At 54.4% G+C, this 57,671-nt stretch carries 49 protein-coding genes (1 of these 49 running past the window's edge); 37 read left to right on the top strand and 12 right to left on the bottom strand.

Translation table 11 applies throughout. The features are described from left to right. Positions 1–224: 224 nt before the first annotated feature. The 6 genes from LIO98_RS01705 to LIO98_RS01730 form a co-directional block, all read right to left on the bottom strand. Entirely contained in the window at positions 225–572 is a 348-nt protein-coding gene (locus LIO98_RS01705; RefSeq protein WP_291952710.1) for a TIGR04076 family protein, read from the bottom strand. 19 nt (positions 573–591) lie between these two features. Beyond that, entirely contained in the window at positions 592–1,437 is an 846-nt protein-coding gene (gene speB / locus LIO98_RS01710; RefSeq protein WP_291952712.1) for an agmatinase, read from the bottom strand. Continuing rightward, a complete protein-coding gene (gene speE / locus LIO98_RS01715; RefSeq protein ID WP_291952715.1) occupies positions 1,438–2,289 on the bottom strand; it encodes a polyamine aminopropyltransferase in 852 nt (283 codons plus the stop codon). Positions 2,290–2,302: 13 nt separating this feature from the next. After that, a complete protein-coding gene (locus LIO98_RS01720; protein WP_291952717.1) occupies positions 2,303–3,766 on the bottom strand; it encodes an aminotransferase class I/II-fold pyridoxal phosphate-dependent enzyme in 1,464 nt (487 codons plus the stop codon). A 9-nt stretch (positions 3,767–3,775) separates the two neighbouring features. Next, complete coding sequence (speD, locus tag LIO98_RS01725) at positions 3,776–4,588, bottom strand: adenosylmethionine decarboxylase (protein WP_291952719.1); 813 nt, start codon at positions 4,586–4,588, stop codon at positions 3,776–3,778. A 190-nt stretch (positions 4,589–4,778) separates the two neighbouring features. Then, positions 4,779–5,984, bottom strand: a complete 1,206-nt coding sequence (locus LIO98_RS01730; protein ID WP_291952722.1) for a DUF3798 domain-containing protein — start codon at positions 5,982–5,984, stop codon at positions 4,779–4,781. A 422-nt stretch (positions 5,985–6,406) separates the two neighbouring features. On the opposite strand from LIO98_RS01730, the gene LIO98_RS01735 reads away from it, so the two are divergent. The 25 genes from LIO98_RS01735 to LIO98_RS01855 all read left to right on the top strand — a co-directional run bounded on the left by LIO98_RS01735 (position 6,407) and on the right by LIO98_RS01855 (position 33,224). After that, positions 6,407–7,513 (top strand): aminopeptidase P family protein, encoded by a 1,107-nt coding sequence (locus tag LIO98_RS01735; protein ID WP_291952724.1) that lies wholly within the window; start codon positions 6,407–6,409, stop codon positions 7,511–7,513. An 88-nt stretch (positions 7,514–7,601) separates the two neighbouring features. Then, a complete protein-coding gene (locus LIO98_RS01740) occupies positions 7,602–8,792 on the top strand; it encodes a DUF3798 domain-containing protein (protein ID WP_291952726.1) in 1,191 nt (396 codons plus the stop codon). Between the two features lie 188 nt (positions 8,793–8,980). Further along, positions 8,981–10,591 carry a sugar ABC transporter ATP-binding protein gene (locus LIO98_RS01745; RefSeq protein WP_291952729.1) on the top strand — a complete coding sequence of 537 codons (1,611 nt, stop codon included), beginning with the start codon at positions 8,981–8,983 and terminating at the stop codon, positions 10,589–10,591. Between the two features lie 25 nt (positions 10,592–10,616). After that, complete coding sequence (locus tag LIO98_RS01750) at positions 10,617–11,663, top strand: ABC transporter permease (RefSeq protein ID WP_291952731.1); 1,047 nt, start codon at positions 10,617–10,619, stop codon at positions 11,661–11,663. Continuing rightward, a complete protein-coding gene (locus LIO98_RS01755; RefSeq protein ID WP_291952732.1) occupies positions 11,663–12,754 on the top strand; it encodes an ABC transporter permease in 1,092 nt (363 codons plus the stop codon). Before LIO98_RS01750 ends, LIO98_RS01755 begins: the two co-directional genes overlap by 1 nt. Before the next feature lie 2 nt (positions 12,755–12,756). After that, entirely contained in the window at positions 12,757–13,248 is a 492-nt protein-coding gene (locus LIO98_RS01760) for a DUF6672 family protein (RefSeq protein WP_291952734.1), read from the top strand. 243 nt (positions 13,249–13,491) lie between these two features. Further along, the gene (locus LIO98_RS01765) at positions 13,492–14,139 is read left to right on the top strand and encodes a GntR family transcriptional regulator (RefSeq protein WP_291952736.1); all 648 of its coding nucleotides are present in this window, start codon (positions 13,492–13,494) and stop codon (positions 14,137–14,139) included. 202 nt (positions 14,140–14,341) lie between these two features. Continuing rightward, the gene (locus LIO98_RS01770) at positions 14,342–15,043 is read left to right on the top strand and encodes a DUF2848 family protein (RefSeq protein WP_291952738.1); all 702 of its coding nucleotides are present in this window, start codon (positions 14,342–14,344) and stop codon (positions 15,041–15,043) included. A gap of 45 nt (positions 15,044–15,088) precedes the next feature. Further along, positions 15,089–15,490 (top strand): cupin domain-containing protein, encoded by a 402-nt coding sequence (locus LIO98_RS01775; protein WP_291952740.1) that lies wholly within the window; start codon positions 15,089–15,091, stop codon positions 15,488–15,490. Between the two features lie 93 nt (positions 15,491–15,583). Beyond that, a complete protein-coding gene (locus LIO98_RS01780; RefSeq protein ID WP_291952742.1) occupies positions 15,584–16,804 on the top strand; it encodes a tRNA-dihydrouridine synthase in 1,221 nt (406 codons plus the stop codon). Between the two features lie 11 nt (positions 16,805–16,815). After that, on the top strand, positions 16,816–17,601 hold the full coding sequence (gene yqeB / locus LIO98_RS01785) for a selenium-dependent molybdenum cofactor biosynthesis protein YqeB (protein ID WP_291952744.1): 786 nt from the start codon (positions 16,816–16,818) through the stop codon (positions 17,599–17,601). Between the two features lie 36 nt (positions 17,602–17,637). After that, positions 17,638–18,117 carry a (2Fe-2S)-binding protein gene (locus tag LIO98_RS01790; protein ID WP_291952746.1) on the top strand — a complete coding sequence of 160 codons (480 nt, stop codon included), beginning with the start codon at positions 17,638–17,640 and terminating at the stop codon, positions 18,115–18,117. After that, complete coding sequence (locus LIO98_RS01795; protein WP_291952749.1) at positions 18,117–20,453, top strand: xanthine dehydrogenase family protein molybdopterin-binding subunit; 2,337 nt, start codon at positions 18,117–18,119, stop codon at positions 20,451–20,453. The genes LIO98_RS01790 and LIO98_RS01795 overlap by 1 nt, the downstream gene beginning before the upstream one ends. A 15-nt stretch (positions 20,454–20,468) precedes the next feature. Continuing rightward, on the top strand, positions 20,469–21,317 hold the full coding sequence (locus tag LIO98_RS01800; protein ID WP_291952751.1) for an FAD binding domain-containing protein: 849 nt from the start codon (positions 20,469–20,471) through the stop codon (positions 21,315–21,317). 145 nt (positions 21,318–21,462) lie between these two features. Then, positions 21,463–22,695: a benzoate/H(+) symporter BenE family transporter gene (locus LIO98_RS01805; RefSeq protein WP_291952753.1), complete on the top strand. Its 1,233-nt coding sequence runs from the start codon at positions 21,463–21,465 to the stop codon at positions 22,693–22,695. A gap of 79 nt (positions 22,696–22,774) precedes the next feature. Beyond that, a complete protein-coding gene (locus LIO98_RS01810; RefSeq protein ID WP_291952755.1) occupies positions 22,775–23,593 on the top strand; it encodes a nitrilase-related carbon-nitrogen hydrolase in 819 nt (272 codons plus the stop codon). Positions 23,594–23,934: 341 nt separating this feature from the next. Then, positions 23,935–25,179, top strand: coding sequence for an MFS transporter (locus LIO98_RS01815; RefSeq protein WP_291952757.1), 1,245 nt, complete (start codon positions 23,935–23,937; stop codon positions 25,177–25,179). Positions 25,180–25,190: 11 nt separating this feature from the next. Next, positions 25,191–26,066, top strand: coding sequence for a fumarate hydratase (locus tag LIO98_RS01820; protein WP_291952759.1), 876 nt, complete (start codon positions 25,191–25,193; stop codon positions 26,064–26,066). After that, positions 26,059–26,622 carry a Fe-S-containing hydro-lyase gene (locus LIO98_RS01825; RefSeq protein WP_291952761.1) on the top strand — a complete coding sequence of 188 codons (564 nt, stop codon included), beginning with the start codon at positions 26,059–26,061 and terminating at the stop codon, positions 26,620–26,622. The genes LIO98_RS01820 and LIO98_RS01825 overlap by 8 nt, the downstream gene beginning before the upstream one ends. 359 nt (positions 26,623–26,981) lie before the next feature. Then, complete coding sequence (locus LIO98_RS01830) at positions 26,982–27,935, top strand: TAXI family TRAP transporter solute-binding subunit (protein WP_291952762.1); 954 nt, start codon at positions 26,982–26,984, stop codon at positions 27,933–27,935. A gap of 349 nt (positions 27,936–28,284) precedes the next feature. Beyond that, a complete protein-coding gene (locus LIO98_RS01835; RefSeq protein ID WP_291952765.1) occupies positions 28,285–29,232 on the top strand; it encodes a TAXI family TRAP transporter solute-binding subunit in 948 nt (315 codons plus the stop codon). Positions 29,233–29,316: 84 nt separating this feature from the next. Beyond that, positions 29,317–31,302 carry a TRAP transporter permease gene (locus LIO98_RS01840; protein WP_291952767.1) on the top strand — a complete coding sequence of 662 codons (1,986 nt, stop codon included), beginning with the start codon at positions 29,317–29,319 and terminating at the stop codon, positions 31,300–31,302. A 94-nt stretch (positions 31,303–31,396) separates the two neighbouring features. Next, positions 31,397–31,891, top strand: a complete 495-nt coding sequence (locus tag LIO98_RS01845; protein ID WP_291952769.1) for an AbrB family transcriptional regulator — start codon at positions 31,397–31,399, stop codon at positions 31,889–31,891. Between the two features lie 12 nt (positions 31,892–31,903). Then, positions 31,904–32,806 carry a lysophospholipid acyltransferase family protein gene (locus LIO98_RS01850; RefSeq protein WP_291952771.1) on the top strand — a complete coding sequence of 301 codons (903 nt, stop codon included), beginning with the start codon at positions 31,904–31,906 and terminating at the stop codon, positions 32,804–32,806. Beyond that, positions 32,790–33,224: an endonuclease gene (locus LIO98_RS01855; protein ID WP_291952773.1), complete on the top strand. Its 435-nt coding sequence runs from the start codon at positions 32,790–32,792 to the stop codon at positions 33,222–33,224. The genes LIO98_RS01850 and LIO98_RS01855 overlap by 17 nt, the downstream gene beginning before the upstream one ends. On the opposite strand, the gene LIO98_RS01860 is transcribed toward LIO98_RS01855, so the two are convergent. Next, positions 33,216–33,737 carry a hypothetical protein gene (locus LIO98_RS01860; RefSeq protein ID WP_291952775.1) on the bottom strand — a complete coding sequence of 174 codons (522 nt, stop codon included), beginning with the start codon at positions 33,735–33,737 and terminating at the stop codon, positions 33,216–33,218. The genes LIO98_RS01855 and LIO98_RS01860 overlap by 9 nt on opposite strands. A gap of 11 nt (positions 33,738–33,748) precedes the next feature. Further along, complete coding sequence (locus tag LIO98_RS01865) at positions 33,749–34,057, bottom strand: YerC/YecD family TrpR-related protein (protein ID WP_291952777.1); 309 nt, start codon at positions 34,055–34,057, stop codon at positions 33,749–33,751. A 365-nt stretch (positions 34,058–34,422) separates the two neighbouring features. On the opposite strand from LIO98_RS01865, the gene proS reads away from it, so the two are divergent. After that, positions 34,423–35,865: a proline--tRNA ligase gene (gene proS / locus LIO98_RS01870; protein WP_291952779.1), complete on the top strand. Its 1,443-nt coding sequence runs from the start codon at positions 34,423–34,425 to the stop codon at positions 35,863–35,865. A gap of 246 nt (positions 35,866–36,111) precedes the next feature. Here the strand turns inward: proS and LIO98_RS01875 are convergent, their stop codons facing one another. The 3 genes from LIO98_RS01875 to LIO98_RS01885 form a co-directional block, all read right to left on the bottom strand. Continuing rightward, positions 36,112–37,365, bottom strand: coding sequence for an acyltransferase domain-containing protein (locus tag LIO98_RS01875; protein ID WP_291952781.1), 1,254 nt, complete (start codon positions 37,363–37,365; stop codon positions 36,112–36,114). Between the two features lie 57 nt (positions 37,366–37,422). Continuing rightward, a complete protein-coding gene (gene mnmE, locus LIO98_RS01880) occupies positions 37,423–38,784 on the bottom strand; it encodes a tRNA uridine-5-carboxymethylaminomethyl(34) synthesis GTPase MnmE (protein WP_291952783.1) in 1,362 nt (453 codons plus the stop codon). 168 nt (positions 38,785–38,952) lie between these two features. After that, the gene (locus LIO98_RS01885; RefSeq protein ID WP_291952785.1) at positions 38,953–40,158 is read right to left on the bottom strand and encodes a PLP-dependent aminotransferase family protein; all 1,206 of its coding nucleotides are present in this window, start codon (positions 40,156–40,158) and stop codon (positions 38,953–38,955) included. Positions 40,159–40,409: 251 nt separating this feature from the next. On the opposite strand from LIO98_RS01885, the gene LIO98_RS01890 reads away from it, so the two are divergent. The 3 genes from LIO98_RS01890 to LIO98_RS01900 are packed head-to-tail and all read left to right on the top strand — an operon-like array spanning position 40,410 to position 42,921. Continuing rightward, on the top strand, positions 40,410–41,423 hold the full coding sequence (locus tag LIO98_RS01890; protein ID WP_291952787.1) for an HD domain-containing protein: 1,014 nt from the start codon (positions 40,410–40,412) through the stop codon (positions 41,421–41,423). Position 41,424: 1 nt separating this feature from the next. Next, the gene (locus LIO98_RS01895) at positions 41,425–42,330 is read left to right on the top strand and encodes an RluA family pseudouridine synthase (protein ID WP_291952789.1); all 906 of its coding nucleotides are present in this window, start codon (positions 41,425–41,427) and stop codon (positions 42,328–42,330) included. 3 nt (positions 42,331–42,333) lie between these two features. Continuing rightward, entirely contained in the window at positions 42,334–42,921 is a 588-nt protein-coding gene (locus LIO98_RS01900) for a DUF1847 domain-containing protein (protein WP_291952792.1), read from the top strand. A gap of 61 nt (positions 42,922–42,982) precedes the next feature. Here the strand turns inward: LIO98_RS01900 and LIO98_RS01905 are convergent, their stop codons facing one another. Continuing rightward, positions 42,983–43,141, bottom strand: a complete 159-nt coding sequence (locus LIO98_RS01905; RefSeq protein ID WP_291952794.1) for a hypothetical protein — start codon at positions 43,139–43,141, stop codon at positions 42,983–42,985. A gap of 347 nt (positions 43,142–43,488) precedes the next feature. Between LIO98_RS01905 and LIO98_RS01910 the strand changes: the two genes are divergently transcribed. The 8 genes from LIO98_RS01910 to fusA form a co-directional block, all read left to right on the top strand. Further along, positions 43,489–45,111, top strand: coding sequence for a lectin like domain-containing protein (locus LIO98_RS01910; RefSeq protein ID WP_291952796.1), 1,623 nt, complete (start codon positions 43,489–43,491; stop codon positions 45,109–45,111). Positions 45,112–45,556: 445 nt separating this feature from the next. After that, the gene (locus LIO98_RS01915) at positions 45,557–47,146 is read left to right on the top strand and encodes a lectin like domain-containing protein (RefSeq protein WP_291952798.1); all 1,590 of its coding nucleotides are present in this window, start codon (positions 45,557–45,559) and stop codon (positions 47,144–47,146) included. A gap of 315 nt (positions 47,147–47,461) precedes the next feature. Then, positions 47,462–51,145 carry a DNA-directed RNA polymerase subunit beta gene (gene rpoB, locus LIO98_RS01920; RefSeq protein ID WP_291952800.1) on the top strand — a complete coding sequence of 1,228 codons (3,684 nt, stop codon included), beginning with the start codon at positions 47,462–47,464 and terminating at the stop codon, positions 51,143–51,145. Beyond that, a complete protein-coding gene (gene rpoC / locus LIO98_RS01925; RefSeq protein ID WP_291952802.1) occupies positions 51,145–56,154 on the top strand; it encodes a DNA-directed RNA polymerase subunit beta' in 5,010 nt (1,669 codons plus the stop codon). The genes rpoB and rpoC overlap by 1 nt, the downstream gene beginning before the upstream one ends. Positions 56,155–56,350: 196 nt before the next feature. Next, positions 56,351–56,599, top strand: coding sequence for a ribosomal L7Ae/L30e/S12e/Gadd45 family protein (locus LIO98_RS01930; RefSeq protein WP_291952804.1), 249 nt, complete (start codon positions 56,351–56,353; stop codon positions 56,597–56,599). Between the two features lie 33 nt (positions 56,600–56,632). Next, positions 56,633–57,004, top strand: a complete 372-nt coding sequence (gene rpsL, locus LIO98_RS01935; RefSeq protein WP_291952806.1) for a 30S ribosomal protein S12 — start codon at positions 56,633–56,635, stop codon at positions 57,002–57,004. 22 nt (positions 57,005–57,026) lie between these two features. After that, a complete protein-coding gene (gene rpsG, locus LIO98_RS01940) occupies positions 57,027–57,497 on the top strand; it encodes a 30S ribosomal protein S7 (RefSeq protein ID WP_066743723.1) in 471 nt (156 codons plus the stop codon). A 43-nt stretch (positions 57,498–57,540) separates the two neighbouring features. Further along, positions 57,541–57,671: the beginning of an elongation factor G gene (fusA, locus tag LIO98_RS01945; RefSeq protein WP_291952811.1), read on the top strand. It continues 1,936 nt past the right edge of the window; 131 of the gene's 2,067 nt are visible here — the first part of the coding sequence; the start codon lies at positions 57,541–57,543; its stop codon lies off the right edge, out of view.

Raw genomic sequence — 57,671 nt, forward strand, 5'->3', positions numbered from 1 at the left:
CTCTGATGTAACTACCAGCCGAATCGCACGAAATCAAAGATTTCGGCTCCCTGGCTGCCTCGGAGAGGGAGGCTACAAGGGCTAGAAGCTAAACCGCAATTTATCTTTCCCCGCAATTGCGTAAATCGGCGTTTAGAAGTGCGAGTTGCTAAATAAAATGGTGGTTCCGATACCGGAGCCACCGTTTTATGACGCGAATCGTGCTTCTAAACGCCGATTTACGGTTATCTTATTATCGGCTCATAGCCGATATGCGACTCTTCCTCCGTAGTCTCCAGCTTGAAGATGACGGGGCGCAGCCCGTCGTTGCAGCTGCATATCGCCACGCCCGGTTTTCTGATCCAATCACCGTAGTAGAATAATCCCTCTCCCGCGCTATGCGCGAGCGCAAAGGCGTACTGGTAGACGGCCTTCCATGCCTCGTCGCAAAAGCCCTCCGGCTTCGCGTAATCGGCATAGAATGTCTGTCCCTCTTTGAGCATGGGGCAGGCGCTAAGCCCCTCCGCGCCATATTCGCGCGCCAGTTCCTCATCGAAGGTGGTTTTGAGCACCGTTATTTTGACCTTTTTCATTTATCCTGTCTCCCGATATTTAAAGATAGGCGAGCAGCATCTCGCGCAGCACCTTGCAGGCGAGCGCCGTGGAGGCTCCCGAGTGGTCGTAGTGCGGCGAAAGCTCGCAGATGTCGAAGGCCTTTATGTTCAGGCCGCGCAGAGACAGGAGAGCCGCGAGCAGCTCCGTGAAGCGCAGGCCTCCGGCCTCGGGCGTTCCCGTGCCAGGGAACTCGGCGGGGTCTACGACGTCAAGGTCGAGCGTAATGTAGAGCGGCGCATCGCCGATCTCCTTCACGGCTTCGCCGATGGTATCAGCGCGGAATTTTTCCATTCTCGTATGCGTATCCGACCATAGCATCTCTTCGCGGCTGCCGGAGCGGATGCCGAACTGGCATATCCTTCCGTCTCCGAGAATGTCGTGACAGCGGCGGATCACCGAGGCGTGCGAGAGTTCCTCACCCATGTAGCCGGTGCGCAGGTCCGCGTGGGCATCGAAGTGGACGAGGCGCAGTCCGGGATATTTTTTCGCCGCCGCGCGCACCGCACCGAGCGTCACGAGATGTTCGCCGCCAAGCAGGACGGGGATCTTGTCCGCCGCCATGATCTCCGCCGCCGTATCCTCAATTGCGGACAGTGCCTGCGCGGCGTTGCCGAAGGGCAGGTCTAGGTCCCCCGCGTCAAATACAGAGTAATCCTCAAGGTCTCTGTCCTGGTAGGGGCTGTAGGTCTCGATCCCGAAGGATTCGGCGCGCATCGCGGCGGGGCCGAAGCGCGTGCCTGGGCGGAAAGATGTCGTGGAGTCGAACGGCGCGCCGAAGAGAACGGCGCGCGCCTCCGTATAGGAGGCGCCGCAGCCGATAAATCCCTGGATATTTGTCTCCATCTAGTCTGTCAGCTCTAGTTCTCTCTTCACGTAGTTCGGCAGCATGAAGGCGCCGGTGTGGAGATCTGTGTTGTAGTATTTTGTCTCAAGGCCGAGGGCGTTCCAGGCGGCGGCGTCGAGGTCTTTGAGCGGATCGAATTTTTTCGAGGCGAAGCCGAAGAGCCAGTGTCCCGAAGGATAGGTGGGGATGTGGGCCTGATAGACGCGGCAGACGGGGAAAAAGTCTTCTATGCGCCGGTGGGCGCGCTTCATCGAGGCCTGATATGAATCGTAGTAAGGATTCTCATGCTGATTGACGAGGATGCCGTCATCCGTCAGCGCCCGGAAGCAGTTACCGTAAAATTCCTTTGTGAAGAGTCCCTCGCCCGGGCCGAAGGGGTCCGTCGAGTCGACGATGATAAGGTCGTATTTTTCCTCGACCGTGCGCACGAATTTAAGGCCGTCCTCAAAATAGAGGGTGACGCGCGGGTCATCGAGCTTGCGGGAGGTGAAGGGCAGCAGCTCGCGGCAGACCTTGACGACCATTTCGTCAATGTCCACCATGTCGATCTTTTCGATGCTCTTGTAGCGTGTGAGCTCGCGCACCGTGCCACCGTCGCCGCCGCCGATGACGAGGACGCGCCTGACGTTCGGGTTGGTCGCCATCGGGACGTGGACTATCATGTCGTGGTAGATGAATTCATCCTTTTCGGTGAGCATCATCAGCCCGTCGAGGGTGAAGAAGCGCCCGAACTCCTCCGAGTCGAAGACGTCTATCTGCTGAAAGGGGCTTTTGCCGCCGAAGAGCTGTTTCTTTATTTTGATCGAAAAACGTACTGTAGGCGTATGTTCCTCTGTGTACCATAATTCCATTGTTTTATTCCTCCTATTTTACAGTATAGAGATAGTTTAACTCCATATCCTGCGGCCCCATAACGAGGCTGCCCTTTTCCTTCGCGTAAAGAATGTAGTCGAGCGCCTCCCGTGTCACCTCTTCGCCCGGGGCAAGGATCGGGATACCGGGGGGGTAGCACATGACGAACTCCGCGGAGATCTTTCCCACCGTCTCCCTGATCGGCAGCGGGCTGCTTGGCGCGTAGAAGGCCTCCTGCGGCGTCATACGCACTACGGGTGGGATGTACTCGTGATCCAGCAGTTTGATCCCTTCTCGTCCATGCAGGCGTTTTATCTCGGAGAGCGAGGCGACGAGGCGTTCTATCGCGTAGTGGTTGTCGCCGACGGAGATGATCGCCAGCATATTCCCCATGTCGCCGAACTCTATCTGTATCCCGTAGTCGTCGCGCAGAAGGTCGTAGACCTCGACGCCCGCGAGTCCGATCTTCAGCGTGTTGACGGAGAGCTTCGTCGTGTCGAAGTCGAAAATATATTTCCCGTCGATTATCTCGCGTGAGAAGGCGTAATAGCCGCCGATCTTGTTAATCTCGCCGCGGGCGTATTCGGCGAGCGAGACGACGCGCGCGAAGGTCTCCATTCCCTCCGTGGCTAGGGCCTTGCGCGCGATGTCAAGCGAGCTCATGAGAAGGTAGGAGGCGCTGGTCGTCTGAGTGAGGTTGATCACCGTGCGGACGTAATCCGGGTTCACGCGGCCGCGCTTCATTATCAGCAGCGAGCTCTGCGTCAGCGAGCCGCCCGTTTTATGCATGCTGACCGCCGCCATGTCGGCCCCCGCCTCCATCGCCGTGAGCGGCATGTCGCCGCCGAAATAGAAGTGGGTGCCGTGGGCCTCGTCGATGAGCGCCGCCATTCCCGCGCGGTGCGCCGCCTCGGTGATGCGCCGCAGGTCGGCGCAGATACCGTAATAGGTCGGGTTGTTGACGAATACGGCCTTGGCCTCCGGATGGGCGGCGATCGCCGCCTCCACGTCTTCCGCGCACATTCCTAACGAGATACCGAGCTCCGGGTGGATGCCGGGATCGACGTAGACGGGGATGATGCCGCAGAGGATGAGGGCGTTGATCGCCGATTTGTGGACGTTTCGCGGAATTATTATCGAATCGCCGCGCTTGCAGACGCTCATTATCATCGCCTGAACTGCGGCGGTGGTGCCGCCGATGATCAGAAAGGCGTCGTCCGCGCCGAAGGCGTCGGCGGCCAGCGCCTCCGCCTCTTTGATTACGGAGGTCGGATGGCTGAGGTTGTCGAGCGGCTTCATGGAGTTGACGTCGACAGAAAGGCAGCTCTTGCCGAGAAATTCCGTCAGCTCAGGCGTTCCGCGTCCCTGCTTGTGTCCGGGGACGTCGAAGGGAACCACGCGTCCCTGGCGGTACTCCGTAAGCGCATCTAACAGCGGGGCCCTGTCCTGGGCGAGTTTGTATGTTTTTTCTCTCATCGCGCCCACTTAATACATATTCATTCCGTAGTAGATCTCAAGCATCTCTTTCGTGATGCGGTCGGTGATCGACAGACGTTCTTCAGGAGGCAGCTCGCGGGGATCGATGTTGAAGAGGTAATCTGCGAGCCTTATCTCCTTCAGCATCATCTTTGTGTGGAAGATGTTCGACTGGTAGACGTTGATGTCTATCGCGTCATATCGGCGCAGCGTCGCTTCGTCAATATAGTTCTGGATGGAATTTATCTCATGGTCCTTGTAATACTTCTTTCCGTCTATGTCGCGCGTGAAGCCGCGGATGCGGTAGTCGAGCGCGATGATATCGGAGTCGAATTGACCGATGAGGTAGTTCAGCGCGTTCAGCGGCGATATCTTTCCACATGTCGAGACGTCGATATCGACGCGGAATGAGCTGATGTCGTTGTTTGGGTGAAATTCGGGGTAGGTGTGTACGGTCACGTGGCTCTTGTCCAGATGGGTGACGACCGTTTCGCGTTCTTCATTGATCTTCTGCGCCCAGCAGCCGCGGTTGCAGGAGTCGTCGATCTGTGCCGGCGGCACAGATTCCTCGGAGATGAGGATGGTGACGCTGGCGCCCTGAGGGTCGTAGTCCTGTTTAGAGATATTCAATATGCAGGCGCCGATGATGTCGGTGACGCCGCACAATATCTTAGTAAGCCGTTCGGAATTATACTGCTCGTCAATGTAGGCGATATAATCCTGCTTTTCCCGGTCTGTCTTTGCGAAACAGATGTCGTAAATGTTGAAACTCAACGTTTTTGTCAGGTTGTTGAATCCATAGAGCTGGATCTTATCTTTCAACCCTATCCCCACGTCCCTTCTCAAGCCGAGGCTTTATATTTTTCGCGGCAAATGACGCCGCAGTTAAATTAGAACTATACATATAAAAGAGCGCGTTGTCAAAGGTCTGTGCAAACGTTTGCTTAGTGGTTCCGCATACCAAAGACCCGCGGCTGCCCGCGGGTCTTTGGTATTACAAATGTTGTTCTGCTTATTTGCCGCTGAACTTTATCTTCAGGTACTTTTCGGGAACCTTGACGTTGGTGGCGTTCATGTAGCCCTTGCCGAGGATGTAGGTATCCTGGTAGATGAGCATCATGTTCTTCTTGGTGACGCCGGTTCCGAGGTCGGTGTAGTTCTGGCCGTTCCACTTCGCGCCGGGGGTGTACTCGGCGTAGCAGGCGAGGAGGTCTTTCTTGCTTCCGAGCTTCGCTTTGCCTTCAACGATGCGCTTGCCAAACTCGGCGAGTGCGGCGCTGTTCGTATAGCCGTAGGAGTAGGCCCAGGTTCCCATGCGGCCCTTTGCGCCGGCGTCGGAGACTGACTTTTCAACCTTCTTGAGGATGACGGGCCAGTTTCCGGATTCCTTCTGGAGGTCGATCCCGAAAGCTCCGGGGTAACCCATGAGCGGTGAGGGAAGGTCGGCTTCGATGAAGTATCCGCCGAACTTCGCGAGCTGCTTGAGAAGCGGTTCTGTGTGGGCGTCGTTGGTGCAGAAGAAGGCGGTGTCTTTTCCGTACTTCTTGACCCATGCCGGTGTCTTTTCAAGGATGAACTGCTGAGCTCCGGCCACGCCTACGTCGCTCGTGGGGTCGGGAGCCGTCTCAAAGACGAACTTGAGTCCGAGGTCTTTGCAGGCCTGCTCCATGATCGCGCGGCGGCGTCCGAGAGTCTCGTAGCTCATGTGGCGCGGGAAGGAGATATGGACGAAGGTTTTACATCCGAGCTTCTTCGCGGTGTCGATGATGAGGTATCCGCGTGATACGAAGTCGGCGTTGACGTCAAGGTCAGCGACGGATGTGATAACGTTCGGGTCTTCATGGGCTTCGCCGGCGAAGCAGAGGATATCCTTCCTCTTCTCCTTAACGCGGCGGAAAGCTTCCGCCGTTCCCGGAATAGCCTGGTTGACGACGATGACCTTCATCTTGGGGTCGTCGGCAAGTCCGGCGATCTGTGAGATAGTGGTCTCCATCTCCGACATAAAGTTGTCGGGATAGGTGAGGTGCTGAATCATACCGCCGTTTGCCACATCGCCGTATTTCTTGATCATCAGCTCTGCTCCACGAAGGTCGTCTTCGCTCTGTGATACGGTTCCGGTCACTATTCCGATGTGGAACGGTGCCTCGGCTGCCATTGCCGCTGTGCTTACGAAGAGCGCAAGCAACGCCGCAAACAATAAAAGCATAGCTTTCTTCATGAGGATTCCTCCCAAGTTTTTTTGCCGCGTCTCGAAACTGTGCACTTAATTTTTCACGTAAACAATCTCTGGGAAGCGTGCGTCTGCCGCAGCAGATAGCCAGATTATAGACTACCTGTCTCACGGATGTCAATAAAAAAGAGTTCTTATATATCAGCTGAACGTAATGTATAACTAATTAAAATAGTAAACCTTTAAGTTGTATAGTAAAAATTTTCAGTGCTTGACATATTCCGTACGTGGTTTAATATAAAGACATATACAGATCCGGGCCAGTTTTTGAGGCTATTTGGATAGTGTTTTTAGTTACCCGATATATCAGTAATTTAAGTAATAAAAAATAATGTGATTTACATTCTGTTTTTTGTAGAATCGCCTATAAGACCACTGAAAAATATCCTTACAGGAGGCAGTTGTCTACTATGATAAAGAAAGAAAGAGTTGAACGTCTGGCGAGTACATTGAGGGATAAAGGGCTTGACGCGCTTTATATCGGCCCCTCCACAGATCTTGAATACATCGGAGGTCTTGATACTCATCCGGACGAACGTGTGCGCGGCCTGATGGTCGCTAAAGACGCGCGCTGCTTTGCGATGACCCCGCTCCTCTATAAGGAGGAGATCGTCAACGCCTTCGGAGACGTCCCCTTCTATGCGGAATGGAACGACCACGAGGGTTTTACCGGGGCCTTTCGCCGCGGCTGCGAGCATCTCGGCGTCGTCGGCGGCAAGATAGCCTTCAACGACGGAGTCCGCGCGGTGGATATGCTGGCGGTACGCGATTCGATGCCGATGGAGATGGTCAACGGCGTGGATCTGCTTGCCGGACAGCGGTCACAGAAGGATGATGAAGAGCTTGAACTGATGCGCGAGTCGTCGCGTATCGTCGACAAGGTGGTCGCGAAGCTCCAGAAGTTTATCCGTCCCGGCATGAAGGAGCGCGATGTGGCGAAGATGATCCCTGAGTTCTTCGAGGAAGAGGGCGTCATCCAGATGTCCTTCAGCCCGATCGTCGCAAGCGGCCCTAACGGTTCGATGCCGCACTATTCTGGCGGAGAGCGTCTCATCGGCGAGAACGACATCATCATCCTCGATCTCGGCGGCAGATATAAGAGTTATTGCTCAGATACGACACGCACCCTCTTTACCGGCACGCCCACGGAAGAGATGAAAAAGATATACGAGATCGTGAAGCGGTCGCAGGCCGCAGGCGAGGCCGCCGTTAAACCCGGCGCGACGGGGCAGGATGTCGACCGCGCGGCGCGTCAGGTCATTATCGACGCGGGCTACGGGGAGTTTTTCTTCAACCGCGTGGGACACGGAGTCGGCCTCGCGGTACATGAGAGCCCCTACATGATCGAAGGCAACGACGTTCCACTTGCGCCCGGCAACGTATTCAGCGTTGAACCTGGAATATATATCCCCGGCAAGTTCGGAGTGCGCATAGAGAACCTTGTAGCGGTGCGCCCCGACGGCAGCGGCGAGGCACTGAACCACTTTACCCGCGAACTTACGGTATGCGGGGACTGATCTGTTGAAAGACACGGAAGGGACATCTGTATAGTTTCCCTTCCGTGTTTTCCATATATGTACCTAAATTGAGGAGGAACGATTTACCATGAGAAGAGCAACTGTCTTTCTTTTCACATTGATTACCGCGTCATTTTTGGCGACGGCGGCCTTCGCCGATGCTCCCTTCCACATCGGAGTCGCCACGCTTACCGTTTCCCAGGCCGAAGATACCTACCGCGGCGCCGAACGGCTTATCAAGGAATACGGTGATGTCGCAAACGGCGGCATGATCAAACATGTCACAATGCCTGACAACTTTATGTCTGAGATGGAGACGACGATCTCCCAGATAGTCGGTCTTGCCGACGACCCTAAGGTAAAGGTCATCGTCGTTGACGACGCGATCCCCGGAACGACGGAAGCCTTCCGCCGCGTTAAGGAGAAGAGGAAGGATATCCTCTGCTTCGCCGGAGAGCCGCAGGAAGACCCGAACGTTATCACAAGCACCGCGGACTTCGCGATCGGCGTCGACAACATCATGCGCGGATATCTCATCATCAACACCGCGAAGAAGCTTGGCGCTAAGACCTTCGTCCATATCTCCTTCCCGCGCCACATGAGCTACGAGCTGCTTTCCCGCCGCCGCGCGATCATGGAGCAGGCCTGCAAAGATCTCGGACTGAAGTTTGCCTTTGAGACGGCTCCCGACCCCACGAGCGACGTAGGCGTAGCCGGAGCGCAGCAGTTCATCCTTGAAAAGGTTCCCGCGTGGGTACAGAAGTACGGCAAGGATTCAGCCTTCTTCTGCACTAACGACGCTCAGACCGAACCGCTTCTTAAGCAGGTTGCCAAGCAGGGCGCGATCTTTGTCGAGCCCGACCTTCCCTCACCGCTTATGGGTTACCCCGGAGCCTTCGGCATCGACCTCAAGAATGAGGCCGGAGATTGGCCCGCGATCATGAAGAAGGTCGAAAAGACCGTAATCGCCGCCGGCGGCAAGGGACGCATGGGAACATGGCCCTACTCATACGGCTGGAGCACCGTCTGCGCCCTCGCCGAATACGGCAAGCGTATAACCGAAGGCAATGCGAAGCTCTATAACCTTAAAGACCTCTGGAAGTGCTACGACAAGTATACCCCCGGCGCGGAGTGGAACGGCGCTCCCTACTTTGACATGGCGAAGCAGATGAAGATAAAGAAATTCGTCCTCGTCTATGAGGATACCTATGTCTTTGGACGCGGCTACATGGGCGTAACCAAGGAAAAGGTTCCTGAGAAGTATATCAAACTTAAGTAGCGTATCAAGGCAATGCCATAAAGTCTTTCCGGCGCTTTGCGCCGGAAAGACTTTTGTAAAGTAAGGACACACTCCGGATGGCAGTTCTTCTTGAGTTTTTAAGTAAAAACCGCTAAGATACATTACGCTTTGTCCATTAAAGTGAAACGACAGAGATATATTTTTAGGTAAATTAAGAGGTGAAATGTATGTCCATGGAAATTCCCCTTTTGAAGATGGAGAACATCGGAAAAGAATATTTCGGCAACCGGGTTCTTCAGGGTGTAACATTTTCACTGCGGCCCGGAGAGATAATGGGGCTGGTCGGAGAAAATGGCGCGGGAAAATCAACCTTGATGAATATCCTCTTCGGGATGCCGGTCATTCAGGAGACGGGTGGATATGAGGGGAAAATTATTATCGAAGGGCAGGAGGTTCGTTTCAAAGACCCTCTTGACGCCCTCGGAGCCGGCATCGGAATGGTCCATCAGGAGTTTTCTCTGATCCCGGGCTTTACAGCCACGGAAAATATTCTTTTGAACAGGGAATCCGTCAAGTACAACGCGCTAGTAGAGGTATTCGGAGAGAGACTGATGACGCTCAACAGGCCGGATATGAGGTCAAGGGCCGAGAAGGCCATTAAGACGCTGGGCGTCGACCTTAGCCCCGAAACGCTGATCAGCGAAATGCCGGTAGGTCATAAGCAGTTTACCGAAATCGCGCGCGAAATAGACAGAAGCAAGACGAGGCTTCTCGTCCTCGACGAACCTACGGCGGTCCTCGCCGAAAGCGAAGCTACGGTCCTCATTTCGGCTCTCAAAACACTTTCCAAACAGGGTATCGCAATAATATTTATTTCACACAGACTCCAGGAGATCATCGATCTCTGCGACAAGCTCATCGTCCTTCGTGACGGCCGCGTCATACAGGAAGCGTACACGAAGGATACCAACGTCCGTCAGATAGCTGCCTGGATGGTGGACAGAAAAGGCGACAAAGCGGAAGAGGAAAAGGCGGAAAAGACGGAGAAAAAGATCGGCGAGGTCATTTTGCGTACGGAGCATCTTTGGGTCGACATGCCCGGAGAGACGGTACGCGACGTATCTATCGAGGTCCGTCAGGGCGAGATCCTCGGCTTCGGCGGATTGGCCGGACAGGGAAAGGTTGGTATCTCCAATGGTATCATGGGGCTCTACGCCGCGGGCGGAAAAGTATTCCTGCGCGGCAAGGAGATAAAGCTCAACGACCCTGACGCCTCTCTGAAAGAGGGTATGGCCTTTGTTTCGGAAGACCGCAGAGGCGTAGGGCTTTTGCTTGAAGAGGGAATCGATTGGAATATAACCTTCACCGCGATGCAGGTGCAGGAAAAATTTATTAAAAAGCTGCTTGGCGGGCTCGTCAAGTGGCGTGACGACAAGGCGGTGGATGAATGCACGCGGGAGTATATAAAATCCCTCGAGATCCGCTGCACAGGCCCCAACCAGCGCGCGATAGAGCTTTCCGGCGGAAACCAGCAGAAGGTCTGTCTCGCGAAGGCCTTTGCCGTGAACCCGGAGATACTCTTTGTCTCAGAGCCGACGCGCGGTATTGACGTCGGCGCGAAGAAGCTCGTTCTCGATACGCTGCGCAAGGTCAACGAAGAGGACGGAACGACGATCATCATGACCTCCTCCGAGCTGGAAGAGCTGCGTTCCATCTGTGACCGCATAGCCATAATAAACGAAGGCAAGGTATCCGGCATCCTGCCGGCGTCGGCGCCCGCCGAAGAGTTCGGACTGCTGATGCTCGGTCACGTCGAAGAACCAGCTGCCGTAAATTGATAAAGGGAACGTAGGTGAGCAAAAAATGAAGAACAAACTACAAGAATTTATTGAAAACGCAGGATGGCCGCGAATAATAATCGCCCTTTTCCTGTTCGCGCTCTTTATCGCCGCACCCTTTGTGGGCGTAAGGATCGACGCGTCGCTCTCCGATACGCTTGTGCGCATCGGAATGAACGGGATACTCGTCCTCGCGATGGTTCCGATGGTCCAGTCAGGCTGCGGCCTTAATTTTGGGCTGCCGCTCGGCATCATCGCCGGCCTTCTAGGCGCCGTCACTTCGATTCAGATAGGCATCAGGGGCAGCGTTGGTTTCCTTCTTGCTGCGGCGATCGCCATCCCCATAGCCGTTGTTTTCGGCTGGCTGTACGGACAGCTGCTGAACCGCGTCAAGGGAGACGAAATGATGATTGCGACTTACGTAGGTTTCTCGTCGGTCGCCCTAATGTGCATAGCCTGGCTGCTCCTTCCCTACACGAGCCCGACGATGATCTGGGGTTACGGCGGTTCGGGGCTGCGTACGACGATAAGCGTTGAGGGTTTTTGGCTCAACGCGCTCAGCAAGTACATAAACATCCAGATAGGTGAATTTTTCTATGTGCCGGTGGGAATGTTCCTCTTCTTCGCCTTCGTGGCCTTCCTTGTATGGGCCTTCTTTAGGACCAAGATAGGGACGGCGGTGACGGCGGTCGGCTCGAACCCAGAATTCGCGCGCGCATCCGGCATCAACGTAGACCGCATGCGCACCATTTCTGTTATCCTCTCAACGGTGCTCGGCGCGCTCGGCATCCTCGTCTATGAACAGAGCTTTGGATTCATCCAGCTCTACATGGGCCCCTTCTACATGGCCTTCCCCGCGGTTGCCGCGATCCTGCTTGGCGGCGCCTCCGTCAATAAGGCGACGATGGTCAACGTCGTGGTCGGAACCTTCCTCTTCCAGGGGATACTGACCATGACTCCCTCTGTAATTAACAGCGTCATGCAGACGGACATGTCTGAGGTCATTCGTATTATTGTCAGTAACGGCATGATCCTTTACGCCCTTACGAGGAAAGTGACGGTGAAACGCTAATGGCTGACAAGAATCGTGAACTGAAAAATATGCTGGCCGACTACGCGGTGCCGATAGTCTTTATCGGACTTTCCGCGCTCGCCATCCCGCTCTCTGGCTTCTCCGCCACGTACCTGATCCAGGAGATGTTCACGCGTCTGGCGAGAAACTCTTTCCTCGTCCTATCGCTGCTCATCCCGATACTCGCGGGAATGGGACTTAACTTTGGTATGGTCCTTGGCGCGATGGCCGGACAGATAGGGCTCATCTTTGTCACCGACTGGGCCGTCGTCGGCTGGGAGGGAATGCTGCTCGCCGCGATCGTGGGAATGCCCATTGCGATAGTACTCGGCTACATCTGCGGCGCGGTCCTCAACCGGGCAAAGGGCCGTGAAATGGTGACGTCGTATATCCTCGGGTTCTTCATCAACGGAGTCTATCAGCTGATCGTGCTCTATTGTATGGGCAATATCCTCCCGATATCGAACCCGCAGCTGGTCCTCTCACGCGGATATGGCATACGCAACGCGATAAACCTTACTGGGGTCCGTCACGTCCTCGATAATCTCATTCCATTCAAGATCGGCACGATCGACGTACCAGTGGCGACATTCATACTGATCGGCGTATTCTGTCTCTTCATTATATGGTTCCGGCGTACGAAGCTGGGGCAGGACATGCGTGCGATCGGGCAGGATATGGCGGTAGCGGATTCGGCCGGTATCCCTGTGGAACGCACGAGGATAATAGCGATCGTGATCTCCACGGTGCTGGCCTGCTTCGGACAGATAATATTTCTCCAGAATATAGGCACGATGAATACCTACAACAGCCACGATCAGGCCGGTATGTTCGCCATCGCCGCCATTCTCATAGGCGGAGCCTCCGTCAGCCGCGCGACTATCGCCAATGTCTTTGTCGGCGTCGTGCTCTTCCACCTGATGTTTGTCGTTTCTCCGATGGCGGGCAAAGAGCTCATCGGACAGGCGCAGTTGGGAGAATATTTCCGCGTCTTTGTCTCCTACGGCATCATTGCGCTGGCTCTCGTTCTTCACGCCTGGAAGCGCCAGCGTGATAAGGTTGAGGCCAGAAGAAGCCTGAGAGGAGAATAGCTATGGTTGCCAATATCAATAAAAAGAGGCTGGTCATACGTTTGGCGCTGGTCGCACTTCTGGTCCTCCTCTGTTTTGTCCTCTACTATATCGGCAAGGAGCACGAGGTGCTGCTTGACAACAAGACCGTAACTATCGAAGGCCGCGAGTATCAGGAGATCCCCTATATGAACGTGGTCGTTGACGGTGACGAGGATAAGGCGATGGAGTTCTACGCCGGCGACCGCGACGTCGTTAAACTTAAAGGCCCGAGCCATACGCTCAAGGTGACCGTTATCAACGAAGACACCGAAGAAATCACCAAGACAGTGGAATACAAACTAAGCCTGGGATCGGTGTCGAGTACGATGTATTCGCTGCCCGCCATCGTCGAAAACGCACCTAACGCGGAACTTCCGCTACCTAACATCAACGCAGTGGAAGAGAGCAACGGCGAAGGAGATGCTCCGCAGGAGGCTATACCCTCCACAGAAGCGCCGGTACTTTCAGACTAAGGCACAAATAAGAACAATACAAAATAAAGAATGCTCTCCCCCAGCGGGGGAGCATTTTTTATGCCGTGCGTTTATCTTATGTCAATATTTATATACTCAACTAGATAAATTTTGGAAGAGTTGGTATAAAAATATAAGAAGTGTATTTTAAAATAGATTTTTTCTAATAAATTAAGATAATAATATAAAATGCATACCAATAATATAAAAGATATGCTATCCTATCTTTCGAGGTGAAAGGAAATGGAAGAAAAGTCATTATCGGCGCAGGTATATGAAAAAATCAAAGGGGGGATAATTTCCCTTAAATATCCCCCGGGTTCGGTGCTCAAGGAACGGGAGCTGTCGGAAAGCCTCGGTGTGAGCCGTACGCCTGTGAGGGAGGCGATACAGCGGCTGTCGCAGGAATTCTGGCTTGTTCCCGGAGAGGGGAAACGAATGCAGGTGCGCCCGGTCACGATCGCCGACGTACACGAGATCATCCAAATACGAAACTTAATGGAATATGCCGCCATAGACGAAATGCTAAAGAACGGGGAACCGCGGGTGGTTGCCGGTCAGTTGGACTCGATATTAAATGAGATGAAATCAGCTACGGAGGAATACGTATTTACCACGCTGGATTTGAAGTTCCATTACCTTGTGGTCGAAAGCATGAAAAACGAAAGGCTGCTGAGATTCTGGAGCACCGTCCAGGACGAGGTGCTGCGAATGGGATTACTGGTGCTCAAAGGAAAAGACCATTGGCACGAAGTGATAAAGGAACATGAGCACCTGGTAGATATGCTGTGGAACAAAGATGCAGAGAAAATTAAGTTCGCGATGAAAGAGCATCTGGAACATAGTTATGCGGCTTTGATAAGGGATTTAGAAGAACGTATCACAAATTAAAAATAAAAATAAAGATAGAACAGCAAAGTTAAAGCGGAGAGCCAATCAAAATGGTTCCTCCGTTTTTTTGTTTTTATAAAAACGTATGCTCTTGACAAATTTGCATCCAAAATAGATAATTTGTATGCAAATAAGAAAAACATATCCCTTTAATAAAATTGCATATTATAAAGCGATATAAAGTTTGAAAGGAGTAGGTATTGTGAAGTTTAAAGTTTTAGCGAAAAGCGGAGAAGAAAAGGTAATCGATTTTATCCCGAAGCATATTATCAACGCAGGCTATACCGGGCGCGATCAGGCAGCGGTTCAGGCACATATCGATGAGTTGAAAGAAGAGGGAATACCAGCACCCGACAAAACGCCTGTCTACTTTGTGAAATTTATCGATAAAATTACGCAGTCAGGAGGATTTGAAGTTCTTGACGAGACAGACCACTCGGGAGAAGCGGAATTTGCCCTCTTTTTTGCTAAAGACGAAATATATGTTGGCGTCGGCAGCGACCATACCGACCGCAAACTTGAAACTGTGGACATACCAAAGGCAAAACAGATATATCCCAATACCATCAGCAAGGAACTTTGGAAGCTGAGCGACGTTATTGACCACTGGGACGACATCACCCTGCGCAGCTGGATAAAGGTAGACGGAGAGAGAAAGCTCTTCCAGGAGGCGAAGCTGACGGCCATGCTGGACGCGGCGGATCTTGTGGAGAGGGCGAAGAAACTCCTTTGTGATCCGAATGACACAGATGGGTTGGTCCTCTATTCGGGAACCGTCGCATCTCTTTTTAAAGCAGACTACAGCCCCTATTTTGAGACAGAGCTTGAGGATCCGATCCTTGGCCGCAGGCTGGGCAACGTCTATGAGATGACCTGCAAGTCATCCTGGTATAAAGGCAATTAAATAAGTTTTCCATATATAAACAAAATCAGAGGAGGCGCTTTTGTTATGGCAAAGCAGGAATACGAAATTCGCGATGTGGATCTTCACGGAGAATGGCGGCTGGTAGAGGGCGGTTATAACGGTACGATGGAGAAAGTTCTTTCTTATGACCCCGAGACGGGAAACTACACAAGGCTGCTGAAATTCCCGCCTAAAACAGAGATGCCTGAGGTTCTCTCGCATGATTTCTGTGAAGAGATATACGTGGTAGACGGCTATCTGACCGATACTGACAAAAACATCACAATGTGCAAAGGCTACTATGGCTCACGCCTTCCCGGTATGAAACACGGCCCTTACAGCATTCCCCTCGGCTGCATGACGATGGAGTTCCGTTATCAGGACCCCGGGAAGCCGATTGACCCAGAATGTTCGCTCCTTAAGAATAAACTCGGCGCACCCAGATAAAATAACGAGTTTATCTTATTAATAAGAGGCGTTTATATGACGCATAAACGCCTCTTTATTCTCATCTTTGATATTTGAAGGAGAAAAAATATTATGAAACCAAACCTTTCTGTAGAATACTGCGGCGTTAAATTTAAAAATCCGATGGTCATCGCCTCGGCTTCTCCGAGCAAGAACGGCGAATATATGCGCCGCTGCGCCGAGTCGGGAGCGGGGGGCGTAATCGCCAAGACCTACAGTCCCGAGCCTCTCGCGCAGAAATATGTCTCGCCGCGCTTTACGGTCCTCCATAAGAAGGGCTGGCCCCACAACTACTCCAACTATTCATGCGAATTTCTCGCCACCTACAACACCGAGGAATGGATGCGGGAGATGGCTGCCGCGAAGAAGGCGTGTGACGAACGCGGCTGCACGCTTGTCGGCAGCATCTCGGGAAATTCAAAGGAGAGCTGGATTGAGCTGGCGAAACGCATGGAGGATCTAGGCCTGCCGATGCTTGAACTCAACTTTGGCTGCCCGCATCCCAAGGATCTTGGCTACAAGAGCGGGCAGGAGCTTGGAAATTCGCCGGAAGCGGCGGCGGAAGTGATGCGTATCGTCTGCGAAGCCGTTAAGATTCCGGTATTTGTAAAGCTCACCAGTGAGGCCGTCAGTATCGTTGATGTGGCGCAGCGCTGTAAGGGCGCGGGTGCGGCGGGTTTCACGGTTGTTAACCGTTTCTCGGCTCTTGATGTGGATATTGAAACGGGACGCCCGATCCTCCACGGTGGATTCGCCGGTGTCGGCGGCCCATGGATGAGGCCGATAACTCTCAAGTGGATCGCGAAGATCGCTGAGGCGACCGGAATGCCGATCTCTGCGACTAACGGGATCTTCAGCTGGGAAGATGTGATCAAGTGCATCATGTGCGGCGCGACCACTGTGCAGACCTGCACGGCGATCATGTACGGCCCGAAACAGTTCGGCGAGGTTAAGACTTTCCTTGATGGCGTGGAAAAGTATCTTGTCGACCACAATATCGACGATATCAACAAGCTCCGCGGCATCACCCTGCCTCAGATAATCACCTGGGACAAGGTAGACCGCGAGCATACGGCGATCAGCGCAGTATGTCAGGATAAGTGTATCGGCTGCGGTCTCTGTCCGAGCTGGTGCTTCTATGATGCGATAAAGATCGTTGATGTCAACGGCAAAAAGAAGTCCTACATCGATCCGGATAAGTGCGACGGCTACGGTCTCTGCGCCGCGCTCTGTCCGAAGGACGCGATTGAGATGAAGGGCGAAGTACCTGTCTATCTGGGTGACTTTAACTAAGAGGATAGAAGATGTCAAAAGACGGCAGATTTGCCATCGTTCGCGGGGGCGGAGATCTTGCGACGGGGATCATCTACAGGCTGTGGAGAAGCGGTTTTCGAGTTCTTTCGCTTGAAACGCGCACGCCGCTTGTGGTGAGGCGTACAGTATCGGCCGCCTCTGCCGTCTTTAATGGAAGCGCCGTCATCGATGGGATGCCGGTGAAAAAAATATCGTCCGCGGATGAGGTATTTGTGGTCGGAGATGTCTCCGTACTGGTAGATCCGGAGGGTGACTCGATAAAAAAACTGCGTCCGGATTTACTTGTCGACGCCATTATGGCTAAACGAAATACCGGAACGACGATAGATATGGCCCCGCTGGTTATCGGAATTGGGCCAGGATTTACGGCCAAGGTTGATGTTCATTACGTTGTTGAGACCAAACGTGGACACTACCTTGGCCGCTTAATTTCAGAGGGCGGTGCTATCCCGAATACGGGTATCCCCGGTATGGAGATGGGCTATACCACAGAACGCCTTTTAAGGGCGCCGGCCGTAGGGTATTTGACGCCATATGCGGAGATTGGCGATCATGTGGAGGCTGGGGATGTAGTTGGAACAGTTGGGAAGAAAGAGGTCCGGGCACAAATTCGCGGAACGCTCAGAGGGTTGATACACCCGTCGGTTCATCTTACAGAAGGTTTGAAGATAGGCGACGTCGACCCCCGCGATGTCCGGGAGCATTGTTTTTCAATCACCGATAAGGCGCTGGCGATTGCCGGAGGAGTTTTAGAGGCGGTCCTCAGAAATTGTTGATGTAACTCCAGTTGAAGTGTCAGGAGGATGAATGCAATGGAGACGCGGGAACTAAATTTTATTGTGAACGGAAAACCTCAAAAAATAGAGGTACGTACAAATTGGACGCTTGCGCAGGCGCTGCGCGAGAAGCTAGGTCTATTAGGAACTAAAATCGGGTGCGGCGAGGGAGAATGCGGTGCCTGTACGGTGTTAATGAATGGAAAGACGGTCACTTCATATCTTGTCCTTGCGGTACAGGCTGAAGGAGCGGAAATTATTACGATAGAGGGGCTTTCTTCCGAAGGCGGACTTCATCCCGTACAGCAGGCTTTTGTCGACGCTGGGGCCATACAGTGCGGGTATTGCACACCCGGTATGGTCATGTCGGCGGTGGCGCTGCTGAAGAGACATCCCGACCCCACAGACGAACAGATACGCTATGGGCTTACCGGGAACCTTTGCCGCTGCACCGGTTATCAAAAAATCTTTGAGGCGGTGAGGACAGCCGCAAAACGGATGAGGGAGGTGGCGTGATGGCTGAAGTCCGCTTTGAGAAAGGCGTGTATTCGGTAATAGGTACAAAACAGCCCTATATTGACGCGTATGACAAGGTTACGGGGCGCACCAATTATGTAAGCGATCTTTCCCTTCCCGGGATGCTTCATGGAAGAGCCCTTCGCAGTCCCTATCCTCATGCGCGGATCATTTCGGTGGACACTTCGGCGGCGGAGAAGATTCCTGGAATCAAATGCGTGCTCACAGGCAAAAACGTTCGGCAGAACAAGTGGGGCCCGGTTACAAAGGATGAATATCTGCTTGCCGTCGATAAGGTAAACTTCGTCGGCGATGAGGTTGCAGCGGTTGCCGGTGTGGATGAAGAGGCATGTGAAGAGGCCCTTTCAAAGATAAAGGTTGAATATGAAGAGCTGCCGGCGGTACTGTCAATGCATGACGCGATGAAAGAGGGAGCTCCCGTTATACATGAGGACTTTCCCGGCAATGTAAACCATCATTTTGATATTCCGCGCGGCGATATAGAATCTGTCTTTAAAAACGCCTATTTGGTACATGAAGGCGAATATGAGACTCAGCTTGAATATCAGGCCTATATAGAACCTATGGGCGGTATCTCGACCTGGGACAGTAAGGGTAACCTTACGATATATGCCGGTATCCAGACGCCTACCTGGTCAAGGAATGATTACGCCGTAGCGCTTGGCATCCCGGTCGAAAAGATAAGGATCGTACAGCCCTATTTTGGCGGCGGGTTTGGCGCCAAGCTCTCGCAGCAGGTACACCCGCTCGGCGCGCTGCTTGCGAAATACGCCGAGCAGCCAGTCAGGTTTTTCTTAGACAGAATTGAGGATTTTCAGTGCGGGCTTCCGCGCGTACCGATGTATTTCAAGATCAAGACGGCTTGGGACAGAGACGGCAAGTACCTTGGCAAACGTACCTATATCCTTGCCGACAACGGCGCGTATGCGTCTTACGGAGCGCCGATCGCGCTGACGGCCATGTATCGTATCAATATTATGTATCAGGTTCCGGTCCTGCATTCTGTCTGCGACCTGGTTTATACGAACAAAGTGCCCACCGGATGCTTCAGGGGCTTCGGCAACACGCAGATGCACCTTGCGCACGAAATGCATCTTGATGAAGTCGCCGAAATGCTGGGAATCGGTGCGGATGAAATACGTTACCGCAACCTCGCCGTTCCTGGCTACAAGAATCCGCATGGCTGGAAGACCAATAGCTGCGAGATCAAGCAGTGCATTGAAAAAGCGATCACGAAATCTGATTACCACGCGAAACGTGACAAGCTGACCAAGAAAAATGAATCTGCCGGCGATATCAAAAGAGGAATCGGGCTTGCTGGCGCGGTGCATGTATCAGGAAACAGGTCGTTTATAAAGCCGTTTGAGGGAGGCGCCGTCCTCCTCCGAATGAATGAACAGGGAAAAGTCTACATTTACAGCAACGAGCCGGATATGGGACAGGGTATAAGGACTACGCTGAGCATATGCGTCGCCGACGCGCTTAAACTGGATCTCGACCATATCTGTGTGCCTGATCCCGACACGAATATCGTGCCGTTCGGGCTTGGCTGTTTTGCCAGCCGTGGAACTTACATGGCTACTGGCGCAATGCACATGGCGGTGGCGGATATGAGGGCGAAGCTGATAAAACTTGCCTCCGAGATGCTTTCCCTTCCTGAGGATGAATTGAAGTTGGAGGACGGCTCAGTCGTTTCCGTAAAAGATCCCTCTAAAAGAGCGTCATTTGCCGAGCTGGCGTGGAAACATGTCTGTGATTTTCCAGGACAGCATATTCTGGGAATCGGACACTTTACCCCCGCGGGCGTCGAATATCCCGACGAAACAAAGTACAACAATGTCTCCGGCGGCTATGCCTTCGGGTGCCATGTTGCGGAGGTAGAGGTAAATACCAAAACCGGACAGATCAAGGTATCTAATATATACGCAGTTCACGACGTCGGTCAGCCGATAAATCGATTGGCACTTGAAGGACAGCTGCAGGGCGGCATTGCTCAGGGATACGGATGGGCTCTCATGGAGCACTTGAAACATAACGAAAAGGGCAGAGTGGCAAATGCCTGTTTCCTTGACTATCAGATACCGACCGCCGCGGACATTCCCCAAATAGATGTGGACTTTGCGGACAGCTTTGAGTGGTCGACCGGGTTTGGTGCAAAATCGATAGGAGAATGCGCGACAAATCCAACGGCTCCCGCGATATTGAACGCTATTTATAACGCGGTGGGGATAAGGTTCAAAGAACTTCCAATAACCGCCGAAAAGATGCTCAAGGCGCTGAAAGAAAAAGAGAAGGCCTCTAAGGTCAGAGGTTAGGGGGAGGAATCTGCTATGTTCAACGTCACTTATTTTGCGCCTAACAATTTGTCTGATGCGCTCGATTATCTCTCCGAACACAAAGATGCGCGGGTATTGGCGGGAGGGACGGATCTTATCGCCAAGTGGAAGAAGATCGGTCACCCGGATATGGATCTGCTGGATATCCGTAATATAGAAAGCTTTAAAGAGATATCTCAGTGTGAAAATGGACTCTTCATTGGGGCGGGTGCCACGATGGATACGGTACAGTACAACGATGTTATCGCGGAAAAGCTGCCGATTCTCGCCGAGGCGGCGGGCAAGGTGGGGTCCGTGCAGGTCAGGAACATGGCCACGATCGGAGGCAACATCTGCAATGCCGCTCCCTCCGCCGATACGGTATTACCTCTCATCGTATATGATGCCGAGGCAGTAATTATTTCAAAAAATGCCGAAAAACGCTGTCCTTTAAAGAAATTCTTTGTCGGTCCTGGCAAAACGATTCTACAGCAGGGAGAGCTGCTGAGAGGGGTTTTCGTACCTTATCCCGCCAAAGGAAGCGGCGCCGCGTTCGCAAAACACAGCAGGCGTGTGGGAATGGACTTGGCGACGGTCGGCGTGGCGGTTGATGTCTGTCAGAGCGACGATACGATTGGGTATGTCCGGGTCGCACTTGGAGCCGTTGGTCCAGTCCCTATTTTCGTAAAAAGCCTTGAAAAATTTACCGGAGCCAAGATAGAAGACGATGTTACAGAAGAAATAGCTGTTATTTCAGCCGACCAAGCGGTGCCGATTACCGACGTGCGCGGCAGCAGAGAATATAGAAAAGACATGGTTTATGAAAATGTGAAAAAGTGTCTGTCTGAGGCACTCAAGAAGTAATGTAACTTAACTGTTGGCGGCATTCTGTGTGAAAATTGCCGGCTTTTCACGCCGAGTGCCGCTGGCGTTGCTTATCTATCTTTATAAGTAATCGCGTATGAAGCACTAAAGTCTGTTCAAATTTTTGATGAGGAGTTGGTATTGAATGGCGATATGGGAAAAAGGACCAGGTTTTGGCGAAGGGCTGCGTTCTTTCTGGGGAGATCAAAACTTTGCAAATGTGAGCAACGGTATAATAGACGGCCTCGTTTTTGGAATCATAGCTATCCCTCTTATCCAGAAGGCCTGTTCCGTGGCGAATTTGCCGCCAGATATAGTGGAGAGCTGGTTAGTGACGGTCTATGTCGGCGGAGGTATAATAAGCTGCATAATGGCGTTGTACTATAAACTCCCCATTGTTGGTGCGTGGTCTATTCCAGGAGCGATGGCGCTTGCGCAGGTACTTGGTAATTTCACTCTGCCGGAAATGGTCGGCGGTTTTTTGGTCGCGGGCCTGATCGATTTGCTTTTAGGTCTAACCGGAACGGTAAGAACGCTTGTCAGAAAGATCCCCGCCGCCGTTATGATGGCGATGGTTGCCGGTACTCTTTTTGGATGGGGTTCCAAATGTGTTACATCTTTTAAGACGGCTCCAGTAATATGTGCCTTTGGGGTAATCGGTTTCGTTATCTGTAAAAAATTCCTTAAGAGGGTACCGGCTGTGGTAGGTACGTTGGTTGCGGTATTTGTCGCATCGATAGTAATGGGAAAACTCGCGCCGATCCCTCTTGATTTTTCCATCGCCAAACCTGTGTTCGTAATGCCTGCGTTCAACATCAAAGCGGCGCTTTCCATAGGCGTTCCTCTTGGATTGTTAGTTGTCTGTGCTGAGAATATGCAGGCCATAGGTGTTCAGATTGAAATAGGTAAGAAGCCGCCAGTAAATGCGATCACTGTTATCAGCGGTATCGGAGGGATCATCGCCCCGTTTTTCTGCGGGCACAACTGCAACATAGCCGGGCCGATGACTGCGTGGGCCGGAAGTGATGACTGCGGTGACGTGGACAAGCGTTATGTGGCCGCCGTATGGTGTGGTATTGCGTTTGCCCTTACCGGAATATTTGCTAAATTTACAATAGGGCTCCTTGCGGCCATTCCTGCCGAAGCATTAAATATGGTCGTCAGCCTTACGCTGATAGGAATGATTATCGGTGGTTTGCAGGAGTCTTTTGGATCAGGCAAATTTAAGTTCGGCAGCTTTGCATCATTCATTACGGCAGCCAGCGGAGTGACCTTCTTTGGAATAGGTTCCGCGTTCTGGGCTCTCTTTGCCGGTACGGTAATAACTCTTCTGTTGGAGAAAAAAGACTACGATTCGATGGTATCGCCGTTGGATTAGGAGCTTATCAACATATTTCGTGCAATACCGCTTATCTTTGCGGTATTGCACGAATAAATTTCTAAAAAGTGGTGATCGTATGAGTTCAGAAAAAAAATTTAGAGCGGGGCTCGTCCAGATTCCGGTCGTTCTCGGAGACAGACGGGCGAATATGGAGAGTGTTGAGCGCTGGCTCTCCGAGTATTACAGACCGGCGGATATTACGACCGCACTTGTTCTCCCGGAGCTTTGGGATACCGGCTACGCGCTTGATATCGTTCCGAAGCTGGCTGACAGAAATGCGGCGGAGACGACGGAGTTCCTTGGACGCCTGGCAAAGAAATACGGCTGTTGGTTTACCGGTGGTTCCGTGATGGCGGAAGATAACGGGAAGTATTACAACAGAGCCCTGATAGTCAATCCCGGTGGCGAACTGGTCACATATTACGACAAAATTCACCTCGTACCTTTCATAACGGTAGAAGACGGAGTATTTGAGCATGGAGAAAAGCCCTGTATATTTGATATGGACGGCATCACCTGCGGGAGCCTTATCTGTTATGATATCCGTTTCCCTGAGTGGATCCGCGTATATGCCCTGAAGGGAGTGGAGACGCTGTTTATCTGCAGTCAGTGGACACGCTCCCGTATGGACCTCTACCGGACGATGATACGCGCCCATGCAATAGAAAATATGTTCTTTACCGTGGCGGTAAATAACTGTGACTATTCCGGCGACATTGATTTCGGAGGCGAGTCCTTCGTGTCGTCGCCGACCGGCGATGTGCTTGCCTCTTGCAGCGGCACGCGTGACGGAAAGTTTGCCGAAGTGGATGTTACAAACATAAACGAAAACAGGCAGTTTCTCAAGGTTTTTGAAAAACGGCTGCCGCATCTTTACGGCGATCTTTGTAAATAGTTTCTTTATGTAGCATCGGAGATAAGGGAAGGGGCTGTCATTGTGAATTACACTTTTGGCGGCCTCTTTTTATTCTCCTTGATGTGGAATGTTAGCGAAAAAATCTACGGAATAATCGTTTGTAAAGCCTCAAAATGAGCAGGAAAACAGCAGCAGTGGGATATTGCACGGTTTCCGGATCATATTCAGCAGCGGCTCGGCGGCATACCTCTGTGGAGTCTGTATTATACAGATAATAAGTTTATGGTATTGATCATGGGGGCTTGGCAATGGTAATTTCTCTGCCAATGCTAAAGTGATATATAATATCTTCTTAGTCAATGACATATAGGAGGGGCATTTTGAAAGATAAAAACATTTTGCTCACGCCGCTTTTTCTGCGGCTTTTTATTCCATTTGGGGTTGGGTATTTCCTGTCGGTATTCCTCGGCAGCGCCAACGCGACGATGGCGCCGATGCTGGTTACGGAATTTACGCTTTCTCCCTCCGATCTTGGCTTCATGAGTTCCATATATCTGATATTTTTCGGACTCGCTCAGTTTCCACTCGGCGTCTTTCTTGACAGGTACGGAGCCCGCGCCACGCTCGTGCCGATGCTGCTATTTGCCGTCGCCGGCGCGCTGGTATTCGCCGCGGCGGAGGGTTTTGCGGCGCTGGCCCTCTCCCGCGCGCTTATCGGTATCGGCCTCTCAGGCAGCCTCATGGCGGCCTTTAAGGCCTACGCCTCGTGGCTGCCCGCAGAGAGGCTCCCGCTGGTCTACAGCGTCCAGTCTCTGATGGGCGGACTTGGCGGCATGTTTGCCACGCGGCCGATCTCGGTGGCCTTCGGTCTGTTCGGATGGCGGCAGGTGTTCGTCATGCTTGCCGCCGTCTGTCTTTGCAGTGCGTCGCTGGTCTGGTTCGTCGTCCCTAATGACAGGCCCGGAGGCGCTGTGAAAGTGGATTCATTTGTAAAGCAGCTGTGGAAGATGTTCGGCTTCTTTGGCGACCGCCGTTTCTGGCTCGTAGCGCCGACGGTGACGGCGGCGCAGAGCGTGATGTTCGCCTTTCTCTATCTTTGGGTGGGACCGTGGATGCTCGATGTTGCGGGAATGGAGGTCAGCGAGGCGGGGATGTATATGATGCTGGCCTTCGGCGGCGCTGCCCTCGGTTACTTTGGCAACGGTATCCTTGCGGGATGGTTCAAAAGCAGGGGCTGGCTCACCTGGGAGCAGCTTTATCTGTTATCCGGCGTGCTGCTGACCTTTGTGCTGGCGGCGATAACGCTGATAAACGGCAGATGCGCGGCTCCGCTGTGGGGCATCGTGATGTTCCTCTCGACGATGACGATGATCTCTTTTCCGATAACGCGCACGATGTATGCGGGTGACGAGATTGGCCGCGTGCTATCACTGCTGAACTTCACCATCTTTCTTTTTTCTTTCATTGTTCAGTGGTTCATAGGCGTGGTGATCGACCTGTATCCCGTCAGCGAGGGGCATTTCTCCCCGGCGGGATATCAGATGAGCCTCGCCGTCGTCGTGGTCTTTAATTTAGCCTCCTATATCTGGTATTATTATGGAATGAAAAGGGACAACAGCCGATAAGGAGGCGCGATATGTCGAAGATATACAGGATAGCGGCAGAGGCGGTGACGGAGAAGGTCTGTGAGCTTGCGCTCACCGCCAATATGTATCTGCCGGAGGAGGTAAAGCGGGCGCTTACCGAGGCCCGCGCGGCGGAGAAGATGCCGCTGGCCCGTTCGACCTATGATGAGATCATACGGAACGCGGAGCTTGCCGCCGAAAAATATATGCCGATCTGCCAGGACTGCGGCATGGCGGTTTTGTTCATTGAGCTTGGGCAGGATCTGCACGTGGAGGGCGGCGGTCTTGAAGAGGCGATAAACGAGGGCGTGCGCAAGGCTTACCGCAACGGTTATCTGCGCAAATCCGTTGTCTCCGATCCGCTCATCGACCGCAGGAACAGCGGCGACAACACGCCTGCGGTGATCCACTGGCGCGTCGTGCCGGGGCACGCTCTTGATATCACGATAACGCCAAAGGGTATGGGCAGCGAGAATATGAGCCGCATATATATGCTTAAGCCGGCGGACGGCGTCGACGGCGTGATAAGGGCCGTCGTGGAGACGGTGGAGCAGGCGGGCTCGAATCCCTGTCCGCCGGTGGTGATCGGCGTCGGCATCGGCGGAAATTTTGAGACCGCGCCGCTCGCCGCGAAAGAGGCTCTGCTAAAGCCCTGCGGCGAACGTCACGAGGTCTCCGCCTATGCGCAGATGGAGGAGCGCATACTGCGTGAGGTCAACCGCTTGGGTATCGGCCCCGCGGGTATCGGCGGCACGGTGACGGCGCTTGACGCCCATATCGTCACCCGCCCAACGCATATCGCGGGAATGCCGGTGGCGGTCAATCTCTGCTGCCATGCGCTGCGCCATGCGCACGGAAGATTGGAGGGGAGGGTGGAAAATGATTGAGGTCAAGCATATAAGACTGCCGCTCAGCGACGAGGATGTGGAGGCGCTCCACGCCGGAGATATAGTGAGGCTTTCGGGGAAGATTCTTGTGGGGCGTGACGCGGCGCACAAGAGGATCGCGGAGGCCTTTAAGGGCGGCGGCGAGCCTCCCTTTTCCATCGACAATGAAGTGATCTATTACGCGGGCCCCGCGCCTACGCCTCCCGGGGCGGTGATCGGTCCCATCGGACCGACGACGAGCGGCCGTATGGACCCCTATACGCCTCTGCTGCTCTCGAAGGGGCTGCGCGGCATGATCGGCAAGGGAAAGCGCTCTCCGGAGGTGCTGGCGGCCATAAGGGAACATAAGGCCGTATATTTCGGCGCTACTGGAGGCACCGCGGTACTGCTCGCTGATTCGGTAAAGAGTGCCGAGCGCGTCGCCTACGATGATCTCGGTCCCGAGGCGGTCCTGCGGCTTGAGATTGAGGATATGCCGCTTGTCGTGCTCGCCGACTGCCACGGGGAAAATCTTTACGAGAGCGGCCCCGAGGAGGCGCGGAAGAGCTTTCTGTGATATTGAACAAAGACTTTAATGAAATACGCATTATAATTTTACAAGTTTCTTGAGTTTTTCAGGAGGGGGGTGACCATATGTATTCTGTAAGCCTTTGACAGGCCGTTTTCCGGCGGCGCACGGAGTGCGCCGGAGCGAGAGCGGCTGTAATGGGAGTGGAACATGCGGTCCCCGTCTCTTTCTTCTCCCTGTGATCCTGTAGTTTAAGTTTTCAGATATCCAGTCCGCTCTTGATCGTAGTTCACCGTGATACGGCAGGTGTATGTCATTGTGCTTGCGTAAAAGCCGGTTGTCTTTGCGTCGCGGATGCTATTGGGTTTGGAATATCGAAGATTTGCTGAACAACAGGAGGAAAATTGATGAGCAAGGCAACAAAAATAATATTGTCACTGGTGGCGGTCCTAGCGCTAACGGCCGCCGCGCTTCCGGCAGCGGCCGCACAGTTTGTAAATATTGGCACGGGCCCCACCGGAGGAACTTACTACCCTGTCGGCGCGGGTATAGCGAAGATATGGAACTCTGGCATCACGGATATGAGGGCGAATGCCCAGTCCAGCGGCGGTACCCGCAACAATATCCAGTTGATGGAAAACGGAGAGGCACAGGTCATCTTTGCCGACGGCCTCTATTATGACGCCTATAACGGGCGGGACAGCTACAAGGGCACGCCGAAGAAGTTTATGCGCGCGATGGCCCCGCTGTATCCTGAGGCGATACATGTCGTCGTGCGTAAAGGTTCCGGCATAAAGAGTATTGCCGACCTGAAGGGCAGGCGAGTATCGGTGGGCGCCGTCGGCGGAAGCGTGGAGCTTACCTCCGACAACCTTTTTAAAAACGCCGGCATTGACCCCGCCGATATCAAAAAGGATCATCTCGGACACAGCGAATCGGTGGCGGCGCTGCAGGACAGGCAGATAGACGCGGCGATCACGGTGGGGGCGATCGGCATTTCAAGCGTTGTCGAGCCAATGACGCTGGGGATCGCCGAACTTATAGATGTTCCCGACGCGGTCGTTAAAAAGATGATCGAGACCACGCCATATTTCGCTCCGCTTACGATACCGGCTGGAAGTTACAAGGGGCAGAGACGCGACGTTAAGACCTTCAGCAGCCCGAACATCCTCGCGGTTGACGAGAAGCTTGACGAGGCTGCCGTATATGAAATGACGAAGGCCCTCTTCCTGCATAAGGACGATTTGGTGGTGATCAGCGCCAGAATGAACGCCATGGACCCGAAGCATGTGAAGGATATCAGGATACCGCTGCACCCCGGAGCCCTTAAATTTTACCGGGAGATCGGCGCGGTGAAATAGCCTGCGGGCACAGTTTTAATTCGCGCCGGAGAGCTTTGCGGCCCCGGCGCGAATTTGTCAGAGAAAATTCACAAATGGTATTTAGCATTATTGAGAGAAATATTGAAACCGAAGATTTCAACACTCTATTATATACGCTGTATACTTAATTTGCACCGTTATTATATAAAAAGATGTAAAATTAGATTTAGACATATTGCTTTTTGTATTTCATGGGTGAGTCATTATAATTAGAAAACAATCATTTGGTATCCATGATCAAGCGTCTTCAGCTTTTCAATACGAAAGGAGGCTAGTTTTTAGAGGTATCGCCCAACAAAAATTCGATTCAAAAGGGGATGTATCATTTATGAAGAATTTCATCAAACTGGCATTGGTAACGGCTCTCATCGTATCATTTGCGGCCGCGGCTTCGGCGGCGACTTTCATCAATATCGGCACCGGCTCTACCGGAGGTACCTATTACCCGGTCGGCGCGGCGATGGCTAAGGTTTGGAACTCCAGCATTTCCGGTATGAAGGCAAATGCCCAGTCTACCGGCGGCACGGCGCAGAACCTAGCGCTGCTCGGCAAGGGCGAGGCTGAGGTGATATTTGCGGACGGGCTTTATTTCTTCGCCTACGAGGGCAAGGGAGCCTTTGAGGGCAAAGCGATGAAAAACCTTTGCGGCCTCGCACCCCTCTACGCGGAGCCGATACATTTCCTTGTGGCCAAAGGCAGCAATATAAAGAGCATCAAAGACCTTAAGGGCAAGCGCGTTTCTGTCGGCGCCGTCGGCAGCGGTACGGAGGTAACGGTCCGTACTCTTCTCAAGGCAAACGGTATCGACCCCGACAAGGATATCAAGGCCGAGAATCTTGGTCTCTCCGACACCGCCTCCGCCTTCGCCGATAAGAATATCGACGCCGGCCTCACGGTCGGAGCGCTCGGCATCGCCGGCGTGGTGGAGATAGCGACGCTTGGCACCGCGGAGCTCCGTGATTTCGAGCCGGAAGTGATAGACAAGCTTTGCAAGGAGCTTCCCTATTATCTGCCCTTTGATATTCCCGCTAACACTTACAAGGGGCAGACAAAACCCGTCAAGGTAATGGCGAGCTGGAATGTCCTCATAACGAATGACAAGCTCGATGCCGAGACAGCCTATCAGATGACGAAGGTCCTTTATGAGAAGAAGCAGGATATCCTCAATGTATCTTCGAGACTTTCCTCAATGTCGCCCGAGAACCTGAAATACATCCAGGTCCCGATCCATCCCGGTGCCCTTAAGTATTACAAAGAGATCGGCGCGGTTAAATAACTTACAGCGAACAATTTTAGACCAGACCGCGCGGGAGCTTAAAACTCCCGCGCCTTCTTTCGCCAGTTTTTAGGAGGAAAGTATATGGAAGATAAAAAACATAACAAATCTTTATTGGAGGACGTCAGTATGGACGAGGCGCAGGTAAGCAGCCTCGTGGAAAAATATGACGCCGAGAGCCGCTACCGCAGGCTGACGGGCGCGCAGGGAATATTCATCTCCCTCTGGCTCGCCGCCATGGCGCTCTTTCACCTCTACACCGCCGGTATCGCGACGATGCCTATCACTATTCAGCGCGCGGTACACCTTACCTTTGCGATCGTCGCGGTATTCATTCTCTTTCCCGCGACGAAAAAATCTTCAAAGCTGAAAACTCCGTGGTACGATTGGCTGCTGGCCATCGCCGCCGGAGGTGTCACAGGATACATCGTCTTCTTCTTCAACGATATCGCGCGCCGCGGCGCGGAACCGATCGACTATGAGATATACCTCGGCATCGCCGCGATCCTGCTTGTCCTTGAGGCCGGACGCCGCGTCGTAGGAAACGTCCTGCCCTGTATGAGCGTGATTTTCCTGGCCTATTGCTACTTCGGGAATTACGCGCCGGGAATATTTCAGATACGCGGGTACTCTCTGAGCCGCATAATACAGCATATGTACCTGACGCCCGAGGGAATCTTCGGGCTAGCGCTCGGTGTGTCGGCGACCTTCGTCATCGTGTTTATAATATTTGGCGCCTATCTGTCGCAGAGCGGCGGCGCTAAGTTCTTCAACGAACTTGCGCTTGCCATCGCCGGCAGCAAGCCGGGAGGCCCGGCCAAGGTGGCGGTCGTCGCCTCGGGGCTGCTCGGTACGATAAACGGCTCTTCGGTCGCCAACGTCGCGACGACGGGGACCTTCACCATCCCGCTTATGAAGCGGGTCGGCTACGCGCCATACTACGCCGGTGCAGTCGAGGCCTGCGCCTCTACCGGCGGCCAGCTGATGCCGCCGATCATGGGGGCGGGAGCCTTCATCATGAGCGAGTTCCTCAACATACCCTATCTTTCGATCGCCGCGGCGGCGATTATCCCCGCCCTCATCTATTACACGGCGATATTCACGAACGTCCATATCAGGGCCCGCAAAAAGAAGCTGCGCGGCATTCCCAAGAGCGACTTGCCGTCGGTGAAAGAGGTAATGAGAAGCGACGGCCATCTGCTGGTACCAGTGATCGTCGTCATCATCACGCTGCTGATGAAATATACTCCGCTGCGCGCCGGTTTTATCGGTGTGGTAGCGGTCATCATCGTGAGTTCTCTGAAGAAAAATACGCGGATGACGCTGAAGGACAATTTCAACGCGCTTGTGGAGGGCGCCCGCGGCGGCCTTGGCGTGGCGCTGGCCTGCGCTCTCGTGGGATTCATCGTCGGCACTTCGTCGCTGACCTCGCTGGGGCTTACAATTTCCAACAATATAATTGACATATCCGGCGGAAACCTGGTCTTAACGCTGGTTATGGCGATGGTCGCCTGCCTCGTCCTCGGAATGGGACTGCCGACGACGGCAAACTATATCGTCTGCAGCACGATCATCGCTCCGGCGCTGATCGGCATGAAGGTGCTGCCTCTCTCGGCGCATCTCTTCGTCTTCTACTTTGGCATTATGGCCGACCTGACGCCGCCGGTCTGTCTTGCCGCCTTCACCGGCGCGGGCATCGCGGGCGCGAGTCCCGCGAAGACCGGCATAACGGCGACGCGGATCGCGCTGGCCTCCTACCTGCTGCCTTACTGCTTCGTCTACAACCCAATGCTGTTGCTGCAGAATGTTGAAATAGTAGACCTCACAGTCCTTGTCGTATCGGCGCTGTTTGGTGTTATAACGCTTGCCGGTTCGTTTGAAGGCTGGTTCTTCAGGGACCTTAAAGCCTACGAACGGGTCGTATTCGGCATACTCGCGCTGCTTTCCATCTATCACGACTTCTGGATCAGCGTCGCCGCGATGGCCGGCATCGTCGTCGTGATGATCTATTTCAAAAAGAGCGTCCATGACGACTCGTCCTCGGAGGATTTAGAGGGAGCTTCCGCATAGCGGGATGTAAATAAATATCGCATACGGCCTCTTCCCGCATGGAAGAGGCCGCTTTTTATTGTATAATAATCTACCGGGATAGGAGGTGTGGTCAATGTCCTCGCAGTTTTATACAATATTCGCCGTCGCTCTCGGCAGCGGCATCGGTTATAAATTGAACTTTCCCGCCGGAGCGATGGTGGGCGGCCTCCTCGGAGGCCTCATAGTTAAAGCTTTTTTCACGATGGGACTTGACCCGAAGATAGATTGGCTTTCTTATCTTTCCCAGGCGCTTGTAGCCTACGTTCTGGTTCGCGGAAGTGATTTTTCCTCCTTAAAGGAATTGCCCAAGTATCTTCCCGCGGCGATCGCCTACAGCCTGCTGCTTCTTGTTTTTACACTGGGGCTGGCCTGGCTCTTCGCCCATTTCTGTGATATGGACTTTCTCACCTCACTATTCGCGACGACGCCTGGCGGTCTCACCGGTATCGCCGTGGTGGCGGTGGACATCGGCGCGAATCCCGCGATCTCCGTACTGTTCAACATTTGCCGGATAGTCACTGTGCTTGTCGTGGTGCCGATCCTCGCCAATATAATCGTACGACACTGAAAGGAAAACTGAATGGCACAAAGTCAGCCGCTAATATGGCATTCGCTCAATATATTCAGAAAACTGGCCTGCGCGCTGCCGCACGAAAGGGCGGTCGCGCTTGGCGGGGCGCTGGGTTCCCTTGTGGCACGCTTCTCCTCCCGGAAGGTTTCCGAGGCTCAGGATCGCTGCGCGAAGATACTAGGCGTATCGCGTGAAAGGGCGCGGGAGATCGTGCTTGGCTCTTACAATCACTTTGGCCGCGCCGCCGCGGAGTTCGCGCGAATGCCTGTCATGGCGGACAAGATGGACTCTCTGGTCCGCTGCAGCGGCCACGAATACATTTTTGACGCGGTGGAATCGAAGCGCGGCGCGATACTTGCCACCGCGCATATCGGCAACTGGGAATACGCCGCCTGCTGGCTTGCCCACCAGGGACTGCCGATAAATTCCCTCGGCACCGACCAGCGCGACGACCGCATCACCGAGTTAATTAAGGAGCTGCGGCGCGCCGGCGGTTCTAAGGCGCTCGGCAAGGCCAACGACCTGAGAGCGATGATGAAGGCGCTGCAGAACGGTGAGATCATCGCCGTCCCCGTGGATCAGGACGCAAAAAGGGCGGGGGTGGTCTCGCCATTTCTTGGCTCGCCGGCCAGTACGCCCGTAGGTCCCGCGAAGCTCGCCGCGAAGCTTGGCTGTGACGTCATTCCCGGTATCTGTGTACGCCGGCCGAACGGCATAACCTTTGATCTGAAATTCTCTCCGCCGATGAAGGGGCGGAACGGCGAACCTTTCGGCAAGGATATCCAAGCGAGCACCGATGACTTGAACGCGGTCATATCAGACGGCATCCGCGAGTATCCCGATCAGTGGCTGTGGATGTATCCACGGTGGGAATCCGTTGAGAGGGGCACCTTTGATGATTGCGGGGATTGACCCCGGACGCTGGAAGATCGGCGTAGCCTTCGCCGAGGGTGATACGCTGCTTTTTTCCGCGATAATCCCCGCAGATAAGCGCGCAGTCCTCGCCAAAGCCTTTGAGAGAGGCGAGTGGAGACTTCTGGAAGAATGGCGCCAGGAGGGCGGCATAAAAAACATCGAAGGACGCCGCGCCGAAAAAATCTGCATCGGCGACGGTACCTCTTCAAGAGAGTTCGCGAAGGAATTCCCCTTTGAATACAGCGAGACGGATGAATATGGCACGACGCTTGAGGCGAGGAAAATATTTTGGCGGCTGCACCCGCCGGGCGGGATCATGAAGCTTATCCCGCTCTCGCTGCGCACGCCGCCAAGAAACATTGATGATCTTGCCGCCTACGCCATCATTTTGAGGGCGGCGGGTTTTTCAGCTTAACCTTACGCGAACGCCGTACTCCGCGAGCTCATTGTTCATGCTCTCCGCGATGGCCGAGACCGCCGCGTCATACATGTCGGAGGTGAGATTTTTCTGTTCACGCGGCCGTACGACGATGATCTCGGGAGATTCTCCGCCCATCATATAGGGCAGAGCGCATTTACAGAGCATAAAGAGCCCGTTTACCGCCGCCGTGTGCGCCGCGAAGTCCTCCTCAATGAGGTCGAGGAAGAGCTCTCCCTTCGCCGTAAGCTCCGGCGCGTAGACGAGCCTCTCAATGGCTCCAAGGCTCTCCGCGCAGCTGACGACCGACGGCGCTATCGCCTCAAGCGTCATCTCCGCCGTTACACAGCCTCCCGCGCAGCGGGCGACTTCGTTAAGCCGCTTCTCCAGCCCCGGCGCCATCTCCGCGTCAGCGTAGGTATAATAAACCTCTCCGTCCATAACCAGCTCAGATATCCCTGATAGGTCGGAGGGTGCGAAGGGCAGAAAAATTTTTCTCTTCTTAGGCATTTTGCCGGGGACTACTTCTCTTCGCTTGCCTTCATCGCTTCAAGCTTACGCAGCACGTCGCGGTAGCCGTCGGCGCCATATTCGACAAATTTCTTAACGCGGCTGATCGTCGCGGTGCTTGCTCCGGTGGCCTGTACGATCTGCGGATAGGAAAAACCCTTGATGAGAAGGCTGGCGACCTGGAGTCTCTGCGAGAACGCTTTGATCTCCGAAAAGGTGGCGACATCCTCAAGAAAACGGTATGCCTCGTCACGGTCTGTAATGGCGACTATGGAATCGCAAAGCTGGTCGGTGAATTCATCTTTCCACTGGTTTGACATAGTTTTGCCTCCGTATTTTAGAACTTTAATCAGGGACTATATTAAAAAGGATACGCCAAATTGTGGAAATGTCAAGTTGGCTTAATGTACTAAAGTGATTTTTATACGCATAAGGAAAAGGCAATATCGGCAGAACAAATCTATCAAGCTGTAATATAGATATACAGCCGCCGGAACCGCTGAGGGGATGACGGGGTGCCGGATATATTTATGTGTTTAGTCTGCGATGTCTGTATTCCCTATCGCAAATTTTGTCAAAAGAGTGGTAAAATACAAAACGACTGTAAAAAGGAAAGTAAATGCTCAAAGAGGCAAAGCAACGGAATAACCAGGGTGTTATAACCCGATCGGAGGAACTATTATAGATGGCTAAAAACATTACACCGAAGGAAAAAGATTATTCACAGTGGTATCTCGACGTCATCCGCGTCGCGGAAATGGCTGACTACGCGCCGGTGCGGGGCTGTATGGTCGTGCGGCCGACCGGTTACGCCGTATGGGAACTTGTGCAGAAACATTTTGACGACGCCTTCAAAGAGACCGGACATGTCAATGCCGCCTTCCCGCTGCTCATTCCGCAGTCTTTCCTCTCCAAAGAGGCGGAGCATGTCGAGGGCTTCGCCCCCGAGTGCGCCGTCGTCACCCACGCCGGCGGCGAGGAGCTTGAGGAGCCGCTCATCGTGCGTCCAACCTCGGAGACCGTCATCGGCTACATGTACAGCAAATGGGTCCAGTCGTGGCGCGATCTGCCGATCCTGATAAATCAGTGGTGCAACGTCATGCGCTGGGAAAAGCGCCCGCGCCTCTTCCTCCGTACCTCCGAGTTTCTCTGGCAGGAGGGGCACACGGCCCACGCCGGCAAAGAGGAGGCCGTCGAGGAGACACTGCGTATGCTAGAGGTCTACCGCCGCATCATGACAGACTATCTCGCGCTGCCAGTTCTTGAGGGAGAGAAGACAGAGGGAGAACGTTTCCCCGGAGCCGACAATACCTACACCTGCGAGACGATGATGAGCGACAAGAAGGCGCTGCAGGCCGGTACGAGCCACTACCTCGGGCAGAACTTCGCGAAGGCGTTTGAGATACAGTTCCAGAACAGGGACGGCGAAATGGAATTTGCCTATACTACGAGCTGGGGCGTTTCCACGCGCCTCATCGGAGCGATCATCATGACCCACGCGGACAATGACGGCCTTGTGCTGCCGCCGCGTATTGCTCCCGTCAAGGCGGTCATCGTCCCCATCTCGACGAGCGGCGAGAAGATCGATAAAGAGCTGATGCCGAAGGCCGCCGAACTCAAGGCGGCGCTCAACGAGGCGCTTGGCGGACGTTTCGTAAACGTAGACACGCAGTTCCATATGCGCCCCGGAGACCGTTTCTTCTCGCACCTTCAGAAGGGCGTGCCGCTTCGCCTTGAACTTGGCGAAAAGGAATACGCGGCGGAGAAGCTGCGCGTAGTGCGCCGCGATACCGGCGAAAAGATGGACATCGCCTGGGCCGACGCGCCGACGGCGATACCCGCGCTGCTTGAAGATATACAGCGGAACCTCTACAACCGCGCCCTTGAGTTCCGTATCGCCAACACACACAAGGCGGAAAACATGGAAGAATTCAAGCGGCTCCTTGAGGAGAAGGGCGGCTTCATCGAGGTGTTCTTCGGAGGTTCAAAAGAGGACGAAAAGGCCATCAAAGAGGCCACCGGCGCGACGCCGCGCTGCTTCCCCTTCGCCCACGCAGAGGAGCGCGGCAAGTGCTTCTACACCGGTAAAGAGGGCGCGAGAAAGGCGATTTTCGCGAAGGCCTACTAAACATTAAAAACAGAGCATAAAAGAAAGCGCAGCGCGGAGCCGGTGGAAGGTCCGCGCTGCGCTTTTTGTTATGGCTGGGATTTCTTTGTCTCTCGCAAGGAAAGCCGCCGATTATGAAGTGCGGCAGGGCGGCACGCTATTTGGAATATAATCAGCCGCACGCGGTACCGGTATCCGTTGGGGACGCGTGAGGCCGCTTCTTCGGTGAGGATTCTGTTTATTCTTTGATATTCCGCGAAAAAGTTTTTATTGGTAACATACCGGCAAAGCGGGTTGAATTTCAGAGAGGATATTACACTCCCACAGCGCGGCGAGAGTCTCCAGTATTCCACGTTTGAAGCAGTATTCTGGGGAACGGTTTTCATGATAGCGGGCCATCGATGAGGCTCCGTACCATCTGCTGTCAGGCAGTGTTTTTATACCTGCCGCCGTCAGCACGCGATGGACCCCAAACTCTATGAAGAAGGAGTCGCTGTCCCCTAAAGTTTCTGATAACGCGGCGAGGGCGAGATCGAAACGTACCGTTCCGCGGCAGTGCCGCCGGCGCCACACCGGGGCTTCCGCCTCACGAGCCGTAAGCTGCGCGCCGGTAACGGATGAGAAGAGCGGACAGCAGCCATCCCGAAGGGTTGGAAAGGCAAGCGCCTCAATCGGCGCGAGCGCCGGCTCCATTATTGCGGAATGGGCCGCCTTCGGCACGCGCAGCCTTCTGTGCGGTATCGTCCGGCGGTCGAGCTCCCTCTCAAAGCTGGAGAGAGCCCTGAGCTCGCCGGAGACGACGACGGAGCTGCGGCTGTTGACGGCGGCGACGGAGAGTTTCCCGCCATACGCTGTAGTCATTCGGAAAATTTCCGCGGCATCCGCCGCGACATGGGCCATCGCGCCGGACTCCGCGAGGGAATCAATGATCAGCGCGCGCCGGCAGACGAAACAGAGCATCTCCTCGTAGGAGGCCATGCCGCAGACGACCAGCGCCATCAGCTCCCCGAGGGAATGTGCGATCACCATATCCGGTTCTGCTCCCCACGCGCGGTACTGCATCGCGAGCGCCGTGCCATAGATGAGGACGAAGAGCTGCTCATCCATGCTGCTGCGCGCCCTGCCGCGCGAGAGGATCTCCTTCGCGGAAAGCCGTCCCTGCCGGCCGAGCACGCGCTGAGCGCGTTCAATATACTCGCGGAAGACCGGCAGCTCCGCGCAGAGCGATTCGACCGGAATGGGACCGGCCGAGCCCTGCCCCGGCATCGCGAAAACGAGTTTTAGCTTTTTTCGCATTTTCGGAGGAAAGGTATTCAGCGCTTCGACGGCCTCTTCTATCTCCGAGACCGCGAAGGCCCTTCGGTATGGTCCTCTGTCCGCCCTGTCGCCGCCAAAGAGCAGGCGCGGATTCTCTCCGGCTTCCAGACGCTTGGCAAGCCATACGCAGCGAGAAACCAGCGCGGTGTTATCGTCCGCGGATACGGCGTATATTTTTGCGTCGTTTTCCTTTATATGTTCCATCTTTTACGCTAAAGTTGGCAGAACGGCATCTTTATCAAGACAAAAACCGGGACAGAATTACTTGCCGACACAGAAACTGCTGAATATCTTGTCAAGCAGATCTTCGCTCGCGTCGATGCCGAGCAGCGACGACAGCTGGACTCTGGCATCGAAGAGGCAGGAGAGGACGAGATCGTCTCCTATACCGGAAGAGAGCGCCCCTACGGCGGCCGACAGCGCCTCTTTTGTCCTTGTAAGGCACTCCATCTGCCGCGCGGTGACGGAATAACCTCCGGCAAGCTCTCCGCCGGAGAGCGCCGTCTTAAGAATGAGCTCCTTCAGCTCGTCAAGCCCGCTTCCGTTGGCGGCGGAGACGGCGATGCGCGGATGGTCGGGGAAATGCGCCTCGATATCGGCCTCGGTTACTTTCGCGGGGAGGTCGCTCTTGTTCAGGATGATGATCTGCCTCTTCACGGCGGCGGGCAGCGCCGCCTCCATCGTGAGATTGCCCTCCGAGCTGTCTATCACCCGCAGGATGATATCGGCCTCATCCATCGATTTGAGCGAGCGCTGCACGCCTATCTCCTCGATTTCGTCGGTTGTCTCACGGATACCGGCGGTGTCGATTATCCTCACCGGCAGCCCCTTATAAATGAAGGTCTCCTCGATACTGTCGCGTGTTGTGCCCGGCGTCGCTGTGACGATCGCGCGGTTCTCCGCGAGCAGGGCGTTCAGCAGCGATGATTTTCCCACATTTGGCCGCCCGATGATCGCGGCGCGCAGCCCATCGCGCAGCAGCATGCCGCTGCGGCAACGGGAGATGAGCTCCTCGCACTCTGCGATGAGCTCATCGAGGCGTCCGGCGCTTTCGCCCTTGGTGATGAAGCCCTCTCCCTCCTCGGGGAAGTCAAGGTCGACCTCAAGCGCCGCGGCCAGCGCGGTCAGCCTCTCCATAAGTCCCCGTATCTTTTCCGTGAATGATCCCTGCAGCGACCTTGCCGACGCGGTCAGCGCCTCGTCGCTGCGCGCCTTAATGATGCCGGCGACCGCCTCCGCCTGCGCGAGGTCGATGCGGCCATTAATGAAGGCCCGCCTCGTGAATTCGCCGGGCAGGGCCATCCTAGCCCCCAGCGAACAGAGCTCCTCGATACAGCGCTGCGCCGGGAGCACGCCGCCATGACAGTGTATCTCCGCGCTATCTTCGCCTGTATAACTGTTTCCCCGCTCAAAGCGCACGGCAAGCACCTCGTCAAAGAGAGTCCCGTCTTTCGTGTGCAGCGTTCCCAGCGTCATGCAGCGCGCGGGCTGCTCGAAAAAGCGCCGTTTGGCGCGGAATATTTTGTCAATGATAGCCGCGCTCTCCCCGCCGGAAACTCTCACTATCGCGATGCCGCCCTCGCCCCATGCCGTGGCCAGCGCCGTAATCGTATCTTCTGCCATTCTATGCGCTCCTATATCCCGTCATTTAAAATAAATTACTCCGCCGTATGCCGGCGTTGGTAATCTTAGTCTAACATTGAGGTGCCGCCCTGTAAATAAAACGCCGGACGGCGTAAATCCGTCCGGCGTTAATCTTAAGTGTCTGTCGCTTATTGTGAGCCTAAACCTCTAGAGCTCCTTGATGGCGGCGGCGAGGCGTTTCGCGCCCTCTTCGATCTCCTCCGGCTGCGCGAAGGTGAAGCAGGTGCGCATATAGTCGAGCCCCTCTCCATCCTCGGCGTAGAAGGCCGGGCCGGTGACGAACGCCACTCCGTGGTCGATCGCCTTCATGAAGAGCTTTGTCGAATCAACGCCGGGTACCTGGAGCCAGAAGAAGAATCCGCCCTCCGGCGTATGGTAGCGGGTGTTGGCGGGCAGATGCTTTTTGAAGGCGGCGTCCATCGCGTCACGTTTCTTGCTGTAGTGGGCGATGATCTTCGGCAGGAAGCCGTCGAGGTGGCCGAGGCGGCAGTACTCATAGACGAGGGCCTGGGCGACGACGCTTGTGCAGAGGTTCGTGCCCTGCTTTATCATCACCATCTTCTGAATCAGCTCCGGCGCGCCGACGATCCATGCCACGCGTGTGCCGGGGGCCAGTATCTTCGAGAAGGAGCAGGCATAGACCACGCGGCCGCTCTTATCCATCGAGAAGATCGTCGGTACATGCTCCCCGTTGTAGCGGAGGTGTCCGTAGGGGTCGTCCTCAAAGATTATCAGGTCGTACTTCTCGGCGATCTCCAGCAGCTTGGCGCGGCGTTCCTTGGAGAGCGTCGCTCCAGAGGGGTTCTGGAAGTTTACGATCGAATAGATGAATTTGATTTTATGTCCGTCCTTGCGCCCCTGTTCGATGACTCCTGGCAGCAGGTCTACGCAAAGCCCGTCCTTGTCGCATGGCACGGAGAGAAAGCGCGCGCCGCGGTTGCGCATCACGTGCAGCGCTCCGGGGTATGTCGGTCCTTCGACGATGATCGTGTCGCCGTCGTTGAGCAGCACGGAACAGAGAAGGTCCATGCCCTCCTGCGACCCGGTAGTGATCAGCATTTCATCGAGCTTTGTCTCACGTCCCATGCGCGGGGCCATCCACTTTGAGATATATTCCTTAAGCGGGTCATAGCCGTTCGTGGCGCCGTACTGCAGGACGTCCTTACCCTCGCGGCTCAGTATCTGTGAGGCCTCCGCGAATTCCGCCACGGGGAATACCGCGGGGTCGGGATTTCCGCCGGCAAATGAGATGACGCCGGGTGTCTTGGTATACTTAAGAAGCGCGCGTATCGGCGACGGTTTAACATTTAGCGCTATCTCTGAAAGTCTTGCGTCCCAATTTACTGTACTCATAGAAAAATCCCTCCAAAGTAAGGTATAAGTGTATTATACACGCTTTACATGAAGTATGTGGTACGAAGGGCTGATGTATTAATTGTCCGTACAATGAGTTCTATTGTTTATATTCGCCTCTCTCATGTGACTTACTGGATACTATCGGTGGCCGGATGGGCAAAATAATTGAGAAGATTAGATGATATGTAGGAGAAAAAGATGATATCATAACGGTATATGATTTTGTTTTCAAGGAAGGAAGATGGACAATGACTGCTAATTTGCTGCTTAACAGCCAGGAGGTACGAAAACTTCCGGCGGGCAGCCTCTTCAAGGCGATATTTGTCGTAAGCGCGCTCTCGCAGAAGAGCGATAAAAATGGAAAATCATACTATGACGTAACCGTCTCCGATTCATTCGGAAGTATCGAAGCGAAGGTCTGGTCGGACGCGCAGTGGCTTGATAAATCCGAGGCCGAGCCTCAGAGCGCCGACGACCGCCTGCCGGCTGAGAAAATATTGCAGCTTGCGGGAAAGACCGTCGGCATAAACGGCAAGGTCGCGGAATACCGCGGCCAGCTTCAGTTCAACTTTAACAAACTGACGCTGCTCAGCCAGGAGAAATATCCGCCCGTGGGCTATCTGCCGCGCTCGCCGATTCCGATCGAGGAGCTGACCGGCCGCTTTGAGGCGCTTGTAAAGGGCTGCGGCGGCGAGGCTGGCGATTTTCTGCGTAAAGTATTCACCGGAGAACTCTGGAGCCGCTTCCGCGACTGGCCGGCGGCGATGAGCCACCACCATGCCTACGCGAACGGCCTGCTGGAACACACGCTCTCCGTCGCGGAGTGCGCGAAATCGATGGCGGAGTCAATGAGGACCGCCGGTTACGATGTCGATATCGATATAGTCGTCGCTGGAGCGCTGCTGCACGACATCGGCAAGCTGGACTCCTACAGGATGATATCCGTCCCCGAAATGACCGTCGAGGGGGCGCTGCTCGACCACGTCGCGCAGGGATACATGCGCTTCAACGAGCTTGCGGCGCAGTACGGGCTCACCGAGAAGACGCGCATGCACCTTGGCCATATCCTGCTCTCCCATCACGGACAGCGCGAGTTCGGTTCGCCCGTCGTCCCCGCGACGCCGGAGGCGATGATAGTCTCCTCCGCCGACGAACTTGACTTCCGTATGTTCTGCTGGAACGACTCTGTTAAAAACCTCACCGACGACCAGCCGATATCGGCCTGGAACAACTCCACGCAGCGCAGGTTCTGGAAGAGGTAAAATGGGTGCGGAGCTAATAATTTCCGCGGACAACGACGGTCGCCGCGTCGACCGCGTACTGCGCACACTCTGGCCGCAGGTGCCCCTTGGGGCGATCATGAAGGCGGTGCGCACCGGCGATGTGCGCCTCGACGGTAAAAAGACAAAGGCCGATGCGCGCCTTGAAGAGGGACAGCGCCTATATGTGCCGTGGGAAGAAGAGGCGGGCGGGGCGAAAATAGACGGCGGAACAGGAACTGCCGCGAAAAAGCCGCCGCTGGAGACCCTTTACCGCGACGATTACCTTTGGGTGGTGAACAAACCGGCGGGGCTGCTCACACAGCCCGACGTGAAAGGCGGGGATTCGCTCATCATGCGGGCCCTCGCGGAGCTGGGCTGGAGCCGCAGCGATTACCGGCCGGCGACGGTGCAGCGGCTGGACCGCAACACCACCGGCGCGGTGATAATCGCGCTCACGGGCGCGGCGCAGCGGCATCTCGCGGAGCTGATACGCGAACATAAAATAAGAAAGCTCTACCACGCGGTGGTCGAGGGCATCGCCGACGAATCTGGACGTGTCGACCTGCCGCTTTTGAAGGACGGCGCCGCCAATACCGTCCGTCCTGACAGAGATGGACAGCCAGCCCTTACGCTTTACAGAAGACTTTCTACCGCCGGAATGCGCAGCGTGGTTGAGGCCGAACTTGTCACCGGACGTCCTCATCAGGCGCGCGTACACCTGGCGGCGATCGGGCATCCGATCGTGGGGGATACAAAATATGGAAGCGGGCGCGGCGCGAAGCGCCCTCTGCTTCACGCGCGGACGGTAATATTTCCCGAGGACGCGGAGCTGCCGGTCAGGCTGCGCGGCGTCGCCGTGACCGCGCCGCTGCCGGCGGATATGAAAAAATACGAAGAAGGTGCTTAATAGATGAGGTGTGACCGCTGTACGGAAAAACCATGCCGGGACGGAATGGCCTGCACCGCCTGTGATGCCGCGGCGCTGTACGCAGATCTTGAGGACAGGCGCATGATGCGCGCCGCCTCCGAGGTGGAGGCCGAATATTACGGGGAGATCAACCGTATTCAGGAGATCATACTCTTCTCGCGGAAGATGGGATACAAAAAACTTGGTATCGCTTTCTGTGCCGCCCTCTCGGAAGAGGCGGCCAAACTCTCGCAGATACTGGAAAACTACTTCGAGATCTCTACCGTGAACTGTAAGGTCTGCGGCGTGGGAAAGTCTGAGATGGGGGCGATGGAGAGCGACAAGGTTGGTCCGATATCCTGCAACCCGATAGAACAGGCTGAGGTGCTCAACGCGGCGAATACAGACCTTAACCTGTTGCTTGGCCTCTGCGTCGGCCACGACGCGCTCTTCATAAAATACTCTCAGGCGCCGGTGGTGCCGGTTGCCGCGAAAGACCGCGTCATCGCCCACAACCCGCTTGGCGCGCTCTACTGTTCGGCGATCTTCAAGCGGATGATGAAAGAGGCAAAGAACCAGGAAACTGAATAAAGTCCAATAAAAAATGGGAGGCGGGAGATTTTTCCACGCCTCCCATTTTTATTGCCGCCGCTCAGCCTCTCTTTGGCGATAGCTCTGATAGCCTCTTCATATCTTTCGCATAATTCAGTATCTTTATCTTTGTCTCCAGCGGTACCCAGCGCAGAAGCGCGCAGACCTCCTTTGATATATCGGTTGTATCGCCTGCCTCGGCCAGCTGCTCCTGCGTCATTATTCTTTAGCAGTAAATACTCCGATTTTTTCTTTTGTGTTGTTCTTTTATGGCAGCATTCAAATTTTCGGAGGAAGGCGGCAAATTCTATATACCTCTGATAATAGAACTATCATGTTTAAAAAATACCTTTACTATTTTTGGCAAATATTATACTATTCACCCATTGGTCAAATGATACTCTCACACACAAAATGGGGCAAAAGACTGGATGCGTATGAATGGTACGTATTAGTTGTTTTGCTGCAGGAAACGGGGGCGTTTTCTAAAACTGTCACTGTTTGTAAGCGGAAAATAACGCGTAAGTTTACTGTTATGCTTTTTGGTCGAAAAAGGGAGGCAACATTATGAGTAAACTTTTCCAAAGAAAATCTGTCGTTTTTGTGATAATGATACTGGTTACAGCTCTGATATACGTCGTTCCGGCCGCGGCGGCCCTCAAAGCCGCGCCTCTGAACCCGGATTTTGTAAAATGGCGCGACGCCCGTGAAACCGCGGCAAATGCTAAAGCGCTCTCAGCAACCCAAAAATCGAATTATGGCTACGCTCCCTCTCCCGTAAACTGGAGCCATCTGAATGGCGTTGTTTATAGCGTCGCGCCTGATTCCATGGCCATAAAGAGCGCATTAGCCACACTCCCGGCCAGCTATGACCTTCGGACGTCGATGCCGCCGGTACGTAATCAGTATCCTTTTGGCAACTGCTGGACATATGCGGCTATGGCGGCGACGGAATTCAATCTTATCGGCAAAAGGCTGGCTTCCTCGTCCGATATCGACCTTTCCGAATGGTATCTGACATATTTCGCCTATAATGACGAATCCTCGCTCAAACCTGGATTCACAAATTCATCTGATGAAGCATATTATGACGCTGGCGGCAGTCCCTGGCTAGCTGTGGCGCTGCTATCGCGCGGCACCGGTTCTGTGAGCGGTTTGAAGGTGGCGACGCCGGTCGGATCGAATGATGTTTATGTTCCTAACGTGATGGAGAGGGAATGGAAGCTTAAGAATGCTCTCTACCTCAATATAGACGTCCAGAAAGCGGCAGAAAGAAGACAGCTGGTTAAAGAGACGATAATGGCGTACGGGGTGGTGTTGGCAAGGTTTTATTGGGATGATGACGCCTTTAATAAAGATAATTTCGCCTACTATTTAAGGAGTGATTATTCCACGGTGAATCATGATATAACTATCGTCGGCTGGGACGATGATTACCCAAAAGAAAATTTTAATGATGGTAACCGCCCGAGAGAAAATGGCGCCTGGCTCGTGCGCAACAGCTGGGGCGCTGGCTGGGGAGACAAGGGCTATTTCCATGTATCATACGAAGAGGGGACGCTCTGTAACGTCGTGGTCTTTGATACTGTGTCAGCGCCGGTTGATGAAAAGATATACCAATACGATCCCCTTGGGCTGGTGGGCTTTTTAGGTGAAAGGGGAAAAAATGAAGTCTATTTTGCTAATATTTTTACCGCCGGTGCGTACGAGTCCGTAAATTCGGTAGCGTTTTACACGACAGCGCCGGATCAGCCATGCGAGATAAAAATATATACCGGCTGTGACGGTTCGCCGGTAAGCGGTAAACTGGCGAGGACGGCTTCGGTCACGGTCAAGGCGCCTGGATATAACACCGTGGAACTTGACGCGCCGGTGAAAGTCGTAAAAGGGGAGAAATTTTCTGTCGTGGTAAAAACCTCGTCCGACCTTACCGACTTTTTGGTTCCTGGTGAATACGCGCTATCGAAGTATTCTGAAAAAGCCAGCTCCGAACGTGGGCAGAGCTGGGTCTCCATTGACGGCGGCGTTACCTTCGAGGATGTTTCAGATCCGAACACGGATGCAATGAACGTCTGCCTCAAGGCCTTCGCGACGCCTGAGTCTGCTCATTCCAGCGGCGGCTGCAGCGCGGGTTTTGCGGCATTGGCGCTTTTGGTGCTGGTTCCCATAATCCTCAAAAAGAGAAGTTAATTTTTTCATAATATTACAGACGAATGACGGAGTAAAATTCCTCCGTCATTCATTTTTGTATTGATCTTTTTGCGCGCATATTTGATAAAACAGCGACGGTAAAAGTTGTGCGGTGTATGTTTGACAAACATACAAGCAATAACACTATTATGTTTAAAAAAATATCTTTACTATTTTTGGGTAGATATTATACTATTCGTCCATTGCTCAAATGATATTCTTACATACAAAATTGGGCAAAAGACTGAAATGCATATGAATGGTACGTATTAGTTGTTTTGCTACAGGAAATGGGGGCGTTCTCTAAAACTGTCACTGTTTGTAAGCGGAAAATAACGCGCAAGTTTACTGTTATGCTTTTTAGTCGAAAAAAGGGGGCAGCATTATGAGTAAATTTTTCCAAAGAAAATCTGTCGTTTTTGTGATATTAATATTTGTTACCGTTATGATATACGTTGCTCCGGCTGCGGCGGCCCTCAAAGCCGCGCCTCTGAACCCGGATTTTGTAAAATGGCGCGAGGCCCGTGAAACCGCGGCAAATACTAAAGCGCTCTCAGCAACCCAAAAACCGAATTATGGCTACGTTCCCTCTCCCGTAAACTGGAGCCATCTGAAGGGCGTTGTTTATAGCGTCGTGCCTGATTCCATGGGCAGAAAGAGCGCATCGGCCACACTCCCGGCCAGTTATGACCTTCGGACGTCGATGCCGCCGGTGCGTAATCAGAATCCTTTTAGCAACTGTTGGACATACACGGCTATGGCGGCGACGGAATCCAATCTTATCGGTAAAAGGCTGGTTTCCTCGTCCGATATCGACCTTTCCGAATGGTATCTGACATATTTCGTCTATAATGATGAATCCTCGCTCAAACCGGGATTCACAAATTCATCTGGTAAAGCATATTATGACACCGGCGGCAATGACTGGAAAGCTGCTGCGCTTCTCTCGCGCGGCACCAGTTCTGTGAGCGGTTTGAAGGTGGAGACGCCAGTCAGATCGGAAGATGTTTATGCTCCTAACGTGATGGAGAGGGAATGGAAACTTAAGAATGCTCTCTACCTTGGCAACTTGAGCGCTAATAGAGAAGAAGTCCAGATAGTGGCAAAAAGAATACAGTTGGTTAAAGAGACAATAATGGCGTACGGGGCGGTGTCGGTAGGGATTTATTGGGATAATGACGCCGTTAATAATGAAAAATTCGCATACTATTCAGGGAATTACCATTACCAGACGAACCATGCGGTAACTATCGTTGGCTGGGACGACGAGTACCCAAGTAATAATTTTAAAGAGGGTAACCGCCCGAAAGAAAATGGCGCCTGGCTTGTGCGCAACAGCTGGGGTGCTCGTTGGGGAGACGAGGGCTATTTCTACGTATCCTACGAAGAGGGGACGCTCTGTGACGGTGTGGCCTATGATACTGTATCAGCGCCTGATGATGAAAAGATATACCAATATGATCCCCTTGGGTTGGTGGCCTTTTTCGGTCAAGAGGGGAAAAATGAAGTCTATTTTGCTAATATCTTTACCGCCGGAGCGTACGAGGCCGTAAATTCGGTAGCTTTTTACACAACTGCGCCGGATCAGCCATGCGAGATAAAAATATATACCGGCTGCGACGGTTCGCCGGTAAGCGGCAAACTGGCGAAGACGGCGGCGGTCACGCTTAAGGCGCCTGGCTATAACACCGTGGAACTTGACGCGCCGGTGAAAGTCGTAAAAGGGGAGAAATTTTCGGTCGTAGTAAAAACCTCGTCCAGCCTTACCGATAATTTGATTCCGGTTGAATGCCTGCTGCCGGGTTATTCGGATAACGCCACGGCCGAACAGGGGCAGAGCTGGGTGTCGTTTGACGGGAAAAATTTTGAGGATACAATGGTAAGTGCGGCAAAAGCAAAAGCGAATGTCTGTGTCAAAGCGTTCGCCACCGCCGCCGCGACTCCGGTCGCTTCATCTGGAGGCGGATGCAGCGCAGGTTTCGCGGCATTGGCGCTTTTGGCGCTGGTTCCTATAATTCTTAAAAAGAGAAGTTAATTTCTCATAATATTACAGATGAATGGCGGAGAGAAATTCCTCCGTCATTCATTTTTGTATTGATATTTTTGCGCACATATTTGATAAAACGGTGCCGGTAAAAGCGCGCAGACGGTAAAAGTTGCTCTGCCGCTTGACAAAACACCTGTAGGTGATTCATAATAACGGCTGTCGGGAAACCGCGCTTCAACTTAATATAACAAAATAGTAAAAACAGGCGACGTCTGTCTATTGACAGTTGTCGCTTTTTTGTTATAATTTCCATTTGTACGATTGTACATTCTCATCATATTCTCGAACGGGGAGGATGCTCCCATGCAGGTTAAACAGACTTCGGGTAAAGCATTTGAGCGGCGTGTAGTTTTTGGTAAAGAGAAAAATTTGATAGCACTGCCAGATCTGGTTGAGGTACAGCGTAACTCATACCAGTGGTTCTTTCAGGCCGACAGGGAGCCTGATATGCGTGCATCACAGGGGTTGCAGGAGCTTTTCGATGAAATTTTCCCCATCGAGAGTTATGACGGCTCTTTTGCACTGGAATTCGTAAGATATTATGTCGATCCTGTTCCTATCAGTCTGGATGAGGCTCGCAGCCGGGACCTTACATGGTCGAGACCGCTGCGTGCGACGATTCGTCTGATAAACAAAAAGACCGGCGAAATCAAGGAAGAAGAAATTTATCTCGGTGACTTTCCCGCGATGACGGAGAGAGGAACCTTCATCATCAACGGCACGGAGCGTGTCGTCGTAAACCAGCTGGCCCGTTCGGCCGGCGTCTATTACAGCGCTGACCTCGGTATTCCGGGGCAGGAGACCTTTGTGGCGAAGCTGATCCCCGACCGCGGAGCGTGGATCGAGTATGACCTCGCCCCTGGGGACGTGCTCTCCGTTAAGATCGACAATCGTAAGAAAATTCCCGTCACCATGATGCTGAGAGCCTTCGGCATCCAAAGCACGGATGAAATAATCTCTCTCTTTGACGGCAAAGAGGTGGAGAAGGACCTCGTTGACGACGACGTGCGCGGAATGCTCCTCGCAGAGGACATCCTCTCGAACGACGGTTCGGGGACGGTGGAGATCCGCAAGAACACCCGTCTCACTAAGGAACATATGGAGGTCCTCTGGAACCACGGACGCACCAAGGTGTGGGTCTGGGACATCGATCCCGCCCTCGCCGTGACGATCGAGCGCGACAATACCGACACTCCCGACGCGGCAATGTTGGAGCTCTTCCGCAAGCTGCGCCCCAACGAGCCTGCCCGTATGGAAAACGCGCGCGAGTATATTATGAGCATATTCTTCGATCCCAGAAGATATAACCTCGGACGTGTAGGACGTTACAAGATAAACCGCCGTCTGCAGCTGGATATTCCGAATACGGAAAGGCTGCTTACGGTCACCGACATAGTGGCGATAATCAAGGGACTTATCCGCCTGCGCGACGGCAGCGAGCACATGGACGACATCGACCATCTCGGCAACCGCCGCGTGCGCGCCGTCGGCGAACTGCTCCAGAACCAGGTCCGTATCGGACTGCTGCGTATGGAGCGTATCGCGCGCGAGCGTATGACGACGATGCCGGACCTCGCCACGGCGATGGCGAAGGATCTCATCAACGTGCGTCCGATATCGGCGGCGCTGCGTGAGTTCTTCGGCTCCGGACAGCTTTCCCAGTTTATGGACCAGACGAACCCGCTTGCGGAGCTGACGCACAGACGCCGTCTCTCCGCCCTCGGCCCCGGCGGCCTCTCTCGTGAACGCGCGGGATTCGAGGCCCGCGACGTCCACCATACGCACTATGGACGCGTGTGTCCGATCGAGACGCCGGAAGGTCCGAACATCGGACTTGTCACTTCGTTGGCGACCTTTGCCCGTATCAACGAATACGGCTTCCTGGTCTGTCCGCGCCGCAAAGTCGTGGACGGCAAGGTTACGGAGGAGATCGTCTACCTCTCCGCCGACGATGAGGACGAATACTATGTCGGACGCGCCGACCTGCCGATGGATGACGAGGGCAACGTCCTCCCGTCGCTGACCGGCGGCATCTACGTACGTCACCACGACAACACGATAGAGATAGACCCGAAGGAGCTTGACTACCTCGACATTTCGCCGAAGCAGATAGTCTCCATCTCGACGGCTCTTATCCCCTTCCTTGAGCATGACGACGCGAACCGCGCGCTGATGGGCTCCAACATGCAGCGTCAGGCGGTCCCCCTCGTATTTCCGGATTCACCGATCGTCGGAACGGGGATCGAGCACCGCATCGCTAAGGACTCCGGCTCCTGCGTAGTATCCCGCAGGGCTGGCACCGTCACCTACGTCGACGCCGACCTGATCGTCATCAGGACCGACGACGGCGGCCAGGACGAGTACCATATGCCGAAGTTCCGCCGTTCGAACCAGGGAACGGTCATTCACCAGCGCCCCCTTGTCTATACTGGGCAGCACGTGGACGCTAATGAGATAATCGGGGACGGTCAGGCCTGCGATCAGGGAGAGCTGGCTCTGGGACGCAACGTGGTGGTCGCCTTCGTCTCCTGGGAGGGCTACAACTTCGAAGACGCTATCCTGCTTTCTCAGAAGCTGGTAAAAGAAGATTTCTACACATCGATACATATAGAGGAATACGAGGTCGAGTCGCGCGATACGAAGCTTGGCCCCGAAGAAATTTCCCGCGACATCCCGAATGTCGGTGAGGACGCTCTTAAAAATCTTGACGAGGACGACGGCATCGTCCGCATCGGCGCGGAGGTCAAGGCTGGTGACATCCTTGTCGGCAAAGTCACGCCGAAGGGCGAGTCGGACCAGTCTCCGGAAGAGAAGCTGCTTCGCGCGATATTCGGCGAAAAGGCCCGCGAGGTGCGCGACACCTCTCTGCGCGTTCCCCACGGCGAAGGCGGAAAGGTCGTCGAGATCAAACGTCTGAGCCGCGAAAAGAACAGCGAGGACCTCAGCCCCGGAGTCAACGAAGTGGTGAAGGTATACGTCGCCCAGTTCCGTAAGATAACCGAGGGCGACAAGATGGCCGGACGCCACGGAAACAAGGGCGTCGTCTCCCGCATCATGGCGGAAGAGGATATGCCCTATCTCTCGGACGGCACCCCGGTCGACGTCGTGCTGAACCCGCTGGGCGTCCCCAGCCGTATGAACCTGGGACAGGTTCTTGAGACGATGCTCGGCTTTGTCGCGATGCAGAAGGGCTATAAGGTGGTAACGCCTGTCTTCGAGTCGGCGACGGCTGAGGATATCGCCCCCGACGTCAAGTGGATACAGCAGAACAAGTATCCCGAGATGCGCGACGACTGCAAGATAACGATTTATGACGGCCGCACCGGAGAGCCGATGGCGAACCAGGTAATGGTCGGCGTCATGTACATGCTTAAGCTGATACACCTTGTCGACGACAAGATCCACGCGCGTTCGATAGGGCCGTACAGCCTCATCACGCAGCAGCCGCTCGGCGGAAAGACGCAGTTCGGAGGCCAGCGTTTCGGAGAGATGGAAGTCTGGGCCCTCGAAGGATACGGCGCGGCGCATATGCTGCAGGAGATGCTGACGGTGAAGTCCGACGATATCCGCGGACGCCTTAAGACCTATGAACGTATAGTGAAGGGCGAGAATCTTGCGAAGCCGGGCGTGCCGGAATCATTCCGTGTCCTTATCAAAGAGCTTCAGGGACTGGCGCTTGATGTGGAGATCATGTACGCGGACGGCAGCTTCGGCGAGCTGGTCCTGAATGACGACGATGACGAGAGAGGCCCGCGTCACGTCTCGTTCAAACCTGACGCGACGGTGGATGACCTTGACGCCGTCTTCAACCAAGACGTTGCGGTGCCGGCGAAGGCCGCCGGTTCCAACGACCTCTTTAACGAGAGCGCGGTGGAATACAGCGGGCTTGAGCTGCACGAGACCGACGAAGAGCGTGACGCCGCCATCCTGAGCGACGATTTATTTGAAAGTGATCCACAGACCGGTGAGCAGGGGGATGAAGATTAATGGCAAATGTGAGTCATGAGATCGCCGGAGTAAGAATGAAACTTTCCTCTCCCGAGAGAGTCCGCGAGCTCTCCAGCGGAGAGGTCAAAAAGCCGGAGACGATAAACTACAGATCTCTCCGCCCGGAAAAGGACGGTCTTTTCTGCGAGCGTATCTTTGGCCCCATCAGGAGCTATGAGTGTGCCTGCGGAAAGTATAAGCGCAGCGGCCCGAAGTTCCGGGGAGTCGTCTGCGAACGCTGCGGCGTTGAGGTTACCGACAACCGTGTGCGTCGTGAGAAGATGGGGCATATAGAGCTTGCCGCGCCTGTCGTCCACATCTGGTATCTGCGCGGAATCCCGAGCCGCCTTAGCCTTCTGCTGGGAGCCTCGACGAAGGAACTTGAAAAGGTCGTTTACTTCGCCCCGACACGCCGCCGCGAGAAGGTCTACAAGGTGGTCAACGAGGGGCGCAGGATAGATCTTGCGCGCCGTGGCTCGCTGATGTCGGCCTCGGAGGAGCGTATCCACCGTTTCTACGATCCTAAGTTCAAGGCCGAAGAGGCGTTCCGCATTACGAAGGTGGAAGAGGTCCCCGTGGATGAGGGAGATATTGTTACGGCGGCTCAGGTTAGCCGTTTCCGCAGCGATTACGGCGACGACCTGTTTAAGGTCGAGCCTGCCTTCCGCGTATATAAGTCTGACGACGCTGAAAACAGCGTTGAGATGGTCTCCGATACCAAGAAAAAGGTGATGCTTGCGCGCGAACCGGAGCTCAAGGCCGAGCGCGCCGTGCTCAACAATCAGGAGGCCTATATCGTCACCGCCGTTGTCCGTATGCCCTTCGCGAAGAACGACGTCATCTCTGAGAGCGAGTACCGTCTCTATTCACAGAAATATCCGAAGCGTTTCCAGACTGCGGAGGAGACGGAGACCATAGAAGATCCCTGCTACATCGTCATCGAAGGCGGAGAATCTCCCTTCGTGCGCGGCGACATCGTACTGGAGCGCGAAGAGGTCATCTGCGCCGCCTACGATAAGGGCTTCCAGGCCGGAATCGGCGCGGAGGGCGTCTATACGCTGCTCTGCCAGATAAATATAGACACGCTTGTCGACCAGCTTCGCGAGGAGATCGCCGAGTGCTCTGGCCAGAAAAAGCGCAAGCTCATCAAACGCCTGCAGGTCGCGGAGGATTTCCGGAAGAGCGATTCACGTCCCGAGTGGATGGTACTCTCCGTCCTTCCCGTCATCCCGCCGGACCTTCGCCCGATGGTCCAGCTTGACGGCGGACGTTTCGCGACATCGGACCTCAACGACCTCTACCGCAGGGTCATAAACCGCAATAACCGCCTGCGCAAACTCCAGGAGCTTAAAGCGCCGGAGATCATCGTGCGCAATGAAAAGAGGATGCTTCAGGAGTCCGTTGACGCCCTTATCGACAACGGGCGCCGCGGCAAGGCGGTCCTCGGTGCCGGCAACCGCCCGCTCAAGAGCCTTACGGACCTTCTGCGCGGGAAGAAGGGACGCTTCCGTCAGAACCTTCTCGGAAAGCGTGTCGACTATTCGGGACGTTCCGTCATCGTCATCGGGCCGCACCTCAAGATATACCAGTGCGGACTTCCGAAGCAGATGGCGCTTGAGCTCTTCAAGCCCTTTGTCATGCATAAGCTTGTCGAGAGCGGCCTCGCGCCGAACGTCAAGAGCGCCCGCCGCTTTATAGAGCGCGGCCGCGACGAGGTGTGGGGTATCCTTGAAGGTATCATCAAGGACCATCCCGTAATGCTGAACCGCGCCCCGACGCTGCACCGTCTTGGCATACAGGCTTTTGAGCCGGTGCTGATCGAGGGTAAGGCGATATGCCTCCATCCGCTCGTCTGCACGGCCTTCAACGCTGACTTCGACGGAGACCAGATGGCCGTTCACGTACCGCTTTCGCTGGAGGCGCAGACCGAGGCCCGGGTGCTCATGCTCTCCTCGAACAACCTGTTCTCGCCTGCGAGCGGCAAGCCGGTAGTTACTCCGACCCAGGATATAATCCTTGGCGTCTACTACCTGACGACCCTCAGAGAGGGGCTCAAGGGCGAGGATATGTACTTCCGTGATACGGAAGACGTCCTTTCCGCCCTCGATCACGGCATAGTTCACATCAATTCCAAGATCCGCCTCATGAAAGACCCCGCGTGGGAGTGCGAGACGATCGATGGAAAGTGGATAGAGACCTCGCCTGGACGCGTGCTCTTCAACTGCGCGCTGCACCCCGGCTTCCGCTATAAGAACGAGACTATAAATAAGAAGGAAATGGGCAAGCTTCTTGACGAGGCATACGACAAGGTCGGACAGACCGGCATGGTCGAGATGCTAGACGCGATAAAGACGCTCGGTTACCGCTGGTCGACGGTCAGCGGCATCAGCCTTGGAGTCGGCGACGTCATCGTTCCGAAAGAGAAAAAAGAGATACTTGACGTAACGCTCGTTCAGGAAGAGGACCTTACCAGCCAGTACGAAATGGGTATCCTCACCGAGGATGAATACATGCGTCAGAAAGATATCCTCTGGTCGGACGCCGGACGCCGCATCGCCGACAAGATCATGGACAGCATGCAGATGACGAACCCGCTGCGTATCATGGTCGATTCGGGAGCCCGAGGCTCACGCGGACAGGTCGCGCAGATGGCCGGTATTCGCGGACTGATGGCCGACCCCTCAGGTCGCATCATCCGTTACCCGATCGTCGCTAACTTTAAAGAGGGGCTCAATACGCTGGAATACTTCATTTCCACGCACGGAGCGCGAAAAGGTCTCGCCGACACCGCTCTTCGTACCGCTAAATCCGGTTATCTGACGCGCCGTCTCGTTGACGTCGCCCAGGACCTGATCGTCATGGACGAGGACTGCGGCACACACAGCGGCGTTGAGATTCGTCCGCTGCTTCAGCAGGACGGTAAGGCGACTATCTCCATGTCAGAGCGCCTCGCTGGCCGTATCAGCGTCGCCGACGTCAAACATCCCGAGACCGGAGAGCTTTTGCTGGAAAGAAACGAAGAGATCAGCGTTGAGAAGGCGAAATATATAGAATCGCTCGGCATAACGTCAGTATGGGTACGCAGCCCGCTCACCTGCGGACTTCGCCACGGCATCTGCCGCGCCTGCTATGGCCGCGACCTGGCAACGCGCAAGAAGGTCGCCATCGGTGAATCCGTCGGCGTCGTTGCGGCGCAGTCCATAGGCGAGCCTGGAACCCAGCTTACGATGCGTACCTTCCATACGGGAGGTGTCCGCCAGTTCACGGGAGAGGACATCACGCAGGGTCTGCCGAGAATCGAGCAGCTCTTTGAGGTTCGCCGCCCGAAGAAGGTCGCCATCCTCGCCGAAGACACCGGCACGCTCGTGGAGATCCGTGAAATGGACGGCAAGCGCAAGCTTATCATCGCTAAACAGGCCGAGGACGGCACCGAAGAACGTATCTCATACAACATCCCCGCCTCACAGAACTTGCTCTCAGGAGTAGAGGAGGGATGCCAGATCACCAAGGGCATGCTGCTCACGGAGGGATACATTGACCCGCAGCAGCTGCTTGAGGTCGAAGGGCTTGAGGCGGTGCAGCACTATCTGCTTGACGGCATCCAGGAGGTCTATCGTTCGCAGGGTGTCTCCATCAACGACAAACACATCGAGACCATCCTTCGCAAGGTCGCGCCAGTCAACCGTGTGCGCGTCGTGAAGGAGGGTGACAGTGCCTTCGTGTCAGGAGAGCTTGTCTGGAAGGAAGACCTTGAAAAGGCGGTAGACGATATCAAGGAAGAGAACGACAACTCGCTTAACGAGTCCTACAACTTCCTTAAGGACTATAAATTCGTTGATGTCCCCGGAGAGACCGCCGTCGAGGGCGAGGGCAGAGAGGCCGTCTTTACTAGGGAGGGGCTCTCGGAGCTCCTGCAGCCCGGCAGCCTGGCTACGGAGATAATCATCGAGGACGAAGAGGGCCCCGTGCGTGTCATCATCGGCGACGCGAACTTCAGACGTTCGATGGAGGGGCTTGAGATCATTGAAGACTTTGTTTCTCCGGAAACTGAAGAGACGCTTGTCTCGGCCGGCACCAGACTCACCTCCGCCGAGCTTGCGGCGATCGTTGGCTGTCAGCCTAAGCCGATCCTCATCAGGGACATGAACCTTTTGGAGGGAAATAAAGAGAAGTCGTGGTTCGCTTCGGATGTCGAAGACGGCGGCAAGGTCATCATTAAAGTAGATTCACTGCTTGACGATGAGGCCATCGCCCTCCTTAAGAGCCATAATATCCGCCAGATAAAGCTATGGAAGGCTCCCGAGATCATCAACCTTACGGACGCGATGCATCACGTGCTCATCGAACACTTCTTTGGCAAGGCGATCACCCAGGCGATCAACGCCGACGGCGAAGTGATAGAGGACATCCCGCACGTGATCGACGGCTCCGTCGTTCGCGGCTTCGTCGAGGGTGCGATCTCCGGAGTGGAATGCGACGATATGATCATTACCAAGGAACGTATCGTAAAGCTCCTGCTCACGGAGAGGGCTCTCGGCAAGATACTGCTCGAGCCCGTCACCGATGAGGACGGCAGCGTAGTCGTAGAGGCGGCGCAGGAGATCACGAGCTCCGTGCTCGATAAGATCGCGGCATCGGCGGCAGGCAGCATAACGCTGCGTTCAAAGGCCGCCGCCTCCGAATACAAGAAGCTGCTCCAGAGAGTATCGTTCGTCCGCCGGCTCCGCGAAGAGCCGCAGTGGCGTCCGGTGGTACACGGCGTCACGAAGGCGGCCCTTGCGACGGACAGCTTCCTATCCGCGGCCTCCTTCCAGCAGACGGCGCAGGTACTTGCCGCAGCTGCGGTGAGGGGGGATGTCGACAGCCTCGTCGGACTCAAGGAGAACGTTATCATCGGGCTCCTCATTCCGGCGGGAACCGGTATCAAGCGCCATCGCAAAGTGGAGATAAGGGAAGAGCAGGATATTCCTTCAGAGCTTGAGTTCATGGAGGCTTCCTTTAAGGAGTAGACGCCGCGCCGACGATAGAGACAGGCATCGGAATAAGCGCGGAGATTTGTTAGTTAAAAATAAAAGTGACTCCTGAAATATTTTTTCTTTGGAAAATATTTTAGGCAAATTAGCGGCGGAAGGCGCAGTGTTTATTGACACGTGCGCACTCCGCTGTTATTATATGTCGATGCGACTATGCACAGGAGGTGTTCGTGTGCCCTTAAATGAATTGGCCTCCTCGTCGAGATGCGCGGGATTGAACAGTGTTCTGCGTAAGATAGACAGAGGCGAGGCGCTAAAAGTTTTTCTTGCGGATGACGCTGATGAGAAGCTGGCGTCGAAGGTAAGGGCCGCCTCGAAAGAGCGGAATGTCCCCGTCGAGATGGCGGAGGATTCACAACAACTAGGAAGAGCTTGCGCCCTGACGCGAAAGACGGCGGTCGCGGCGATTCTTAAAAAGTAGAAATAACTATTACTAAGGGAAGGAGGGAGCTATTTGCCAACAATCAGCCAGCTTATTCGTAACGGCAGAGAAGAAAAGAGATGTCGCTCAAGCGCGCCTGCTCTTCAGGAGAATCCGCAGCGCCGCGGTGTATGCACCCGCGTTTACACAGTAACTCCTAAGAAGCCTAACTCTGCTCTTCGTAAGGTCGCCCGTGTGCGCCTTACCAACGGAATTGAAGTTACAGCTTATATACCGGGAGTCGGACATAACCTTCAGGAACACTCAGTAGTGCTTGTTCGCGGAGGCCGTGTAAAGGACCTGCCTGGTGTACGTTACCACATAGTTAGAGGTACGCTTGACTGCGGTGGTGTTGAAAACCGCCGCCAGAGCCGTTCGCTCTACGGCGCTCGCAGACCGAAATAACTTTTAATGGGAGGTAGTTTTTATGCCGCGTAAAGGTCATGTAAAAAAACGTATTACACCGCCCGATTCAGTCTACGCGAGCCCCGCGATTACGAAATTCATCAACTGCCTGATGCTCGACGGCAAGAAGAGTACGGCGGAGAGAATTTTTTACGGAGCACTGGATCTGGCCGGAAGCAGACTCAATATAGAGCCTGCCGAGGTGTTTGAGAAGGCTATGACGAATGTTCGTCCTCTGGTCGAAGTTCGTCCCCGCCGCGTCGGCGGCGCGACCTATCAGGTTCCCGTTGAAGTGAAACCTGACAGGGCGCAGGCGCTGGCAATTCGCTGGATAATCAACTTCTCACGCTCACGCAAGGGAATCCCGATGGTAGAGCGCCTCGCGCGCGAACTTGGGGATGCCTGCAAGGGCGAGGGCGGTTCGGTTAAGAAGCGTGAGGATACGCACCGTATGGCGGAAGCCAACCGTGCATTTGCCCATTACCGTTGGTAGTGGAAAATATTACAAATTTTGATTTAGTCTGGTGGTGTTGACGATGCAGGGCATCGACTTAAGTACAGTGCGCAATATAGGAATAGCTGCGCATATAGATGCAGGTAAGACGACGACGACGGAACGTATCCTCTTCTATACAGGCCGTAAGCACAAACTTGGGGAGACCCATGA

The organism is Cloacibacillus sp. (assembly GCF_020860125.1).
GTDB lineage: Bacteria > Synergistota > Synergistia > Synergistales > Synergistaceae > Cloacibacillus.

Bases quoted from the DNA above. Each gene is read 5' to 3' on its own strand.
- LIO98_RS01705 (WP_291952710.1), bottom strand. From the start codon at position 572: ATGAAAAAGGTCAAAATAACGGTGCTCAAAACCACCTTCGATGAGGAA.
- speB (WP_291952712.1), bottom strand. From the start codon at position 1,437: ATGGAGACAAATATCCAGGGATTTATCGGCTGCGGCGCCTCCTATACG.
- speE (WP_291952715.1), bottom strand. From the start codon at position 2,289: ATGGAATTATGGTACACAGAGGAACATACGCCTACAGTACGTTTTTCG.
- LIO98_RS01720 (WP_291952717.1), bottom strand. From the start codon at position 3,766: ATGAGAGAAAAAACATACAAACTCGCCCAGGACAGGGCCCCGCTGTTA.
- LIO98_RS01730 (WP_291952722.1), bottom strand. From the start codon at position 5,984: ATGAAGAAAGCTATGCTTTTATTGTTTGCGGCGTTGCTTGCGCTCTTC.
- LIO98_RS01735 (WP_291952724.1), top strand. From the start codon at position 6,407: ATGATAAAGAAAGAAAGAGTTGAACGTCTGGCGAGTACATTGAGGGAT.
- LIO98_RS01740 (WP_291952726.1), top strand. From the start codon at position 7,602: ATGAGAAGAGCAACTGTCTTTCTTTTCACATTGATTACCGCGTCATTT.
- LIO98_RS01745 (WP_291952729.1), top strand. From the start codon at position 8,981: ATGTCCATGGAAATTCCCCTTTTGAAGATGGAGAACATCGGAAAAGAA.
- LIO98_RS01750 (WP_291952731.1), top strand. From the start codon at position 10,617: ATGAAGAACAAACTACAAGAATTTATTGAAAACGCAGGATGGCCGCGA.
- LIO98_RS01755 (WP_291952732.1), top strand. From the start codon at position 11,663: ATGGCTGACAAGAATCGTGAACTGAAAAATATGCTGGCCGACTACGCG.
- LIO98_RS01760 (WP_291952734.1), top strand. From the start codon at position 12,757: ATGGTTGCCAATATCAATAAAAAGAGGCTGGTCATACGTTTGGCGCTG.
- LIO98_RS01765 (WP_291952736.1), top strand. From the start codon at position 13,492: ATGGAAGAAAAGTCATTATCGGCGCAGGTATATGAAAAAATCAAAGGG.
- LIO98_RS01775 (WP_291952740.1), top strand. From the start codon at position 15,089: ATGGCAAAGCAGGAATACGAAATTCGCGATGTGGATCTTCACGGAGAA.
- LIO98_RS01780 (WP_291952742.1), top strand. From the start codon at position 15,584: ATGAAACCAAACCTTTCTGTAGAATACTGCGGCGTTAAATTTAAAAAT.
- yqeB (WP_291952744.1), top strand. From the start codon at position 16,816: ATGTCAAAAGACGGCAGATTTGCCATCGTTCGCGGGGGCGGAGATCTT.
- LIO98_RS01790 (WP_291952746.1), top strand. From the start codon at position 17,638: ATGGAGACGCGGGAACTAAATTTTATTGTGAACGGAAAACCTCAAAAA.
- LIO98_RS01795 (WP_291952749.1), top strand. From the start codon at position 18,117: ATGGCTGAAGTCCGCTTTGAGAAAGGCGTGTATTCGGTAATAGGTACA.
- LIO98_RS01800 (WP_291952751.1), top strand. From the start codon at position 20,469: ATGTTCAACGTCACTTATTTTGCGCCTAACAATTTGTCTGATGCGCTC.
- LIO98_RS01805 (WP_291952753.1), top strand. From the start codon at position 21,463: ATGGCGATATGGGAAAAAGGACCAGGTTTTGGCGAAGGGCTGCGTTCT.
- LIO98_RS01810 (WP_291952755.1), top strand. From the start codon at position 22,775: ATGAGTTCAGAAAAAAAATTTAGAGCGGGGCTCGTCCAGATTCCGGTC.
- LIO98_RS01820 (WP_291952759.1), top strand. From the start codon at position 25,191: ATGTCGAAGATATACAGGATAGCGGCAGAGGCGGTGACGGAGAAGGTC.
- LIO98_RS01825 (WP_291952761.1), top strand. From the start codon at position 26,059: ATGATTGAGGTCAAGCATATAAGACTGCCGCTCAGCGACGAGGATGTG.
- LIO98_RS01830 (WP_291952762.1), top strand. From the start codon at position 26,982: ATGAGCAAGGCAACAAAAATAATATTGTCACTGGTGGCGGTCCTAGCG.
- LIO98_RS01835 (WP_291952765.1), top strand. From the start codon at position 28,285: ATGAAGAATTTCATCAAACTGGCATTGGTAACGGCTCTCATCGTATCA.
- LIO98_RS01840 (WP_291952767.1), top strand. From the start codon at position 29,317: ATGGAAGATAAAAAACATAACAAATCTTTATTGGAGGACGTCAGTATG.
- LIO98_RS01845 (WP_291952769.1), top strand. From the start codon at position 31,397: ATGTCCTCGCAGTTTTATACAATATTCGCCGTCGCTCTCGGCAGCGGC.
- LIO98_RS01850 (WP_291952771.1), top strand. From the start codon at position 31,904: ATGGCACAAAGTCAGCCGCTAATATGGCATTCGCTCAATATATTCAGA.
- LIO98_RS01855 (WP_291952773.1), top strand. From the start codon at position 32,790: ATGATTGCGGGGATTGACCCCGGACGCTGGAAGATCGGCGTAGCCTTC.
- LIO98_RS01860 (WP_291952775.1), bottom strand. From the start codon at position 33,737: ATGCCTAAGAAGAGAAAAATTTTTCTGCCCTTCGCACCCTCCGACCTA.
- LIO98_RS01865 (WP_291952777.1), bottom strand. From the start codon at position 34,057: ATGTCAAACCAGTGGAAAGATGAATTCACCGACCAGCTTTGCGATTCC.
- proS (WP_291952779.1), top strand. From the start codon at position 34,423: ATGGCTAAAAACATTACACCGAAGGAAAAAGATTATTCACAGTGGTAT.
- LIO98_RS01875 (WP_291952781.1), bottom strand. From the start codon at position 37,365: ATGGAACATATAAAGGAAAACGACGCAAAAATATACGCCGTATCCGCG.
- mnmE (WP_291952783.1), bottom strand. From the start codon at position 38,784: ATGGCAGAAGATACGATTACGGCGCTGGCCACGGCATGGGGCGAGGGC.
- LIO98_RS01885 (WP_291952785.1), bottom strand. From the start codon at position 40,158: ATGAGTACAGTAAATTGGGACGCAAGACTTTCAGAGATAGCGCTAAAT.
- LIO98_RS01890 (WP_291952787.1), top strand. From the start codon at position 40,410: ATGACTGCTAATTTGCTGCTTAACAGCCAGGAGGTACGAAAACTTCCG.
- LIO98_RS01895 (WP_291952789.1), top strand. From the start codon at position 41,425: ATGGGTGCGGAGCTAATAATTTCCGCGGACAACGACGGTCGCCGCGTC.
- LIO98_RS01900 (WP_291952792.1), top strand. From the start codon at position 42,334: ATGAGGTGTGACCGCTGTACGGAAAAACCATGCCGGGACGGAATGGCC.
- LIO98_RS01905 (WP_291952794.1), bottom strand. From the start codon at position 43,141: ATGACGCAGGAGCAGCTGGCCGAGGCAGGCGATACAACCGATATATCA.
- LIO98_RS01910 (WP_291952796.1), top strand. From the start codon at position 43,489: ATGAGTAAACTTTTCCAAAGAAAATCTGTCGTTTTTGTGATAATGATA.
- LIO98_RS01915 (WP_291952798.1), top strand. From the start codon at position 45,557: ATGATATACGTTGCTCCGGCTGCGGCGGCCCTCAAAGCCGCGCCTCTG.
- rpoB (WP_291952800.1), top strand. From the start codon at position 47,462: ATGCAGGTTAAACAGACTTCGGGTAAAGCATTTGAGCGGCGTGTAGTT.
- rpoC (WP_291952802.1), top strand. From the start codon at position 51,145: ATGGCAAATGTGAGTCATGAGATCGCCGGAGTAAGAATGAAACTTTCC.
- rpsG (WP_066743723.1), top strand. From the start codon at position 57,027: ATGCCGCGTAAAGGTCATGTAAAAAAACGTATTACACCGCCCGATTCA.